Source organism: Sphingomonas phyllosphaerae FA2, from assembly GCF_000427645.1.
GTDB classification, from domain to species: Bacteria; Pseudomonadota; Alphaproteobacteria; order Sphingomonadales; family Sphingomonadaceae; genus Sphingomonas; species Sphingomonas phyllosphaerae.
In genome coordinates, this window is record NZ_KE386571.1 from 2064410 (window position 1) to 2116288 (window position 51879).

71 protein-coding genes, 1 tRNA gene and 1 pseudogene (2 of these 73 only partly in view) are annotated in these 51879 nt (G+C 67.4%); 16 read left to right on the forward strand and 57 right to left on the reverse strand.

The genetic code is table 11. From position 1 onward, the window contains the following. Positions 1 to 1026: the 5' portion of an exodeoxyribonuclease VII large subunit gene (gene xseA, locus SPHPH_RS0109925; protein WP_028966559.1), read on the reverse strand. The gene continues 378 nt to the left of window position 1, outside the view; only the first 1026 of its 1404 coding nucleotides appear in the window; it begins with the start codon at positions 1024 to 1026; its stop codon lies off the left edge, out of view. Here xseA and purD point away from each other — a divergent pair. From purD to SPHPH_RS0109940, 3 genes are read left to right on the forward strand one after another with little or no spacing between them, the layout of a single operon-like run. Next, complete coding sequence (gene purD / locus SPHPH_RS0109930) at positions 1025 to 2284, forward strand: phosphoribosylamine--glycine ligase (RefSeq protein ID WP_028966560.1); 1260 nt, start codon at positions 1025 to 1027, stop codon at positions 2282 to 2284. The two genes, xseA and purD, sit on opposite strands and share 2 nt — an antisense overlap. A gap of 31 nt (positions 2285 to 2315) precedes the next feature. Beyond that, on the forward strand, positions 2316 to 2987 hold the full coding sequence (locus SPHPH_RS0109935) for a hypothetical protein (RefSeq protein ID WP_051272951.1): 672 nt from the start codon (positions 2316 to 2318) through the stop codon (positions 2985 to 2987). Next, positions 2984 to 3448: a GreA/GreB family elongation factor gene (locus SPHPH_RS0109940; protein ID WP_028966562.1), complete on the forward strand. Its 465-nt coding sequence runs from the start codon at positions 2984 to 2986 to the stop codon at positions 3446 to 3448. Before SPHPH_RS0109935 ends, SPHPH_RS0109940 begins: the two co-directional genes overlap by 4 nt. A gap of 390 nt (positions 3449 to 3838) precedes the next feature. On the opposite strand, the gene SPHPH_RS0109945 is transcribed toward SPHPH_RS0109940, so the two are convergent. Then, positions 3839 to 5134: a hemolysin family protein gene (locus tag SPHPH_RS0109945; RefSeq protein WP_028966563.1), complete on the reverse strand. Its 1296-nt coding sequence runs from the start codon at positions 5132 to 5134 to the stop codon at positions 3839 to 3841. 144 nt (positions 5135 to 5278) lie between these two features. Between SPHPH_RS0109945 and SPHPH_RS0109950 the strand changes: the two genes are divergently transcribed. Beyond that, positions 5279 to 5962: a YiaD family glycine zipper/OmpA-like lipoprotein gene (locus tag SPHPH_RS0109950; protein ID WP_028966564.1), complete on the forward strand. Its 684-nt coding sequence runs from the start codon at positions 5279 to 5281 to the stop codon at positions 5960 to 5962. A 9-nt stretch (positions 5963 to 5971) separates the two neighbouring features. Here SPHPH_RS0109950 and SPHPH_RS0109955 read toward each other — a convergent pair whose 3' ends face one another. Beyond that, entirely contained in the window at positions 5972 to 6421 is a 450-nt protein-coding gene (locus tag SPHPH_RS0109955) for a nucleoside deaminase (RefSeq protein WP_037488403.1), read from the reverse strand. A 138-nt stretch (positions 6422 to 6559) separates the two neighbouring features. Beyond that, entirely contained in the window at positions 6560 to 6787 is a 228-nt protein-coding gene (locus tag SPHPH_RS0109960; RefSeq protein ID WP_028966566.1) for a hypothetical protein, read from the reverse strand. Positions 6788 to 6929: 142 nt separating this feature from the next. Here SPHPH_RS0109960 and rpmB point away from each other — a divergent pair, with 142 nt between their 5' ends. Next, the gene (gene rpmB / locus SPHPH_RS0109965; protein ID WP_028966567.1) at positions 6930 to 7226 is read left to right on the forward strand and encodes a 50S ribosomal protein L28; all 297 of its coding nucleotides are present in this window, start codon (positions 6930 to 6932) and stop codon (positions 7224 to 7226) included. Between the two features lie 72 nt (positions 7227 to 7298). On the opposite strand, the gene SPHPH_RS0109970 is transcribed toward rpmB, so the two are convergent. Then, on the reverse strand, positions 7299 to 8261 hold the full coding sequence (locus tag SPHPH_RS0109970; protein WP_051272952.1) for an esterase-like activity of phytase family protein: 963 nt from the start codon (positions 8259 to 8261) through the stop codon (positions 7299 to 7301). Positions 8262 to 8408: 147 nt separating this feature from the next. Here SPHPH_RS0109970 and SPHPH_RS0109975 point away from each other — a divergent pair, with 147 nt between their 5' ends. Then, positions 8409 to 8777, forward strand: coding sequence for a glycine zipper 2TM domain-containing protein (locus SPHPH_RS0109975; protein ID WP_028966569.1), 369 nt, complete (start codon positions 8409 to 8411; stop codon positions 8775 to 8777). Between the two features lie 338 nt (positions 8778 to 9115). Here SPHPH_RS0109975 and phbB read toward each other — a convergent pair whose 3' ends face one another. Genes phbB through SPHPH_RS0109990 form a run of 3 tightly spaced genes read right to left on the reverse strand, consistent with a single transcriptional unit; the run spans position 9116 to position 13112 of the window. Then, positions 9116 to 9838 carry an acetoacetyl-CoA reductase gene (phbB, locus tag SPHPH_RS0109980; protein WP_028966570.1) on the reverse strand — a complete coding sequence of 241 codons (723 nt, stop codon included), beginning with the start codon at positions 9836 to 9838 and terminating at the stop codon, positions 9116 to 9118. 56 nt (positions 9839 to 9894) lie between these two features. Then, entirely contained in the window at positions 9895 to 10899 is a 1005-nt protein-coding gene (gene hemH / locus SPHPH_RS0109985) for a ferrochelatase (RefSeq protein WP_037488406.1), read from the reverse strand. Then, positions 10899 to 13112, reverse strand: coding sequence for a xanthine dehydrogenase family protein molybdopterin-binding subunit (locus SPHPH_RS0109990; protein WP_028966572.1), 2214 nt, complete (start codon positions 13110 to 13112; stop codon positions 10899 to 10901). The genes hemH and SPHPH_RS0109990 overlap by 1 nt, the downstream gene beginning before the upstream one ends. A gap of 128 nt (positions 13113 to 13240) precedes the next feature. On the opposite strand from SPHPH_RS0109990, the gene SPHPH_RS19430 reads away from it, so the two are divergent. Beyond that, positions 13241 to 14455, forward strand: a complete 1215-nt coding sequence (locus SPHPH_RS19430) for a hypothetical protein (RefSeq protein ID WP_051272953.1) — start codon at positions 13241 to 13243, stop codon at positions 14453 to 14455. 358 nt (positions 14456 to 14813) lie between these two features. Here the strand turns inward: SPHPH_RS19430 and SPHPH_RS0110000 are convergent, their stop codons facing one another. After that, positions 14814 to 15185 carry a hypothetical protein gene (locus SPHPH_RS0110000; protein WP_156025957.1) on the reverse strand — a complete coding sequence of 124 codons (372 nt, stop codon included), beginning with the start codon at positions 15183 to 15185 and terminating at the stop codon, positions 14814 to 14816. A gap of 160 nt (positions 15186 to 15345) precedes the next feature. Continuing rightward, the gene (locus tag SPHPH_RS0110005) at positions 15346 to 17025 is read right to left on the reverse strand and encodes a class I adenylate-forming enzyme family protein (protein WP_028966574.1); all 1680 of its coding nucleotides are present in this window, start codon (positions 17023 to 17025) and stop codon (positions 15346 to 15348) included. Between the two features lie 65 nt (positions 17026 to 17090). On the opposite strand from SPHPH_RS0110005, the gene lgt reads away from it, so the two are divergent. From lgt to SPHPH_RS21140, 5 genes are all read left to right on the forward strand, one after another. Then, positions 17091 to 17978, forward strand: coding sequence for a prolipoprotein diacylglyceryl transferase (gene lgt, locus SPHPH_RS0110010; RefSeq protein WP_028966575.1), 888 nt, complete (start codon positions 17091 to 17093; stop codon positions 17976 to 17978). Between the two features lie 11 nt (positions 17979 to 17989). Then, entirely contained in the window at positions 17990 to 19012 is a 1023-nt protein-coding gene (locus SPHPH_RS0110015) for a class I SAM-dependent methyltransferase (protein WP_238303033.1), read from the forward strand. Next, positions 19009 to 19524 carry a GNAT family N-acetyltransferase gene (locus SPHPH_RS0110020; RefSeq protein WP_081668594.1) on the forward strand — a complete coding sequence of 172 codons (516 nt, stop codon included), beginning with the start codon at positions 19009 to 19011 and terminating at the stop codon, positions 19522 to 19524. The genes SPHPH_RS0110015 and SPHPH_RS0110020 overlap by 4 nt, the downstream gene beginning before the upstream one ends. Further along, positions 19521 to 20282, forward strand: coding sequence for a peptidoglycan editing factor PgeF (pgeF, locus tag SPHPH_RS0110025; RefSeq protein ID WP_028966578.1), 762 nt, complete (start codon positions 19521 to 19523; stop codon positions 20280 to 20282). Before SPHPH_RS0110020 ends, pgeF begins: the two co-directional genes overlap by 4 nt. 230 nt (positions 20283 to 20512) lie before the next feature. Beyond that, positions 20513 to 20662: a hypothetical protein gene (locus tag SPHPH_RS21140; RefSeq protein WP_156025959.1), complete on the forward strand. Its 150-nt coding sequence runs from the start codon at positions 20513 to 20515 to the stop codon at positions 20660 to 20662. Here the strand turns inward: SPHPH_RS21140 and SPHPH_RS21145 are convergent. The 5 genes and pseudogenes from SPHPH_RS21145 to hslV form a co-directional block, all read right to left on the reverse strand. Further along, positions 20641 to 20754: pseudogene (locus tag SPHPH_RS21145) on the reverse strand (PEPxxWA-CTERM sorting domain-containing protein); the annotation flags it as partial. The gene SPHPH_RS21140 and the pseudogene SPHPH_RS21145 overlap by 22 nt on opposite strands. Before the next feature lie 59 nt (positions 20755 to 20813). After that, on the reverse strand, positions 20814 to 21473 hold the full coding sequence (locus SPHPH_RS0110040; protein ID WP_028966580.1) for a hypothetical protein: 660 nt from the start codon (positions 21471 to 21473) through the stop codon (positions 20814 to 20816). A 116-nt stretch (positions 21474 to 21589) separates the two neighbouring features. Further along, the gene (locus tag SPHPH_RS0110045) at positions 21590 to 22699 is read right to left on the reverse strand and encodes a helix-turn-helix transcriptional regulator (RefSeq protein WP_028966581.1); all 1110 of its coding nucleotides are present in this window, start codon (positions 22697 to 22699) and stop codon (positions 21590 to 21592) included. Positions 22700 to 22735: 36 nt separating this feature from the next. After that, entirely contained in the window at positions 22736 to 24037 is a 1302-nt protein-coding gene (gene hslU, locus SPHPH_RS0110050) for an ATP-dependent protease ATPase subunit HslU (protein ID WP_028966582.1), read from the reverse strand. 199 nt (positions 24038 to 24236) lie between these two features. Continuing rightward, on the reverse strand, positions 24237 to 24779 hold the full coding sequence (hslV, locus tag SPHPH_RS0110055; RefSeq protein ID WP_081668595.1) for an ATP-dependent protease subunit HslV: 543 nt from the start codon (positions 24777 to 24779) through the stop codon (positions 24237 to 24239). A 140-nt stretch (positions 24780 to 24919) separates the two neighbouring features. On the opposite strand from hslV, the gene SPHPH_RS21150 reads away from it, so the two are divergent. Then, entirely contained in the window at positions 24920 to 25108 is a 189-nt protein-coding gene (locus SPHPH_RS21150) for a hypothetical protein (protein WP_156025961.1), read from the forward strand. Positions 25109 to 25193: 85 nt separating this feature from the next. On the opposite strand, the gene SPHPH_RS0110065 is transcribed toward SPHPH_RS21150, so the two are convergent. The 5 genes from SPHPH_RS0110065 to folE form a co-directional block, all read right to left on the reverse strand. After that, positions 25194 to 25601: a 3TM-type holin gene (locus SPHPH_RS0110065; protein WP_028966584.1), complete on the reverse strand. Its 408-nt coding sequence runs from the start codon at positions 25599 to 25601 to the stop codon at positions 25194 to 25196. A gap of 2 nt (positions 25602 to 25603) precedes the next feature. Continuing rightward, positions 25604 to 26155 carry a glycoside hydrolase family 108 protein gene (locus SPHPH_RS0110070; protein ID WP_028966585.1) on the reverse strand — a complete coding sequence of 184 codons (552 nt, stop codon included), beginning with the start codon at positions 26153 to 26155 and terminating at the stop codon, positions 25604 to 25606. Between the two features lie 165 nt (positions 26156 to 26320). Further along, positions 26321 to 26671 carry a dihydroneopterin aldolase gene (locus tag SPHPH_RS0110075; RefSeq protein ID WP_028966586.1) on the reverse strand — a complete coding sequence of 117 codons (351 nt, stop codon included), beginning with the start codon at positions 26669 to 26671 and terminating at the stop codon, positions 26321 to 26323. Then, the gene (locus SPHPH_RS0110080) at positions 26664 to 27392 is read right to left on the reverse strand and encodes an SDR family oxidoreductase (RefSeq protein ID WP_037488409.1); all 729 of its coding nucleotides are present in this window, start codon (positions 27390 to 27392) and stop codon (positions 26664 to 26666) included. The genes SPHPH_RS0110075 and SPHPH_RS0110080 overlap by 8 nt, the downstream gene beginning before the upstream one ends. 5 nt (positions 27393 to 27397) lie before the next feature. Beyond that, positions 27398 to 28024, reverse strand: a complete 627-nt coding sequence (folE, locus tag SPHPH_RS0110085) for a GTP cyclohydrolase I FolE (protein WP_028966588.1) — start codon at positions 28022 to 28024, stop codon at positions 27398 to 27400. 102 nt (positions 28025 to 28126) lie between these two features. On the opposite strand from folE, the gene SPHPH_RS0110090 reads away from it, so the two are divergent. Both SPHPH_RS0110090 and SPHPH_RS0110095 read left to right on the forward strand, forming a co-directional pair. After that, the gene (locus SPHPH_RS0110090; protein ID WP_028966589.1) at positions 28127 to 28333 is read left to right on the forward strand and encodes a hypervirulence associated TUDOR domain-containing protein; all 207 of its coding nucleotides are present in this window, start codon (positions 28127 to 28129) and stop codon (positions 28331 to 28333) included. Between the two features lie 45 nt (positions 28334 to 28378). After that, positions 28379 to 28639, forward strand: a complete 261-nt coding sequence (locus SPHPH_RS0110095) for an SWIB/MDM2 domain-containing protein (protein WP_028966590.1) — start codon at positions 28379 to 28381, stop codon at positions 28637 to 28639. 184 nt (positions 28640 to 28823) lie between these two features. On the opposite strand, the gene pncB is transcribed toward SPHPH_RS0110095, so the two are convergent. Both pncB and SPHPH_RS0110105 read right to left on the reverse strand, forming a co-directional pair. Then, entirely contained in the window at positions 28824 to 30128 is a 1305-nt protein-coding gene (pncB, locus tag SPHPH_RS0110100) for a nicotinate phosphoribosyltransferase (protein ID WP_028966591.1), read from the reverse strand. 16 nt (positions 30129 to 30144) lie between these two features. Further along, complete coding sequence (locus tag SPHPH_RS0110105) at positions 30145 to 30858, reverse strand: NUDIX hydrolase (RefSeq protein WP_156025965.1); 714 nt, start codon at positions 30856 to 30858, stop codon at positions 30145 to 30147. A 59-nt stretch (positions 30859 to 30917) separates the two neighbouring features. On the opposite strand from SPHPH_RS0110105, the gene SPHPH_RS0110110 reads away from it, so the two are divergent. Continuing rightward, positions 30918 to 31514, forward strand: a complete 597-nt coding sequence (locus SPHPH_RS0110110) for a cysteine hydrolase family protein (RefSeq protein ID WP_028966593.1) — start codon at positions 30918 to 30920, stop codon at positions 31512 to 31514. On the opposite strand, the gene SPHPH_RS0110115 is transcribed toward SPHPH_RS0110110, so the two are convergent. The 35 genes from SPHPH_RS0110115 to rplC form a co-directional block, all read right to left on the reverse strand. After that, positions 31495 to 32778, reverse strand: a complete 1284-nt coding sequence (locus tag SPHPH_RS0110115; protein ID WP_028966594.1) for an Hsp70 family protein — start codon at positions 32776 to 32778, stop codon at positions 31495 to 31497. The two genes, SPHPH_RS0110110 and SPHPH_RS0110115, sit on opposite strands and share 20 nt — an antisense overlap. 20 nt (positions 32779 to 32798) lie before the next feature. Continuing rightward, positions 32799 to 32875 (reverse strand) — tRNA-Arg (locus tag SPHPH_RS0110120). A 51-nt stretch (positions 32876 to 32926) separates the two neighbouring features. Next, positions 32927 to 33274, reverse strand: coding sequence for an ArsC family reductase (locus SPHPH_RS0110125; RefSeq protein WP_028966595.1), 348 nt, complete (start codon positions 33272 to 33274; stop codon positions 32927 to 32929). Between the two features lie 36 nt (positions 33275 to 33310). Then, on the reverse strand, positions 33311 to 33628 hold the full coding sequence (locus SPHPH_RS0110130; RefSeq protein WP_028966596.1) for an ExbD/TolR family protein: 318 nt from the start codon (positions 33626 to 33628) through the stop codon (positions 33311 to 33313). A gap of 72 nt (positions 33629 to 33700) precedes the next feature. Beyond that, a complete protein-coding gene (locus SPHPH_RS0110135; RefSeq protein ID WP_156025967.1) occupies positions 33701 to 34270 on the reverse strand; it encodes an NMCC_0638 family (lipo)protein in 570 nt (189 codons plus the stop codon). A gap of 197 nt (positions 34271 to 34467) precedes the next feature. Beyond that, positions 34468 to 36021: a glutamine-hydrolyzing GMP synthase gene (gene guaA, locus SPHPH_RS0110140; RefSeq protein WP_028966598.1), complete on the reverse strand. Its 1554-nt coding sequence runs from the start codon at positions 36019 to 36021 to the stop codon at positions 34468 to 34470. A 157-nt stretch (positions 36022 to 36178) separates the two neighbouring features. Beyond that, on the reverse strand, positions 36179 to 36958 hold the full coding sequence (gene map, locus SPHPH_RS0110145) for a type I methionyl aminopeptidase (RefSeq protein WP_028966599.1): 780 nt from the start codon (positions 36956 to 36958) through the stop codon (positions 36179 to 36181). Positions 36959 to 36963: 5 nt separating this feature from the next. Further along, positions 36964 to 37158, reverse strand: coding sequence for a ParD-like family protein (locus SPHPH_RS0110150; RefSeq protein WP_028966600.1), 195 nt, complete (start codon positions 37156 to 37158; stop codon positions 36964 to 36966). Between the two features lie 247 nt (positions 37159 to 37405). Continuing rightward, positions 37406 to 37831 (reverse strand): 50S ribosomal protein L17, encoded by a 426-nt coding sequence (gene rplQ, locus SPHPH_RS0110155; RefSeq protein WP_028966601.1) that lies wholly within the window; start codon positions 37829 to 37831, stop codon positions 37406 to 37408. A 251-nt stretch (positions 37832 to 38082) separates the two neighbouring features. Further along, complete coding sequence (locus tag SPHPH_RS0110160) at positions 38083 to 39147, reverse strand: DNA-directed RNA polymerase subunit alpha (protein WP_022687041.1); 1065 nt, start codon at positions 39145 to 39147, stop codon at positions 38083 to 38085. Positions 39148 to 39241: 94 nt separating this feature from the next. Next, complete coding sequence (gene rpsK, locus SPHPH_RS0110165) at positions 39242 to 39631, reverse strand: 30S ribosomal protein S11 (RefSeq protein ID WP_019516037.1); 390 nt, start codon at positions 39629 to 39631, stop codon at positions 39242 to 39244. A gap of 83 nt (positions 39632 to 39714) precedes the next feature. After that, entirely contained in the window at positions 39715 to 40083 is a 369-nt protein-coding gene (gene rpsM / locus SPHPH_RS0110170) for a 30S ribosomal protein S13 (RefSeq protein ID WP_022687043.1), read from the reverse strand. Positions 40084 to 40248: 165 nt separating this feature from the next. Continuing rightward, positions 40249 to 40506 (reverse strand): hypothetical protein, encoded by a 258-nt coding sequence (locus SPHPH_RS0110175; RefSeq protein ID WP_028966602.1) that lies wholly within the window; start codon positions 40504 to 40506, stop codon positions 40249 to 40251. A gap of 241 nt (positions 40507 to 40747) precedes the next feature. After that, on the reverse strand, positions 40748 to 41404 hold the full coding sequence (locus SPHPH_RS0110180) for an adenylate kinase (protein WP_028966603.1): 657 nt from the start codon (positions 41402 to 41404) through the stop codon (positions 40748 to 40750). Positions 41405 to 41447: 43 nt separating this feature from the next. Then, positions 41448 to 42794, reverse strand: a complete 1347-nt coding sequence (gene secY / locus SPHPH_RS0110185; RefSeq protein WP_028966604.1) for a preprotein translocase subunit SecY — start codon at positions 42792 to 42794, stop codon at positions 41448 to 41450. Positions 42795 to 43008: 214 nt separating this feature from the next. Then, positions 43009 to 43530, reverse strand: coding sequence for a 50S ribosomal protein L15 (rplO, locus tag SPHPH_RS0110190; RefSeq protein WP_028966605.1), 522 nt, complete (start codon positions 43528 to 43530; stop codon positions 43009 to 43011). Between the two features lie 97 nt (positions 43531 to 43627). Continuing rightward, the gene (gene rpmD / locus SPHPH_RS0110195) at positions 43628 to 43807 is read right to left on the reverse strand and encodes a 50S ribosomal protein L30 (RefSeq protein WP_028966606.1); all 180 of its coding nucleotides are present in this window, start codon (positions 43805 to 43807) and stop codon (positions 43628 to 43630) included. A gap of 6 nt (positions 43808 to 43813) precedes the next feature. Beyond that, a complete protein-coding gene (gene rpsE / locus SPHPH_RS0110200; protein WP_028966607.1) occupies positions 43814 to 44596 on the reverse strand; it encodes a 30S ribosomal protein S5 in 783 nt (260 codons plus the stop codon). Between the two features lie 3 nt (positions 44597 to 44599). After that, positions 44600 to 44950 carry a 50S ribosomal protein L18 gene (rplR, locus tag SPHPH_RS0110205; RefSeq protein ID WP_028966608.1) on the reverse strand — a complete coding sequence of 117 codons (351 nt, stop codon included), beginning with the start codon at positions 44948 to 44950 and terminating at the stop codon, positions 44600 to 44602. Continuing rightward, on the reverse strand, positions 44947 to 45480 hold the full coding sequence (gene rplF / locus SPHPH_RS0110210; RefSeq protein ID WP_028966609.1) for a 50S ribosomal protein L6: 534 nt from the start codon (positions 45478 to 45480) through the stop codon (positions 44947 to 44949). The genes rplR and rplF overlap by 4 nt, the downstream gene beginning before the upstream one ends. After that, positions 45480 to 45875, reverse strand: a complete 396-nt coding sequence (gene rpsH / locus SPHPH_RS0110215) for a 30S ribosomal protein S8 (RefSeq protein WP_028966610.1) — start codon at positions 45873 to 45875, stop codon at positions 45480 to 45482. Before rpsH ends, rplF begins: the two co-directional genes overlap by 1 nt. A 9-nt stretch (positions 45876 to 45884) precedes the next feature. Further along, positions 45885 to 46190, reverse strand: a complete 306-nt coding sequence (gene rpsN, locus SPHPH_RS0110220; RefSeq protein ID WP_028966611.1) for a 30S ribosomal protein S14 — start codon at positions 46188 to 46190, stop codon at positions 45885 to 45887. A 35-nt stretch (positions 46191 to 46225) separates the two neighbouring features. Beyond that, a complete protein-coding gene (rplE, locus tag SPHPH_RS0110225; protein ID WP_028966612.1) occupies positions 46226 to 46810 on the reverse strand; it encodes a 50S ribosomal protein L5 in 585 nt (194 codons plus the stop codon). After that, positions 46803 to 47120, reverse strand: a complete 318-nt coding sequence (gene rplX, locus SPHPH_RS0110230; RefSeq protein ID WP_028966613.1) for a 50S ribosomal protein L24 — start codon at positions 47118 to 47120, stop codon at positions 46803 to 46805. The genes rplE and rplX overlap by 8 nt, the downstream gene beginning before the upstream one ends. Further along, entirely contained in the window at positions 47120 to 47488 is a 369-nt protein-coding gene (gene rplN, locus SPHPH_RS0110235; RefSeq protein WP_007406105.1) for a 50S ribosomal protein L14, read from the reverse strand. The genes rplX and rplN overlap by 1 nt, the downstream gene beginning before the upstream one ends. A 223-nt stretch (positions 47489 to 47711) precedes the next feature. Next, positions 47712 to 47984 (reverse strand): 30S ribosomal protein S17, encoded by a 273-nt coding sequence (gene rpsQ / locus SPHPH_RS0110240; RefSeq protein ID WP_028966614.1) that lies wholly within the window; start codon positions 47982 to 47984, stop codon positions 47712 to 47714. 11 nt (positions 47985 to 47995) lie between these two features. After that, the gene (gene rpmC, locus SPHPH_RS0110245; RefSeq protein ID WP_028966615.1) at positions 47996 to 48202 is read right to left on the reverse strand and encodes a 50S ribosomal protein L29; all 207 of its coding nucleotides are present in this window, start codon (positions 48200 to 48202) and stop codon (positions 47996 to 47998) included. 1 nt (position 48203) lies between these two features. Next, positions 48204 to 48638 (reverse strand): 50S ribosomal protein L16, encoded by a 435-nt coding sequence (rplP, locus tag SPHPH_RS0110250; protein WP_022687059.1) that lies wholly within the window; start codon positions 48636 to 48638, stop codon positions 48204 to 48206. A gap of 12 nt (positions 48639 to 48650) precedes the next feature. After that, positions 48651 to 49358: a 30S ribosomal protein S3 gene (gene rpsC / locus SPHPH_RS0110255; protein WP_028966616.1), complete on the reverse strand. Its 708-nt coding sequence runs from the start codon at positions 49356 to 49358 to the stop codon at positions 48651 to 48653. Next, positions 49358 to 49735, reverse strand: coding sequence for a 50S ribosomal protein L22 (rplV, locus tag SPHPH_RS0110260; RefSeq protein ID WP_028966617.1), 378 nt, complete (start codon positions 49733 to 49735; stop codon positions 49358 to 49360). The genes rpsC and rplV overlap by 1 nt, the downstream gene beginning before the upstream one ends. Next, on the reverse strand, positions 49735 to 50010 hold the full coding sequence (gene rpsS, locus SPHPH_RS0110265; protein ID WP_028966618.1) for a 30S ribosomal protein S19: 276 nt from the start codon (positions 50008 to 50010) through the stop codon (positions 49735 to 49737). The genes rplV and rpsS overlap by 1 nt, the downstream gene beginning before the upstream one ends. After that, the gene (rplB, locus tag SPHPH_RS0110270; RefSeq protein ID WP_028966619.1) at positions 50010 to 50843 is read right to left on the reverse strand and encodes a 50S ribosomal protein L2; all 834 of its coding nucleotides are present in this window, start codon (positions 50841 to 50843) and stop codon (positions 50010 to 50012) included. The genes rpsS and rplB overlap by 1 nt, the downstream gene beginning before the upstream one ends. 1 nt (position 50844) lies before the next feature. Further along, positions 50845 to 51159, reverse strand: coding sequence for a 50S ribosomal protein L23 (locus tag SPHPH_RS0110275; protein WP_022687064.1), 315 nt, complete (start codon positions 51157 to 51159; stop codon positions 50845 to 50847). Next, positions 51152 to 51766 (reverse strand): 50S ribosomal protein L4, encoded by a 615-nt coding sequence (gene rplD, locus SPHPH_RS0110280; protein ID WP_028966620.1) that lies wholly within the window; start codon positions 51764 to 51766, stop codon positions 51152 to 51154. The genes SPHPH_RS0110275 and rplD overlap by 8 nt, the downstream gene beginning before the upstream one ends. A gap of 3 nt (positions 51767 to 51769) precedes the next feature. Further along, a protein-coding gene (gene rplC / locus SPHPH_RS0110285) for a 50S ribosomal protein L3 (protein WP_028966621.1) crosses the window boundary here: on the reverse strand, positions 51770 to 51879 show its end. Its footprint extends 622 nt past the window's final position; 110 of the gene's 732 nt are visible here — the last part of the coding sequence; the start codon falls outside the window, past its right edge — the gene reads right to left on this strand; it ends in the stop codon at positions 51770 to 51772.

Sequence of the window (51879 nt, forward strand, 5' to 3'; positions counted from 1 at the left end):
CCCAAGATCGTCGAGCCGCTGCCGCTGCGGCCCGAGCAGCCGGTCGCGGGTCGGCATCACCCGCACCAGCGCCGCCAGCTGCTCGCGCCCGCGCTCGACATAGCGGCGCGCGCAGCGCTGCGTGCGGTTCGCCATCGCGTCGAGCGACAGCCGCAATTCCGCGAGCACCGGCACCGCAATCTCTGCGGCGGCGGTGGGGGTCGGCGCGCGCAGGTCGGCGGCATGATCGCACAGCGTCGTGTCGGTCTCGTGCCCGACCGCGGAGATGATCGGGATCGAGCAGGCGGCGACCGCGCGCACCACCGCTTCCTCGTTGAAGGCCCACAGATCCTCGATCGAGCCGCCGCCGCGCGCGACGATCACCAGATCGGGGCGCGGGATCGGGCCACCTTCGGGCAGTGCGTCGAAGCCGCGCACCGCCGCCGCCACCTCCTCGGCCGCACCGGCGCCCTGCACCTTGACCGGCCAGACGATGACATGCGTCGGGCAGCGGTCCTCGAGCCGGTGGAGGATGTCGCGGATCACCGCGCCGGTCGGCGAGGTCACCACCCCGATCACGCGCGGCATGAACGGCAGCGGCTTCTTCCGATCGGCATCGAACAGCCCCTCGCCCGCCAGCTTGGCCTTGAGCTTTTCGAGCAACGCCATCAGCGCGCCCGCGCCGGCCAGCTCCATCCGCTCGATGATGATCTGATATTTGGAGCGGCCGGGATAGGTGGTCAGCCGCCCGGTCGCGATCACCTCGATGCCGTCCTCGGGGCGGAACGCCAGCCCGCCCGCGCTGCCCTTCCACATCACGCCGTCGATGACCGCACTCTCGTCCTTCAGGCAGAGGTACAGATGGCCGGACGTCGCGCGCTTGTAGCCCGAAATCTCTCCGCGCAGCCGGACATGGCCGAACTCGCCTTCGACCATCCGCTTCAATCGGCCCGACAGTTCGCCGACGCTCAACGCCATCGCATTGTCGCCGGGCGTCGGCTCGGCTACCAGCCGCCCCGCCTGAGTATCGTAAAGGGGGTCGGCCATGAACATCCTGCTGGTGGGTTCGGGGGGACGCGAACATGCGCTCGCCTGGAAACTGGCGCAGTCTCCGACGCTCGATACGCTCTTCGCCGCGCCGGGCAACCCTGGCATCGCCGAACATGCGACGATCGCCGAGCTGGACGTGACGGATCACCGCGCGGTGGTGGATTTCGTGCGCCGTCATCGGGTTGGGCTGGTCGTGATCGGCCCGGAGGCGCCGCTGGTCGACGGCCTCGCCGACAATGTCCGCTCGATCGGCGTGCCGGTGTTCGGCCCCGGGCGCGAGGCGGCGAAGCTGGAGGGGTCGAAGGGCTTCACCAAGGATCTGTGCGCGCGGATGGGCATCCCGACCGCACGCTATTTCCGCGTGACCTCGAAGGACGGCGCGCTCGCCTGTCTCGACGATTTCGGCGAGGCGTGCGTCATCAAGGCCGACGGACTGGCGGCGGGCAAGGGCGTGGTGGTCGCCACCTCGCGCGCCGAGGCCGAGGCGGCGATCGCCGACCTCTATGCGCATGGTCCGGTCGAGGCGGTGATTGAGGAGATGCTCGAAGGACCGGAGGCGAGCCTGTTCGTGCTATCGGACGGGACCACGACCGCCGCGTTCGGCTCGGCGCAGGATCACAAGCGCGTCGGCGATGGCGACACCGGCCCCAATACCGGCGGGATGGGGGCGTACAGCCCGGCGGCGGTGCTGACGCCGGAGCTGGAGGAACGTGCGCTGGGCGAGATCGTCCGGCCGACGATCGATTGTCTCGCGGCGTCGGGGACGCCCTATGTCGGGGTGCTCTATGCCGGGCTGATGCTGACCGCCGACGGTCCGAAGCTGATCGAATATAACGTCCGCTTCGGCGATCCCGAATGTCAGGTGCTGATGATGCGCTACACCGGCGATCTCGCCGCGCTGCTGCTCGCGGTCGCCGAGGGGCGGCTGGCTGACGTGCCCGCACCGGAATTTGGCGACGCTGTTGCGCTGACCGTGGTGATGGCGGCGGAGAATTATCCGGGCACACCGCGCACCGGCGGCACGATCGCCGGGATCGATGCCGCACAGGCGGATGGCGCGGTGGTCTTCCAGGCGGGGACGGCGTTGAAGGACGGGCAATTGGTGTCGGCGGGCGGCCGCGTGCTGGCGGTGACCGCCACCGGCGCCGACGTGCCCGCTGCGCAGCGTGCGGCCTATGCCGCGGTGGAGAAGGTCGACTTCCCGACCGGCTTCTTCCGTCGCGACATCGGAGCCAAGGCGGTGATCGACGGTTGAGCGCGCAGCACTTTCGGCGCAGGACCGGCTCATGAATTCAACCAGCTTCGATCTCGACCCTATTTCCCAGAACGGCGTGCTCGTCACGATCGCGCTCGCGCTGGTCGCGGTGCTTGCCGTGCTCACGATCATCGCGATGGTGTGGGGGGCGCGGCTGAAGCGCCAGCGCCGCGCCGCCGAAGCGGAAGAACAGCGCCGGATCGAGGAGCTGAAGGCGGACGGCGTCGAGGTGACGAACACCGCCGAGGGTGGCTCGCCGGTCGTCGCGGCGGCGGCTCCCGCGCCAACGGCACCGCCCCCTGCCCCTACTCCTGCACCCGTTGCGCCGGCTCCGAGCGACCGCGTTGCGGACGATCATCAGGCGGCGCTGCGCGACGAGCCGATCGCCGCGGCGGCACCGCTGGATGCGACGCCCGCCAGCGTCGCCGCCGACGCGCCGGTCGCGCCCGCCGAAGAAGGTGGCGCGCAGTCGATAACGATCCTCAAGGGGCTCGGCCCGAAGATCGCAACGCGGCTGTCCGAACTCGGGATCACGCGGCTCGACCAGCTGGCGTGGCTCGACGATGCCGAGGCCGAACAGCTCGATGCGCAGCTCGGGGTCTTTCAGGGGCGAATGGAGCGCGACCGCTGGCGTGAACAGGCGCGGCTGCTCGCGCACGGCGATCGTGCCGGTTACGAAGCGCAGTTCGGCAAGCTCGGATGAGCGTCGCCTTCCGTCGCGAGAGCGATGACGAACATCTCGAACCGAAGTTCGAACTGCCGATCCCGCCCGGCCCCAATCTGGTGACGCCGCGTGGGCGCGGGCTGATCGAGGCGCGCGTGGTCGAGCTGGAGGCGGCGTTGGCGGCGGCGTCTGACGCGGAGGCGGCAAAGCCGATCGCGCGCGATCTTCGATACTGGAAGACGCGGCGCGCGACCGCGATCGACACCGCGCCGCGGGAAGATGGCGTGGTCGGATTTGGCGGTCGGGTGCGGTTCGCTCTGGCGGGCAAGGAACGCGAAGTGACGCTGGTCGGGGACGACGAGGCCGATCCGCCGGCGGGGTTGCTGTCGTTCTCCGCACCACTGGCGCGCGCGCTGATGGGCGCGGAGGCTGGGGAGCTGGTCGCGTTCAACGGGCGCGAGGATGCGATCGAGGTGCTGGAGGTTGGGGCGGCGGGGTAGCGGCTGCTATTCCGCTGCTCGTCAATTCAACCTCGGTTGCCACCCCGGCGAAGGCCGGGGTCCAGCTACGCAACCTCCATGACTACGCGCATCGCTTCTTTACGACAGCCTTTCCAACTGGGCGCCGGCCTTCGCCGGGGTGACAGACAGAAATATTGTTATCTTCCGTCGCCCCGGACTTGATCCGGAGCCCCGCTTCTTCTGCGCACTCAAGGAAGAAGAAGAAGCGGGATCCCGGATCAAGTCCGGGATGACGGCGTGGGCTTGAACCCAGCGAGTCGTCATTGCGAGCGTAGCGACGCAATCCAGGGCGTCCTGGTCCGGCTCTGGATTGCTTCGCTACGCTCGCAATGACGGGTGAAATTCGTCGTCGGTCCGCTCACGCAGGCCTCAAGCCTCGCTGACGAGGAACTTGTCGATCCGGCGGCCGTCGAGATCGACGACCTCGAACCGCCAGCCCTGTTCCTCGAAGCTCTCGCCCTCTTCGGGCAGCTTGCGGAACGCCGCCAGCGCGAGGCCGGCGACGGTGGCATAGTCGCGGTCCTCGGGCAGATCGATGCCCAGCCGCTCGGCCAACGCATCCGCGGCCATCGTGCCGGCCACCAGCAGCGAGCCGTCGTCGCGAACCACGACGTTCGGGCTTTCCTCCGGGTCGATGTCCGACAGGAACTCGCCCGCGATCGCTGCGAGCAGATTGGCCGGGGTCACGATTCCCTCGAAATGCCCGTATTCGTCGTGGATCAGCGCCATCGGCACCTCGGCGCGGCGCAGCGCGTCGAGCGCATCCATCGCGTCGATCTGGTCGATCACCACCGGCGCCTTGCGGACCAGCTTTTCGAGGTCGAGCGTCTCGTCACGGAACAGCGCCGCGGCGACGTCGCGCGCCTGCACCACGCCCACTACGGAATCGATCGACCCGCGCGCCACCGGCAGACGGCTGTGCGGTGTCTCGCGCAGCTTGGCGCGGATCCCGGCGTCGTCGAGCGAAATGTCGAGCCAGTCGACCTCGGTACGTGGCGTCATCACCTCGCGCACCGGACGGTCCGCGAGCCGCACCACACCCGAGATGATCGAGCGTTCATGCTCCTCGATCACGCCGGACTTGCTCGCTTCGGCGACGATCAGGTGCAATTCCTCGGCGGTGACCTGCTCCTCATTCTCGCGGTTGAGCCCGAGAATGCGAAACAGCAGCGCGCTGCTCGCATCGAGCACCCAGACGATCGGCTTCGTCAGCCGCGCGAGCCACCACATCGGCAGCGCGACCAGTGACGCGACCGCCTCGGGCTTGCGCAGCGCGAATTGCTTGGGGACCAGTTCGCCGACGATCAGCGAGGCATAGGTGGTGAGCGCGATCACCAGCGCGAAACCGGAGGTGACCGCGGTCTCATGCGCCAGCCCCAGCGCCTCGAAGCGCGCCGCGACCGGCGTGCCGAGACTCGCGCCCGAATAGGCGCCGGTGCCGATGCCGATCAGCGTGATGCCGATCTGGACGGTCGACAGGAACTTGCCGGGGTCGGCGGCCAGCTCGATCGCGGTGGCGGCACCCTTGCGGCCGCTGCGGGCCATCGCCTCCAGCCGCGCCTTGCGCGCGGACACGATCGCCAGCTCGCTCATGGCGAACACGCCATTGAGCGCAACGAGCGCGAGGATGATGATGACGTCGACCCAGGGGAACGGCGGTAGCATGGTGTGCGCCCCTCTTGGCGGCAAAGCGCGCGCGCCACAATCGCCAAATTGTTGCTGGCCTGCTTCAGCCGTCATTCAGTGCGCAAGCGGAACATTGTGTCGGCAGGTCGGGTTGACCGACATTAGTTGTTGAAAGGGAAAAAGATGAAGCTGTCGTCGAAGCTGGCTGCCGCGCTGGCGTGCGTGTCGCTGGTGGCCGTATCGGCGTGTACGACGGACCCGGACACCGGCGAGCGCCGCATCTCCAAGACCGCGATCGGCGGGATCGGCGGCGCGCTGGGCGGCTATCTGCTCGGCGATCTGGTTGGCGGGCGGCGCGACCGGACCGAGAAGATCATCGGCGCGGGGCTGGGCGGCATCGCCGGTGCCGGAATCGGCGCCTATATGGACAAACAAGAGCGTGAATTACGCGAGCGCACGCGCGGTACGGACGTGGAAGTGACGCGTCAGGGCGACGATTTGCTGCTCAACATCCCGTCGGGGATCAATTTCGCGTACAATTCGGCAAACGTGCAGCCGCAGTTCCGCGCGACGCTCGACAAGGTCGCCAGTGTGCTGGCCGATTACAAAGAAACCTATGTCGATGTGTACGGCCACACCGATTCGACCGGCAGCGATTCGTACAATCAGGACCTGTCGGAGCGGCGCGCGCGGTCGGTGGCGGATTATCTGTCGAGCCACGGGGTGCAGGATGCGCGGATCGCGACGCGCGGGTTCGGCGAGACGCAGCCGATCGCTTCGAACGAAACCGAAGCCGGGCGCGCCGAGAACCGCCGGGTCGAGATCAAGATCGTCCCGATTTCGCAGAACGACTTGCCGCCGCGCTGATCCCCGAGGTCAGCGTCGCGCGGCGAAGAAGTCGCGCAGCAGCGCCGCCGCCTCCCCCGCCCCGATGCCGGCGAACAGCTCTGGGCGGTGGTGGCAGGTCGGCTGGGTGAAGAAGCGCGGGCCGTGTTCGATCGCGCCGCCCTTCGCATCGTCGGCGGCGTAATAGAGGCGGGCGATGCGGGCGTGCGCGATCGCGCCGGCGCACATCGCGCAGGGCTCCAGCGTCACCCACAGGTCGCAATCCTCAAGCCGGTCGCGGCCGAGCGCCTGCGCGGCTGCGCGGATCGCCAGCATCTCGGCATGGGCGGTCGGGTCGCATAACGCGCGCGGCGCGTTGGCGGCGACCGCGACGATCTCGCCGGCATGCACCACCACCGCGCCGACCGGCACCTCACCGGCCCTAGCCGCGTCGCGTGCGGCGTCCAGCGCGACGCGCATCGGGTGGGGCAGCGGGAACATCGTCGCTGCCTACGCCGGTGCGACGCGGTGGCAAAGCCCCACGCGCTTGTCACCCCGGACTTGATCCGGCGCCCGCTTCTTACGCCAGCGGTCAAGAAGAAGCGGGGCCCCGGCTCAAGGCCGGGGCGACGGTTAGTATCAGCGCTGTTCGCCGGGCTTCTGGACCTCGACCTTGGGGACCTCCACGGTCTTGTTCTCGGTGCCGACGCGTACCTTGGCGACATCAGCGTCGAACTTCGGCGCCTGCCCGCCCTCGAGTCGCGGCAGTTGCGCGGTCTGGGTCTGGTCGAACTTGACGAAGCCCAGCAGCAGCGCCGCCAAAAAGACGAGTGCGACGATTCCGATCAGCACCAGCAGCCCGCGCATCCTTATTCTCCCAATCCCTGTTGATTCGCTGCCGCAACAACGCCCTCGTACCCGGCTGGTTGCAGCACCGGCGACTTGACCGATCGTCGCCCACGGGTTACTGGCGCCCACTTTCCGGGCAACCGAATTCAGGATTATTCACATGTCGCGCATTTGCGAGCTGACCGGCAAGGGCCGGCAGGTGGGCAACAACGTTTCCCACGCCAATAACAAGACCAAGCGTACGTTCCTGCCGAACCTGCAGAACGTCACGCTGCTGTCCGATTCGCTGGAGCGGTCGATCCGCCTGCGCGTCTCCACCCACGGTCTGCGCTCGGTCGAGCACAACGGCGGGCTGGACAACTGGCTGGTGAAGACCTCGGACGACAAGCTGTCGCTGAAGGCGCGCCGCCTGAAGCGCGATGTCGTGAAGAAGCGTTCGGCCGCCGTCGCGGCCTGACGCTGACGGCTCTGCCCGCATCGCTGCGGCCCGCCCTCCATCCCGGAGCGCGGGCCGTAGTGCGTTGGGCCATCAGCCGCGCCAGCGGAACTTGGCGAGGATCGTGCGCCGCCAGAACGCGCCGTCATTGTCGGTGACGAGCCAGATCATCGTCTGACCCCGCTCCTGCGACACCGCCAGCCCCTCGGCATTCTCGCGCCCGAGCGTGTCGCCGAATCGCGCGACGACCTGACCGCGGAGCAGCGCCCCCGGCCGGATGCTGCGGATCGGGATGCGGACCAGCGTCATCTCGAAGCGCATCGGTAGATGGACGCGGCGGTTGAGCACCAGCACGTCGCCGTTCGGCAGCACCGCGGCGTCGCTGGGCGAATGATGCGGCGGCGGCAGGTAGCGGAGCGCGGCGTTGGGCGTGTCGTAGAGCGCCGGATCGCCGTAGAAGAGCAACGCGGCACGCGCGCCATTCTGCCACAGGCCACCCTCGCGAAGGGCGAGGAAGCGGCCATCGTTCAGCCGCACGAGCGATTCAATGCTGCTGTTGACGCCCCAGTCGCGCATCGCCAGCGGCGGACTGGCGGCATCGGCATGATTAAAGTCGCGGGGGTAGCGCCAGATCATGTTGATCCGTTCGTAGCCAATCCACGCCTGCCCGGTGAGTGGATCAATCGCGAGCGACTCGGTATCGCGCGATGCCTTCTGCCAGGCGGTTTCCGGCCCGTCCGCCAGCTCCGCAGTGCCGAGCGTCCATAATTTGTGGTCGGCGATCCGCAGCCTCACCACCAACCCGCCGTCGCTGAGCAGGATCGCCTGCCCGTCGTGCAGCGCCAGCGCCGACAGGCCGCCGAACGCGCGCTGATTCGCGGACAGCGACACCGCCGCGACCGGTTCGAGCGCGCCGATGCGCAGTGGCCAGCCGCCGCGCGGCACGAACGGCGTGGCGGTGACGCGCAGGCCGGGATCGAACAGCGGGCGGCGGCCGTCGCCGGTCCACGGCGGCACCAGCAGCAGCACCAGCGCAAGGGTGATCGGCCATCGCACGCGCCGCCGGTAAACCAGTGACGACCCGCGTGAAAGGATGAACGCCCGATAACGGACGCATTCAGCCTCGGCTCAAAGCGAATCGGGCAAAAGCTATTTTATCGACGGGAAAGCCCGCCGACCGGAACAGCAAACGGGAGACTGCTCATGTTCAAGAATCTCGCCCTTGCCGGTGCCGCGCTCGCGATGGGCGCCGCCGCCGTGGCCCCGACTGCCGCCGACGCCCAGCGTTACTACGGCGACCGTTACAGCCGCTACGATGACAATCGTGGCTATTACGACCGTCGCGACTACGGCCGGCGCGGCTATCGCGGCAACGATCGTCGCTACAATTACAACCGCCGCTGCTCGAACGGCACGACCGGCACCGTGGTCGGTGCGATCGCCGGTGGTCTGCTGGGTCGCGTGATCGACTCACGCGGCGACCGGACGCTCGGCACGGTGCTGGGCGGTGTCGGCGGCGCGGTCGCGGGGAACGCGGTCGAGAAGTCGAACAACCCGCGGTATTGCCGCTGACGGGCGAAGGTCGGGAGCGAAGCTCCCGGCCGGTGCGCACCGCGCATCGCCCGGCACGGCCGGCGGGTCGGCAGCGCCGATCCGGCCGACGGCGGCCTTGCCGTCGTCCTACCCCTTCCCTCGCGTAGCGTATGAGGGCGCGAGCCCGGTGCCGGATGGTGCCGGGCTCGTGTTATTTTCGCGGGGTTCGAGGTGTTTTCCAGCCCATCGACGTTTAAAGCCGTGGCACGCCGCGGGCGAAGCCCGCGTCGTCGGTCGGGTCGGCGCGGGGCCGACCCGCCGGCCGTGCCGGGCGCTGCGCGGGGCGCACCGGCCCGCGGCACGCGGGCCTGCGCCCGTCAGTACATATGCTGCCCGCCATTGATGCTCAGCGTCGACCCGGTGACGAACCCGGCCTCCTCCGAACACAGGAACGCCACGCCTCGCGCGATTTCCTGCGCCTGACCGAGCCGGCCGACCGGGATCTTGGCGACGATCTTCTCCAGCACGTCCGCAGGCACAGCCGCCACCATGTCGGTGTCGATATAACCCGGCGCGATCGCGTTGACGGTCACCCCGGCGCGCGCGCCTTCCTGTGACAGCGCCTTGGTGAAGCCGTGGATGCCGCTCTTCGCAGCGGCATAGTTCACCTGGCCATATTGCCCCGCCTGCCCGTTGATCGAACCGATATTGACGATCCGCCCCCATTTGCGGTCGCGCATGCCCGGGAACACCGCCTTGGCCATGTTGAAGCAACCGCCGAGGTTGGTGTCCATGACCTCCTTCCACATCTGGTAGGTCATCTTAAGGATCGTGCCGTCGCGGGTGATGCCGGCGTTGTTGACCAGCACGTCGACCGGGCCGAGATCGGCGGCGACCTTGGCACAACCTTCCTGACACGCTTCGTGATCGGCGACGTCCCACTTGTAGGCGGCGATGCCGGTCCGCTCGGTGAATTCACGCGCGCGCTCGTCGTTGCCGGCATAATTGGCCGCGACCGTCATCCCTGCATTATTCAGGGCAACGCTGATTGCCTCGCCGATGCCGCGCGTCCCCCCTGTGACGATCGCCACACGTGCCATAACATCCTCTCCCGTCACCCGCCCGGAATGAGGCGGTATCCTAAATCCACATCAGCCTAGGCGGGGGCAACCCACCCTTCAAGTTCACGCGCCAGTAACGTGCGCAGCATCGCAACGCCGGTGGCGCTGTCATTGAGGCATGGCAGGTAGGCAAAGTCGGTTCCCCCGGCCGCCACGAAGCTCTCGCGCCCGCGGATCGCCAGTTCCTCCAGCGTCTCGAGACAATCGGCGGAGAAACCCGGCGCAAGGATCGCGACCTTGCGGATGCCCTGCGCGGGCATCGCCTCCAGCGTGGTGTCGGTGGCGGGCTCCAGCCATTTGGCGCGGCCGAAGCGCGACTGGAAGGCGACCGTCAGCGGACGCCCGAGCGCCTCGCCCAGCAGCCGTGCGGTCTTGCGGCAATGGCAGTGATAGGGGTCGCCGCGCTCCAGCGTCCGCTGCGGCATGCCGTGGAAGCTGGCGACGATCGCATCGGGGGTGAAGTCGAGGGTCACCAGCTGTTCGGTGAGGTTGCGGGCGAGCGCGTCGATATAGGCGGGGTCGTCGTAATAGGGCGGCAGCGTGCGGATCGCGGGCTGCCAGCGCATGTCCGCCAGCGCGAGGAATGCCTTGTCGTTGGCGGTCGCGGTGGTGGCGGCGCAATATTGCGGATAGAGCGGCGCGAGCAGGATGCGCTCGCAGCCCGCCTCCTTCATCGCGCGCAGCCGGTCGCCGATCGCGGGATTGCCATAGCGCATCGCCCAGTCGACCAGCACGCCTTCGCCGAACGCATCCTTGAGCGCTGTTGCCTGTGCGCGCGTCACCGCCGCGAGGGGCGAGCCCTGGTCGGTCCATACCTGTTGATAAGCATGCGCCGACTTCTTGGGCCGGGTGGTGAGGATCGCGCCGCGCAGGATCGGTTGCCACAGCAATTGCGGTATTTCGACGACGCGGCGGTCCGACAGGAACTCCGCGAGGTAGCGGCGCACCGCGCGGGTATCCGCCGCATCGGGGGTGCCGAGGTTGACGAGCAGCACGCCGATGCGCGGCCGCGGAATGAAGGGGTGGTCGGGGGGAAGCATCACACGCTCCTGAACGGCAAGTGGCGCCACCGCGTTCCGCCGGCGGCGAACAGCGCATTGGCGATCGCGGGGGCGACGGCGGGGACGCCGAGATCGCTGATGCCGCCGGGGTCGGCGGTCGAGGTGATCAGCTCGACGGTGACCTCGGGCGCGTCGGCGAGCGTCGGGAGGTCGAGGTCGCCATAGCGGCGGATGCTCGCCAGCCCGTCGTGATAATGCGCCGCGGCTTCCTGCGTCGTCGCCGCGCCGAAGATCAGCGCGCCTTCGATCTGCTGGCGGACGATGTCGGGGTTGATCGCACGGCCGCAGTCGACCGCCGCCACCAGCCGGTCGACGCGAGGACGGCCGGCGGCGTCGAACCCGGCCTCGGCGAGCACCGCGATCATGCTGCCGGCCATGCGATGACAGGCGATCCCCTGCCCGCTGCCCGGCACGCCGCCGCTCCATCCGCCGAGCGCCGCCACCGTCGTCAGGCAGCGCGCCAGCCGCGGCTCGCCGCCGAGCAGCCCGACGCGGTACGACATCGGCTCGGTGCCAGCGACGCGCGCCAATTCGTCGAGGAAGCATTCGGTGAAGAAGGCAGTATAGCCGTCCGCGCCGCCGCGCAGGTGCCCGGTCGGCAGGTCGAGCGCGACGGGATGGTGCGAGACCTCGATTGCGCCGAGGCGATAGGGCGGCACCGCCCCGCTGGTCGCATAGCTGTCCGCGCCGGCCGGGAACGACGCGGCGAGGCGGCGCAGCCGATCGTCGAGCAGGAGCCGCGCCGCCAGCGCGCGTCCGGTCGCCGGCACCGCGATCCGTGCGCGCCAGCCGAGGATCGCGCCGTTGGGGGCGAGCCGCGCCGCCATCCGCGCCCGCGCGGGCGGGCGCACCCGGTCGTGGAGCAACGCCTCGCCGCGCGACCACGCCAGCTGCACTGGGCGGCGCAGCTCCTTCGCCAATATCGCGGCCTGTTCGACGACATCGACCTCCAGCGCCGCACCGAACGAGCCGCCGCTGAGCATCGGATGCAGGATCACCTGTTCCTCCGACACCCCGATCGCGCGCGCGGCCGCAGCGCGGGCCAGCGAGGGTGCCTGCGTCGCGGCCCATAGCTCCAGCCGCTCGTTCTGCCAGTGCGCGGTCGCGGCGGGCGGCTCGACCGCGGCATGGAGCGCGGGGGCGACGTAATATTCGGCCTCGATCAATCGCGCGCCGGTCAAGACGCTGTCGACGTCGCCGGTGTGGGCGATGCGGTGGCCATCGGCATCGAGCGCCGCGGCGAGCGCGCGGTCGATCGCGGCGTCGTCGGGCGGGATTGGCCCTTCGAAACGTGGCGCGAGCGCGTCCAGGGCGCGGTTGGCGGCCCACCAGTTACTGGCGACGGTGGCGATCCAGCGGTCGTTGCGGACGACGTGGAGCATCCCCGGCACGCGTTCCGCCGCGGCGACGTTGGCGGATCGTAATCGTGCGTCGCGGTGCGGGGCCTGCCGGATGCTCGCGAACACCATGTCGGGCAGGCGCACGTCGGCGACGAAATTGGCCGAGCCGTCAACCTTTGCGGGTACGTCGAGCCGCGGCAGCGACTCACCGGTAAGGCGGCCTTCGTCGCCGATCCGGTAGGGCAATTCGGCCGGCAATTTGCCTGACGCAGCGGTCTCCGCCAGCTCGCCGAAACGGAGCCGCCGGTTACCAAGGACGACGAAGCCGTCCGCGGTGGTGCAGTCGCGCCAGTCGGCGTCCCAACACTTCGCCGCCGCCTGACACAGCAGCACCCGCGCCGCCGCGCCCGCTTCGCGGAGTGGCGCCTCGAACCGGCGCACCGAGGTCGAGCCGGCGGTGAGCATCAGCGCGTCGCGGGTCCAGCGCTCCTCGCGCAGCCGCTCGGGCACGCCCGGTATGCCATCCCCGAACAGCCAGTCGGCGGCGAGCGGGTTGGCGTAAAGCGGCGACACCGGCGCGGCCTCGACCCCGACCGTCCGCCAGTCCGCGCCGAGTTCGTCGGCGACGATCTGCGGCAGCGTCGTGAACACGCCCTGCCCATGCTCGCACTGCGGAACCGCGACGATGATCTTGCCGTCGCGCGCGATTTTTAGGAAAGCATTGAAGACGCGCTCGTCGGGGGCGGCGGCGAGGTTGGGCAGATAGGTGCGCGGCCACGCCGCCCATGCCACGACCAGCCCCGCGCCGATGCCACCGGAAACGAGAAGCCTGCGCCGCGTGATCTCCGCCATGCCGGGCGGCGTAGCGGGCGCGGCGGCGCGGCGGAAGGGGTTTGTCGCGGCGAAAGATCGCCGATCCGGGCCACGGGTCGAACGCAAGAGTGTGTCGACGTATCGTCACGACGCGCTATGCGAGCGCCATGCGCTGCCTGTCGATCATGTCCGCCTTTACCCCTGCCCTGTTGCTCGCCACGCCGATGGCAGACGCCTCGCCACGCGCCGTGACGGCGCTGGATGCGTGGCGCGCGCAGTCCGACGCGCGCGCCGAGGACCCGCGGCTTGCCCGGCCGCTGACCCGCGCCGAGGCCGAACGCGCGCTGGCGCTGCTCGCCGCCGACCGGAGGCGCGCGCTCGCGACGCGATATGGAAGCGCGATGGCCGACCGGAAGCTGACGATCGGCGACAAGACATTACGCTGGGAGAGCAAGGTGTTCGGCGAGGCCGCGCCGGGGCATCGCAGCTTGTGGATCTCGATGCACGGCGGCGGCAATGCCGCGCCTGAGGTCAATGATCAGCAATGGCGCAACCAGTTGCGCCTCTACGAGCCCGCGGAGGGCATCTATCTCGCGCCGCGCGCGCCGACCGACACGTGGAACCTGTGGCACGAGCCGCATATCGATCCGCTGTTCCAGGAACTGATCGACGCGCAAGTGGCGATGAACGGCGTCGACCCGAACCGGGTCTATCTGATGGGCTATTCGGCGGGCGGCGACGGCGTGTGGCAGCTCGCACCGCGCATGGCGGATCGCTTCGCCGCGGCGGCGATGATGGCGGGGCATCCGGGCGACGCATCGCTGCTGCCGCTGCGCAACCTGCCGTTCGCGCTGTTCATGGGCGGCGCGGACGCGGCCTATGATCGCAACAAGCTGGCCGGCGAAAAGGCCGCCGAACTCGACCGGCTGGCCGCCGCCGATCCGGGCGGCTACGTCCATATGGCGCGCATCTACCCGGGGTTGCCGCACTGGATGGATCGCAAGGATGCGGAGGGCGTGCCGTGGATGGCGACCTTCACGCGCAATCCGTGGCCGACGCGCGTCGTCTGGGTGCAGGACGACGTGCCGAACGACCGCTTCTATTGGCTCCAGATCCGCGATGCCGCGGCGACGACGCGCGGCGACACGATCGTCGCGCGCGTCGACGGGCAGACGATCACGCTGACCGGCACGGTGCCGGCCGGCACCACGTTGCGGCTGTCGGATCGATTGCTGAACCTCGATCGCGCGGTGCGGGTGATCGTGAACGGGCGCACGATGCATGACGCGAAGGTGCCGCGCACCGCCGCGGCCATCGAACGCTCGCTGCGCGAGCGCTTCGACCCCGACTCGGCGGCGACGGCCACGCTGAGCCTGGGGTAGATCATGATGCCCTGAGCGATCATCGTTGCGGGGTCGGCGAAGCAACGACGGAGCGGGATGACCTCTTCCCGATCAACCGTCGACGTCGGCACGATGGCGTCAGAAGAATAGTGGGGTCACGCGGAGGCGCGGAGAACGCGGAGGTGGACCGTGGCGCGCGAGTGACCCTGTCATTCAGGATCGTGAGAGGATCGGCTGCCGATGCGACGAGCGCAACATCTCTGCGTGCTCCGCGCCTCCGGATGAAACGCCTCTTCCCTAAGCTTTCCCAAGAGCCTGACTGGTGATTGGGGCCCCGAGCACCACGTCGCTCCGGCCGCTTGGCCGCAAGAGGCGGTGGGCCGAAGCGAGTCGCGCGCTACTTGACCCGGCCGCCGCGTTCGCGGGCGCGCCCCAGCGGCAGGACGTTCTGCGCCCAGGGGCCATACGGCACGGCGTGCGGCACGGCGGGTTCGCGGCGGGCGTCGCGGATCGACACGACCTTGCCCGATGTGTCGCCGAACGGCGCGTCGGAAAGCGGCAGGACCGGCGGTTTCAGCATCCGCCGTCGCCGACGCACCGCCAGCGCGGTGAGCAGCGGGCCGAGCCGGCTGAGCAGAAAACCATAGCAAACCGCGATCAGCATCACGCGCCAGTCGGCAAGTGCGACGAGGCCGGCGGTATGCAACGACCAGAACGCGGCGACCGTCAGCGTACCAGCGATAACCGGATACATGAATGACGCGCGCATGGTGCCTCCTGTCATGACAAAGCTATGACAGGCAGTCACAGGCGACAAGCATTTTTGTGCGCCTGCAACATAAAATGTGGTTGCCGACCGGAAAAAGTGCGGAAACTTGCGCAGCTGGCGCTTTCGCGGTTGCAGCGAAGCTGCGGACAATCGGGCGAAATCAGGCTTCGATCAACGCGGCGTAATGCTGTCGCAGTGACACTTTGTCGATCTTCTCGGTGCCAAGCCGCGGCAAGGGACCGGGGCTGAGCCACAGCCGCTGCGGCACCTTGAAGGCGGCAAGATGCTCGCCGAGAAACGCGATCAGCTCCGCGCCGCTGGTGGCATTCGGGTCGGCGAGATGGACGACCGCGCACGGCACTTCGCCGAGTCGCTCGTCCGCCAGCCCGAACACCGCCGCCTCGGCGACCGCGCCATGCGTGTAGAGCGCGGCTTCGACCTCCTGACAACTAATGTTCTCGCCGCCGCGAATGATGATGTCCTTCTTGCGGTCGACGATGAACAGATAGCCGTCGGTGTCGAGATAGCCGAGGTCGCCGGTGCGGAAGAAGCCGTCGCTGGTGTAGCAGGCCGCAGTATCGGCGGGGCGTCCCCAATAGCCCTCAAAACACGCCGCGGAGCGGATGCCGATCTCGCCGACCCCGCCGAGCCGCACCTGCTGCCCGTTGTCGTCGAGGATCGCGAATTCGACGAGCGGCGCGGAGGCGCGTCCGGTTGAGGCGGGCTTGGCGAGATAGTTGCTGCGCCAGTTGCCCGCACCGACCGCGTTTGTCTCGGTCAGGCCATAGCCGATCAGCGGCGAGCCGGGCAGCTCGGCATCGAGCCGCCGGACGTGCTCGACCGGGCGCGGCGCGCCGCCGGCCGCGAAATCGGTGACGGTCGACAGGTCATAGGCGTCGCGGCGCGGATGATTGAGCATCTCGAGACTCATCAGCGGCACGCCGACGAAATAGGTGACCTTCTCGCGCTCGATCAGCCGCATCGCCTCCTCGGCGTCCCAACGCGACATCAGCACCAGCTTGCGCCCCATCGCGAAGCTCTGGAGGAAGGTCGGCACCATCGCGGTGACGTGGAACAGCGGCACGTTGAGCAATGTCGCGGGTTGCGCGGCCATCGGCTTGCCGTCCTGCGTCGAAATCGCCAGCATCATCATCGCCGAGGCGAGGAAGTTGAAGGTGCCCTGCACGACCTGGAAGTGCGTCGACAGCGCGCCGCGGGCGCGGCCGGTCGAGCCCGAGGTGAACAGGATCGTCGCGTGATCGTTCGCGCCGACCGCCGGCAGCGTCGCGCCCTTGGCGCGCGCCAGCAGCGGGTCGAGCGCCTGTTCGAGCGGGAGCGTGTCGTCGAAGCCCTCGACGGGCACCGCGCTGTCGCCGAGCCGCTTGACGCGTGGCGGGTCGGCGAGGATCAGCGACGGGGTCGATTCCGCCACCGCCGCCGCCAGTTCCTCGGCCTGCCACCAGCCGTTGAGCAGCGTCGCGACGCCGCCGGCCATGACGATCCCCATGTAGAGGACGATCCACGCCGCCGAGTTGCGCGCGGCGAGCGCGACGCGGTCACCGGGCGCGATGCCGTAGCCGTCGATCAGTGCCTGCGCGACGCGGGTCGCGGCGTCATGCGCCTGCCCGAAGGTCAGCCGTTCGTCGCCGCAGACCAGAAAGGTCTTGTCGCGATGCTCCGCACAGAAATGCGCGAAATAAGCCGGGAGCGTCGGCGGTGCGGCGGCGATGCACGGCAGCGTGCGGCCAAATCGCGCAATCGATCCCAATGCGAGCGGACCGCCCTCCCCCGTCAAGGCCGCCATCGTGGCATCCATGCGCGCGTCAAGCTCGGTCCGCATCACTCTCTCCGCTTGGGTTTGTCTTATTCGCCCCTTATGGAGGCGCGATTCACGAGGGGAAAGCCTTGATCCTGCCCGCGCTCACGGCTGCCGTAGCGGCAAGCCACATACATTTTTCCGATCTGGGGCTGCATCCCGACGTCTTCTCGATCGGGGTGTTCACGCTGCGCTGGTACAGCCTGGCGTATATCGCCGGAATCGTCATCGGTTGGTGGTATCTGCTCAAGCTGCTCGACCAGCCGGGCGCGCCAATGGCGCGGCGTCATGCCGACGATCTGGTCTTCTACGCGACGCTGGGCATCATCCTGGGCGGGCGGATCGGTTACGTGCTGTTCTACGCGCCCGAAATGCTGACGCGGCCCTTGTCGATCCTGCGATTGTGGGACGGCGGCATGTCGTTCCACGGCGGGGTGATCGGCACCTCGCTGGGACTGATCTGGTTCGCGCGCAAACATGGGCTCAACTGGCTGCGCGTGCATGATTATGTCGCGTGCTGCGTGCCCTTCGGGCTGTTCTTCGGGCGGCTCGCCAATTTCGTGAACGGCGAATTGTGGGGCAAGCCCGCCGACGTGCCGTGGGCGATCGTGTTCGAGCGGACGGTGCCGTTCGGCGTGCCCGAGCCGGCGCGTCACCCCAGCCAGCTCTACGAGGCGGGGCTGGAAGGCATTCTGCTGTTCGCGCTGCTGTGGTTCTTCTTCTGGCGCACCGATGCGCGGTATCAGCCGGGCAAGCTGGTCGGGCTGTTCCTTGCCGGCTATGGCCTCGCGCGGTTCACCGCAGAGTTCTTCCGCGAGCCCGATGCGCAGCTGCGCCAGTTCGCCGAGGCGACCGGGTTGCACATGGGGCAGTGGCTGTGCGTGCCGATGATCCTCGCCGGGCTGTTCCTGATCCTGACCGCGCCGGGCCGCCGCACGCGCGTCGAGCCGATCGCCGGGCCGGACGCAGTCGCCTGATGGATCAGCCGATGACCGGGCCGCTCCTCGCCGAACGACTGGCCCGCGCGATCGCGCTGGGTGGGCCGATCCCGGTCAGCCAGTTCATGGCCGCTGCCAACACGCATTATTATGCGACGCGCGATCCCTTGGGCGCGGGCGGCGACTTCACGACCGCGCCCGAGATCAGCCAGATGTTCGGCGAGCTGATCGGTGCATGGGCGGCGGACCTGTGGGACCGCGCCGGGCAGCCGGCGGTGGCGTGGGTCGAGCTGGGGCCGGGGCGCGGAACGCTGAGCGCCGATGCGTTGCGCGTGATGGCGCACGCCGGCTTCGCCCCGCCCGTCCATTTCGTCGAGACCAGCGCGACGATGCGCGCGGCGCAGGCCGAGCGTGTACCCGGCGCGACGTGGCACGATTCAATCACCACGCTGCCCGACGACGTGCCGCTGATCGTGATCGCCAACGAATTCTTCGACGCGCTGCCGATCCGGCAGCTCGTGAAGCGGGGCGAGACGTGGCACGAACGGCTGGTGGCGTGTCAGGACACGTTGTTCCTGCCGATCGCGGGGACCAGCGTGCCGGATACGATCATCCCGCCCGCGCTGGCGTCCGCTGCCTCGGGCGCGATCGTCGAGACCTCGCCCGCCAGCGTCGCGATCATGGCCGACCTGTCGGCGCGGATCGTCGCGCAGGGCGGCGCGGCGCTCGTCATCGATTACGGCTATGACGGGCCTGCGGTCGGCGACACATTGCAGGCGGTGCGCGGCCATGCCTATGCCAATCCGTTCGAGGCGCCGGGCGAGCAGGACCTGACCGCGCATGTCGATCTGGCGACGCTGCGGCTGGTGGCGAGCGCATCGGGCGCGACGACGTTCGGGACGACCGCGCAAGGCGCGTTCCTGCGCGCATTGGGAATCGACCAGCGCGCCGCGGCGCTGGGCGAGAGAGTGGCCGGCGACCGCCGCCGGCTGGTGGACGACATGGGGGAGTTGTTCAAGGTGATCGCACTAACACATCCAAACTGGCCGCAACCGGCGGGGTTCGGGGCATGACCCGCCGCGCCACCATGCGCCGCGCAACCGCGAAGGATGCCGCCGATCTGGCCGGCGTCGCGCGGGCGACCTTCACCGAGACGTTCGGGATGCTCTATTCCGCGGCCGACCTCGCCACCTTCCTCGAGCAGCACACGCCCGAGGACTGGGCGCGCGAGATCGCCGATCCGGCCTATTCGGTGGCGGTGGTCGAGGAAGGGCATATCGTTGTCGGCTATGTGAAGCTCGGCCCGCCGCGTCTGCCGTTCACGCCCAAGGAGGGCGCGATCGAGCTGCGGCAATTCTATCTGCTCCAGCCGTGGCAAGGCGCGGGCATGGGGCCGAAGATGATGGAATGGGCATTGGAGGACGCGCGCGCGCGCGGCATGCGCGAGATGTACCTTTCGGTGTTCGTCGACAATGAGCGCGCGCGGCGATTCTACGCCAAGTACGAGTTCAAGGATGTCGGCCGCTATGCCTTCATGGTCGGCGATCACGAGGATACCGATATCGTGATGCGACGCGCGCTGTGACATTACCGGTGCCGTTCCGCGCGGCGCTGCTCGACGGTGTGGCGCACGGCTTCTTCGGGCGGCAGGGCGGCGGATCAGGCGGCATCCACGCCGGGCTGAACGTCGGGCTCGGCTCGGCGGACGATGAGGCGGTGGTGCAGGCCAACCGCACCGCGGCGGTCACGGCAATCGCGCCGGGGGCCTGCCTGCTGACGCCCTACCAGATCCACTCGGCGACCTGCGTCACCATCGACGCGCCGTTCGTCGAGCGGCCACAGGCGGATGCGTTGGTCACCGACCGGCCCGGCCTGGCGATCGGGGTGGTGACGGCGGATTGTGCGCCGGTGCTGCTGGCCGATACCGCAGCCGGGGTGGTCGGGGCAGCCCATGCCGGATGGAAGGGCGCGCTGGCCGGCGTTACCGATGCGACGGTCGCGGCGATGGTCGCGCGCGGGGCGCGGGCGGAGCGGATCGTCGCTGCGGTCGGGCCGTGCATCGCGCGCGCCAGCTATGAGGTGGACGACGCGTTCCGCCAGCGGTTCGAGGCGGCGGATGCGGCCAACGAGCGGTTCTTCGTCGATGCTCGCGCGGCGCACCATCGCTTCGATCTGGAAGGGTATGTCGTGCACCGGCTGGCGGCGGCGGGCGTGACGCGCGTCGCGGCGCTCGGTCTGGATACCTACGTCGACGAAGCGCGGTTCTTTTCGTACCGGCGCGCCACGCATCGGGCCGAGCCGAGCTACGGCCGGCAGATCGCGATCATCGCGCCTGTATCGTAACCCGCCCGGCGCGATCGCGCGTCCGGACGCATGGAAAAGACGCGGGATGCGGAACATCTCGGGAGCGAAGGTGCTCGGCGAGGGGTCGATCCCGCGCATGACAGGCCGCATCTTCCCGGCACGTCGGCCGCGGGCAGACGGGCATTCGCGTAGGTATCACGTCGCCTTGTCCTGACACCGGGATCGTTCCGCCGTGCCGCCGGTTGGTGAAGCGACACGGGAGAACGATCATGGCCGACAATATCGTCCGAGACGAACTACGCGACGGCCCGACCTTCAATCGGAAGGCGAAGCGACCGATCAAAGGCGGGCTCTATTATCTCGCGTTCCTGTTGGTGGCCGCGATCCTGATCTTGTTTTACGCGGGCAACTTGATCTGAGCACTGCGGCGCTGACGCAGCGCCGCACCGACCAGACCGAAGCCCAGGATCATCATCGCCCAGGTCGCCGGCTCCGGCACCGCACCGGTGACACCGTTCAGCGAGAAGCTGATCGACCGGTCGTACTTGTAGGCCTGCGTGCCGGCGCCGATCACCTGCGCATCAGCCTGGCTGAAGCCGGCGCGCGGCAGCGTGTTGACCGACACCTGTAGCTCGTGTTCGCCGCGAACGTCTTCGTACCGATGGCGGCGGCGGTGTAATCCGCGAGCGTGCCGGTGAAGAGCAGCGCGTCGTTCGCACCCTGATAGATGTTGATGTAATCGAGCGCCTGCCCGGCGAGGTTGCCAGCGCGGGTGTCGATGTCGGTCGCCGCCGCGATATAGCCGATGTTGAGCAGGCCGGTCTGGTTCAGCAGGAACGTGGTCACCGCCGCGTGGCTGATCGACACCGATGCCGAGGCTGCCGCCGAGCTGGACGCCGCCGACAGATCGTCAGTGAAACGCGCAACCCAGCTATCGGCCGAGGTCGTGGTCACGATCGTCTGGCCGTTACCGGTCGCGGTCGCGACGTTGCCGCCCTTGACGGTGCCCGACACCGTGGTGCCCGACGAACCCTGACCGGTGAACGAGCCGCTCGCGCTCTTGGGCGTCGCATTCTGATCGCGGGTCGCGGCGTTGTCCACGGCCTGCGCACCGAGCAGCAGGTCAGCCGAATAGTCGACCGAGCTGGTCGACACGACCGTCGCGGCATAAGACGGGACGGCAGCGGTCACTGCCAGAGCCGCGAGCGCGACCCGGAAGCCAGTCTTCATAATGATATCCCCCAACGATGGTTCCGCAGCGGAACCGTTGCGAGAAGACTGCTATGACAAGTACCGGTAACACGCCTCATCTATTTGGATTAGACAGGACGGTGGCGCGCCCGAACTTACCCAAAACGGGACAGTAAGCGGAGCAACTCCGACTGCCGTGCGGTCTGCGTTTTGGCGAATATTTGCCGTAAATGCACACGGATAGTGTTGATCGTGATGCCGAGCAGCACCGCTGCTTCCTCAAGTGTGCGCCCCGAAAATAATGCCACCGCCAGATCGGCTTCGCGTGCGGTGAGCCCGAACGCGCCGCGCCACAGCGCCACCGGCGGAGTCGGCGCGGCCAGCGGGTCGACCAGCGTCACCAGAATTGCGGCGCGATCGGGAACGAGGGCGCGGCGCTCGCTCGCCAGCGGCCAGCCGCTGACCAGATAGCCGGGACCACCCTCCACCCGTTCGATCCGCACCGCATCCGCGCTGACGCCGTGCGGGGCGGTCGCCCGTTCGATCAGCGCGGCAAGGCGGCGCTGGCTCGCCGCGTCGGCCGCAGCGAGGCGGCCGTCGCGTATCCGCAGCCCGTCGCCCCGGCGCAGCGCCGCCTCGAAGTCGGGCGTGGCGCGCAACACGACGCCGCTTTCGTCGAGCAGCGCGGCCGGCTCGCCCGCCGCATCGAGCCGCGCGTTCCACCATTGCTCTCGCAGCTTCTCGGCATGAAGCACGCCGAAGGTCAGCGCCTGCTCCAGCGTGTTGGTCAGCGAGGCGAGCCGGCGCCATTGCTCGTCGTCGATCTCGCCGCGCGACAGCGCGTTGTGGACCGACAGGCCACCGACCCAGCGACCGTTGCCGATCACCGATGCCGAGGTGACGAAATGGCGCGTCCGGCTGTGCGTCTCCATCCAGCGCAGATAGGCGTCGACGCGGGGATCGTCGCGGTCGAGGACGTCGGTGTCGCGATAGAGGCGGCTCTGCTCCAGCCGCGCCACGACGGGCACCTGCGGGTCGAGCAGGTGCATCCGATCCGCCTCGTACCGTGCCGGTGCGGCGGGGTCGACGTGGTGGATCGTGTTCCACGTCAGCACGCCCTTCGCACGGTCGACCATCGCCAGATACCCCGCCGCGCCGCCAACCCAGTGCGACGCGCGGACCAGCCAGGGCGTCCAGCCTTCCGGTCCGTCGTCCATCGCCGCCAGATAGGCGCCGTGGATCAACGCATCGCGTTCGTCGTTCACACCGCCCCCCAGCGCTTGCAGGGGGGCGGGTGTAAGTTACAGCACGAAGCGACTCAAGTCGGAGTTGCGCGCGACGCTCGACAATTGCGCCTCGACATAAGCGGCGTCGACGGTCACCGCCGCGCCCTGTCGATCCTCGGCATCGAAGCTGACCTCTTCGAGCAGCTTTTCCATGACGGTCTGAAGCCGGCGCGCGCCGATATTCTCGATCTCACCGTTCACCTCCGCCGCAATCCTGGCGATCGCGCGGATGCCGTCGTCGGTGAAGCTGACGTCGACGCCCTCGGTGGCGATCAGTGCCTTGTATTGCGCAGGCAGCGACGCCTTGGTGTCCGACAGGATCGCGACGAAATCGTCCTCGGTCAGCCCCTTCAGCTCGACACGGATCGGCAGCCGGCCCTGAAGCTCGGGCAACAGGTCGCTCGGCTTGGCGACGTGGAACGCGCCGCTGGCGATGAAGAGGATATGGTCGGTCTTCATCGGGCCGTATTTGGTCGAGACGGTCGTGCCCTCGATCAGCGGCAACAGGTCGCGCTGGACGCCCTCGCGGCTGACCGAGCCGCCGCGCACGTCGCTGACCGCGATCTTGTCGATCTCGTCGAGGAAGACGATGCCATTCTCCTCGGCGTCCTGCAGCGCGATGCGGCTGACCTCGTCCTGGTCGAGCCGTTTGTCGGCCTCTTCCTCGACCAGCTTCTCCCATGCCGCGGGGACGAGCAGCTTGCGGCGCTGCTTGGGGCCGCCGCCGAACGCCTTGCCCATCATCTCCGACAGATTGATCATGCCCATCGAGCCCTGCCCGCCGGGCAGCTCGAACGGCATCTGCGGGGTCTGTTGCAGCTCCAGCTCGACTTCCTTGTCGGCGAGATGGCCCTCGGCGAAGCGCTGGCGGAAGCTGTCACGGGTCGCCTGGCTGGCGTCCTTACCGACCAGCGCGTCGAGCAGCCGGTCCATCGCCGCGGCCTCGGCCTTGTCCTTCACCGCGACGCGGCGGCGCTCCTTTTCCAGCCGCACCGCTTCCTCGACGAGATCGCGTGCGATCTGTTCGACGTCGCGACCGACATAGCCGACCTCGGTGAACTTGGTCGCCTCGACCTTCACGAACGGCGCATCGGCCAGCTTTGCCAGACGGCGGCTGATCTCGGTCTTGCCGCAGCCGGTCGGCCCGATCATCAGGATGTTCTTGGGCGTCACCTCGTCGCGCAGGTCGGGCGACAGCTGCTGGCGCCGCCAGCGGTTGCGCAGCGCGACGGCGACCGCGCGCTTGGCGTCCTGCTGCCCGATGATGTGCGCGTCGAGCGCGGCGACGATCGCCTTGGGGGTGAGATTATCGTTCATGGTTTTTCAAAGCCCTGATCGGCGAATGTTGTGAATGTTGAGACGCTGGCGGGGTCAACCGTCGCCCCTGCGGAGGCAGGGGCCTATGGCTGTGGCGTTCTTCGGGCGGGCTGACACAGGGGTGTCGCTTCTGTGTCAGGCCGCTTGCATGACGCTACAGACATGGGCCCCTGCCTGCGCAGGGGCGACGGCTGTCCGGTCACGTCGTGCTGTCCAGCGTTTCGATCGTGACGCGGTCGTTGGTGTAAACGCAGACCTCGGCGGCGATCTTCATCGCCTTGCGGCAGAGGACCTCGGCATCATTCTCGTACTCGACCAAGGCACGCGCCGCGGCGAGCGCGTAATTGCCGCCCGAACCGATCGCGGCGATCCCCGCCTCCGGCTCCAGCACGTCGCCGTTGCCCGTCAGGATCAGCGTCACTTCCTTGTCGGCGACGATCATCATCGCCTCCAGATTGCGCAGGAACTTGTCGGTGCGCCAATCCTTGGCCAGCTCGACCGCGGCGCGCATCAGGTGGTAGCCGTGGCGCTCCAGCTTGGCCTCCAGCCGCTCGAACAACGTGAAGGCGTCGGCGGTCGCGCCCGCGAAGCCGGCGATGACCTTGCCGTCACCCAGCGTGCGGACCTTGCGCGCATTGGGCTTCATCACGGTCTGCCCCATCGAGACCTGACCATCGCCAATGACGACGACCTTACCGCCGCGCCGGACCGAAAGAATGGTGGTGCCATGCCAGACCGGCATGGAATGTGGATCGTTTGCGCTCATAGGCCCGGGATTTGGGGCGCGGAGGTGTCCCAGGCAAGGGCAATGAAAGTTTGCACGCCGGCGATGGAATCGGCGCGCGGAAGCGACCATATGGCGCGCGGAGAGTGAGTGCGTCGATGATTACCGATAAAGATCGTTTGTATTTCCAGACGCGGGCGGAGGCCGAATTGCGGCTGGCGGCGGAGGCGGAAGACCCGGTGGTGTGCCAGGCGCATTATGCGATGGCGACCGAATATCTGGAGCAGGCACACGGCGCGAACATGCGGCTGCCGCCCGATCCGCAGCGGTTGGCGCGGTCGGGGTAATACCGTTATTGCGAGCGTAGCGAAGCAATCCAGGGCCGGACCAGGACGCCCTGGATTGCTTCGCTACGCTCGCAATGACGAAGCGCTATTTCGCCTTTGCCTTTCCCCATTCGCGCGCGACGGTGTAGCCGAGATAGCCGGTCGCAAAGAGCGTGTAGAGCGGCTCGGGCAGGCCCGACAGATAGGCGTTCATCGCCTGCGCGATTGCCGCCGCCGCCTGTGGGCGGACCGCGGCGATCAGCCCCATCGGGATGCTCCACAGCAGCAGCGCGTACATGACGTAGAGGAAGCCCGGCCGGGCGCGGCTGGTCCACGGGTCGGTCGCCTGCGCCTCGGCGAGGATCGCGGCCATCTGCGCCTTGACGCGCTCCAGCTCCTGCGTGCCTTCCATCCGCAACAGTTCGCGCTGCGCGGCCTCACGCGCGCGAGGGTCGGGAATGAGCTTGTCGAGCAGCCCGGCGACCGGCGCGATGATCGAGTCGAGCACCGGCATGGTCAGCGCTCCCCGCCGCCGACGCGGTTCGCGAGCCAGCCGTAGAGGAATGCCTCGTTGGCGGGGCGGTGCTCGGCGAGCGAGAGATAGCGCTCGCCCTGCAACGCCTCGACCGCGCGGATCAGCACCGTCTCGGCGGTTGGGCCGCGGGTGATCAGGAAGCGGGTGAGCACATCGAGTGTCTGGGCGCCGATCCGGCCGTCGCAGGCGAGGTCGGGATAGTCGCGCCCGCCGCGGTTGAGCGCGGTGAGCGCGCGTTGCAGGAAGGTGACGGCGACCGCCGGCCCCATGTTGACGCCGGTGTCGAACAATTCGGCGGCAAGCCGCGGGGCGTGCGCGGCGACGCGGTCGAGGCCGGGCGCGGTCCAGTAGAGGCGGCGGTAGATCGCGACGGCGGCGGGGCGCGCGAAATGCCGCATGTCGCCGGTGTAGCCGTCGGCGCGCGCGACCGCCTCGGTGATGCCGAAGCGGGTCGCGCCGCCGCGATCGGCGGGGTTGTTCACGAACCCGCCCTCGCGGTCGATCACCGCGTCGATGAGGTCGTCGATCATGATGGACGTTCTCCTTGGTTGACGGGAGAACGTATCAGGAACGAAGCGGTGTAGGACAGAGCGCCACCCCGTCATTCCCGCGCAGGCGGGAATCCAGACGCGCAGGCCCATCGAAAGAGTCGAGACGTCAGAGGTTCTGGATTCCCGCCTTCGCGGGAATGACGATAATTACCGCCCGCGCACGATCTCGCAGCCGACGCGGGCATCGGGGAAGACATCCGGCTTCATCGAGCGGACGCGAACCTTACGGACGCGCGGGTCGGCGAGGCAGAAGGCGGCAATGCGCTCGACCAGCGTCTCCTGCAACGCAAAGCCATCGCCCGCCGCCAGCACGTGGATGCCGTCGCGGATCGTGTCGTAATCGAGCACCTCCGCGATCGTGTCGGCATCCGGTGTCCGCGGGTAATCGACCGTCAGCCGCACCGACACCAGCACGCGCTGCGGCGCGGCTTCGTGCGGGTGGATGCCGAGCCGCATCTGCACCGCAAGATCGTCGAGGATGATCGCATAATCAGCCATGATCGGTCCCGAACATCACGTCGCGCGCGCTCTTCACGAAGCGCTGGCCGCAGTCGACGAAAACGTTCTGTCCGGTGACGCTGCGCGCCTCCAGCAGCCACACCACCGCCTCCCCGACTGCCTCTGCGCCGACCGGGTGCTGCAACAGATTGGCGCGCGCGACCGCGTCGAAATCGGCATCGGTCTGGTCGCCGCTCGGCAGCGTCAGTCCGGGTGACACGGCGTTGACGCGGACGCGCGGCGCATAGGCTTGTGCCATCAGCACGGTCGACTGCGCCAGCGCGGCCTTGGTCAGCGTGTAGCTGTAGAAATCGGGATTGGGGTTGGCGAGCTTCTGGTCGAGCAGGTTGACGACCGCGCCCTCCCGCCCCTGCCCCGCCAGCGCGGCGGCGAGCAGCGACGGCGCGACGACGTTGACCGCGTGGAGCCGCGCGGCAAGCGCCGCGTCGGGCGCGGCGGGGGCGTCGAACTCGAACAGCGAGGCGCTGTTGACGAGCCCGTCGACCGGACCGCCCTCACATGCGCGGGCGAAGAGCGTGGGAATGTCGGCGAGATCCGCCAGATCGCCCTGCACCGCCGCTCCGCCCAGCTCGGTCGCGAGCGCCTCGGCTTCCGCCTGCGAGGTGCCGTAGTGGATCACCGGCTCATGCCCGGCTGCCGCCACCGCGCGCGCGATCGCCGCGCCGAGCCGCTTCGCGCCGCCGGTCACCAGCACCCGCATCGCGGTCAGGCCAGCCCCATCAGCGACAGCACTTCCTTGCGGCTGCGGTCGTCGTCGCGGAACACGCCCATCATCCGGCTGGTCACCATATTGACGCCGGAGGTGCGGACGCCGCGCGCGGTCATGCACGCGTGGCTCGCCTCGATCACCACCGCGACACCCAGCGGCTTGAGCCCGTTCCAGATGCAATCGGCGACCTCGGCGGTCAGCCGCTCCTGCACCTGCAACCGCCGCGCATAACCGTGCAGCACGCGCGCCAGCTTCGAGATGCCGACGACATGGTTGCGCGGCAGGTACGCGATATGCGCCTTGCCGATGATCGGCGCCATGTGATGTTCGCAATGCGACTGGAACGGAATGTCCTTTAGAAGCACAATCTCGTCATAGCCGCCGACCTCCTCGAACACGCGCGACAGATGCACGCCCGGATCCTCGCCATAGCCGGCGCAATATTCCTTCCACGCCCGCGCCACGCGCTTCGGCGTGTCGACCAGCCCCTCGCGGGTGGGATCGTCGCCGGCCCAGCGCAGCAACGTCCGCACCGCCTCGGCGACGTGATCGGGCACCGCGATCTTGCCGTCTTCCGCCACCAGATCGCCGTCGTCGGGCGTCGCCTGACCCTTGTCGTTCATCATGTCCTCGTTCGTATCGACGCCGGCTGTAGCACGAATTGATCCAGCGCAACCTGTCATGTCCTCCGTGGGTTGCATCCTCCGCAACGAAGGAGACGGACGATGGCGGACAATCTGAAGAAGGGCGACGAGGTGACCTGGAAGTCGCACGGCGGCACCGCGCATGGCACGGTCGAGAAGAAGCTGACGTCCGAAACCTCGATCAAGGGCCACAAGGTCAAGGCGTCGAAGGACGACCCGCAGTATCTGGTGGAGAGTGACAACGGCGGAAAGGCAGCGCACAAGCCCGCTGCGCTGAAAAAGGCGTGATTCTGTGCGCGGCCCGGGCGGGCCGGCGCAAAGGGAAGGATTACAATGACTACCACCCCCAAGACCGGCGGCATTCACGCTCCCGTTCAGCCCTCGGCTGAGCTGGGCGCGGTCGTCGGCAACGAGAAGCTGCCGCGCAGCCAGGTCATCAGCAAGGTGTGGGACTATATCAAGTCGAACAACCTGCAGAACCCGGAGAACAAGCGCGAGATCCTGGCCGACGACAAGCTGAAGAAGGTATTCGGCAAGGACAAGTGCACGATGTTCGAGATGAACAAGTATATCTCGCAGCACGTCAAGGCTTGAAGCTTTTCGACTGACCCGGCGCGCCGCCGCCCAGACCCGGCGGCGCGTTTTTTTCTTTGGCTCGCCAGCAATCGACCGTTCGCGGGTCGTCCAGCCATCATTGCGAGCGTAGCGAAGCAATCCAGGGCCGGATCAGGACGCCCTGGATTGCTTCGCTACGCTCGCAATGACGGTGTGGACGCCTTTACACCGCTACCGGCACTGCCGCGCGCGCCTCGTCACCGAACACACGGAGATAGCGGGCGATTTCCTCCGGTGCGCCCGTCGCCTTGGCGGGATTGTCGGACAGTTTGACCGCCGGGCGCCCATCGGCGCTCACCACCTTGCACACCAGCGAGATCGGCTCCAGCCCGGTCGCGCCATCGGGATCGCAGCCGCGGAAATCGTTGGTGAGGTTGGTGCCCCAGCCGAAGCTCATCCGCACCCGGCCGTGGAAATGGCAATAGGTACGCTCGATCGAGTCGGTGTCCATTCCGTCGGAGAAGATCAGCAATTTCTCGCGCGGGTCGCGGCCATGCGCCTGCCACCAGGCGATGATCCGCTCGCCGGCCTCGATCGGCGGAGCGCTGTCGGGGCGGAAGCCGGTCCAGTCCGCCACCCAGTCGGGCGCGTCGCGCAGGAAGGCGGCGGTGCCGAACGCATCGGGCAGCGCGATCAGGAGGTTGCCGCCATAGGCCTGCCGCCATTCGTCGAGCACCTGATACGGCGCCTGCGCGAGCGCGGCATCGTCGGGCGCGAGCGCGGCGGCGACCATCGGCAGTTCGTGCGCATTGGTCCCGATCGCCTCCAGATCGTGGTCCATCGCGAGCAGCACGTTCGACGTGCCGATGAAGCGCTTCCCCAACCCTTCCTTGAGCGCCTCGACGCACCAGCGCTGCCACAGGAAGCCATGCCGGCGGCGCGTGCCGAAGTCCGACAGCGCGAGGTCGGGCAGTTCCTGCAACCGCTCGACCTTCCCCCACAATTTGGCCTTGGCGCGCGCATAAAGGACGTCGAGCGTGAAACGCCCCTTGCCGCGCAGCGCCGCCCGCGCGCGCAGTTCATTGACGATCGCGAGCGCAGGGATTTCCCACATCGTCGTGCACATCCACGGGCCGTCGAAGTGCAGCTCGAACTGGCCGTCGACGGTGCGCAACTCGTAGTCGGGCAGGCGGAAGTCGGCCAGCCACGCGAGGAAATCGGGCGCGAACATCCGCGCCTCGCCATAGAAGCTGTTGCCGGCCAGCCAGATCAGCTCCTTCTTGGTAAAGCGCAGCCCCCGCGCGTGATCGAGCTGCGCGCGCAACTCGCCCGCGTCGATCACCTCGGCGAGCCGGACGCTGTGCGTGCGATTAATGAGTGCGAAGGTGGCATGGGTGTCGCGATGCCGCCGCCAGATCAGCTGGAGCATCAACAGCTTGTAGAAGTCGGTATCGAGCAGGCTGCGCACGATCGGATCGAGCCGCCAGTTATGATCCCAGGTACGCGTCGCGATATCGGTATAGACCATTGCCATTCTCCGGGATTCAGACGGCTGCGTCGCGGACGCGGAACAGTTCGGCGGGGCGATGCGAGGCATCGGCCTCGCGATCGCCGGTGGCGACCAATTGGCCGCGATCGAGCATCTTGCGGCGGAAGGCGGGCTTGTTGAGCGTCGTGCCCAGCACCGCCTCGTGCACGTCCTGCAACGCGCGCAGCGTGAAGCGCTCGGGCAGGAAGGCGAAGGCGAGATCGGAATAGTCGATCTTGCCGCGCAGTCGCTCACGCGCGACGCTCAGGATCGCGCGGTGATCGAAGGCGAGCGACAGGTCCGTGCCTTCCCCGTTACACGCGCGGAGCGGATCGCCGACCAGCGTTGCCGCGGTGACGCGCCCGGCACGCTCGGCCCGCGCCATTTGCTCCGGACGAAGCAGCGCGAGATAGGCGACGGTGACGATCCGCATCCGCGGATCGCGATCGATTGCGCCGAACGTGTAGAGCTGTTCGAGATGCGCGCGCTCCATCCCTACCTTGTCGCGCAGCACGCGCGCGGCGGCGGCGTCGAGGCTTTCGTCGATCGCGACGAAGCCGCCGGGCAGCGCCCAGCATCCGGCCTGTGGCGACTGGTCACGTCGCAGGAGCAGCGCATGTAATTGTCGCTCGATCGACGCAAGCAGCACCAGGTCGACCGTCACCGACGGACGATCGTACGCCGCGGGGTCGTAGCCATCAATGTCGTCACCGATGCTTATATGCTCCATGCACTTTACTTATGCGCGCGTCGCATCTATGTCAATCATTGCAGGTCTGAGGAAGAATGATGAAGCGGCTGGTGCTGGTGATCGATACGCAGGCGGACTTCATGAACGCCGATGGCGCCTTGGCGGTGAACGAAGCGGAGACGCTGATCGCTCCGCTGACCGACTATCTGCGCGGGTTGCGGGCGGAGGATGTGGCGGGCGTGTTGTTTACGTTCGATACGCACGATGCCGCGCTCTACCCGCTGTCGCCGGAAGCGGCGCTGTTCCCGCCGCACTGCCTGCGCGACACGGGCGGGTGGGCGAACGTGCTCGATCCTGTGGTGGTCGACGCGGCGATTCCGACATGGCGGCTGGAGAAGGGCGTGTTCGACATGTGGAGCGAACCCGGCCTGTTGGTGGAGCGCATCGCGGACGGGACAACGATCGACCGCGAGGCCTTCTTCGCACAGCAACGCGCCGCGGGCGTCGAGACGGTGACGGTGGTCGGCGTGGCGGCGGATTATTGCGTGCGCTGGGCGATTGCCGGGCTGGTCGCGCGCGGCTTCGCGGTCGAGGTGCCGGCGGCGCTGACGCGCGGCATCGAGCGACCGATCGCGCAGGTACTCGACGACGACTTCGCCGACGCGTCGGTGCGGCTTACGCTTCCCACGGCGTGATGTCGGGCTCCGCACCGATCAGCGCGAGGCCGTGCGCGATCGAAGTCAGCTCGCCGCCGGTCGCGATCCGCTCCGCGCCGAAACGGCGGTCGAAGATCGCGCGGATCGCGGGGATCAGCGACGAGCCACCGGTCAGGAACACGCGGTCGATCGCGCCCGCCTCCACCCCGCCGCGCGTCAAGGCGGCGTCGAGCGCCGCCTCGATCCGCACGAGATCGTCGGCGATCCAGCGCTCGAAATCGGCGCGCGTCACGTCGGCGGCGATGCGGATGCCTCCGCCCTCGAACGCGAATTCGGCATGGTCGGCGCTCGACAACGCGCGCTTGAGCCGGCCGACCGCGTCGTAGAGCGGAAAGCCCTGCTCCTCCTCGACCAAGGCGATCATCCGCCCGATCGCCTCGGGATCGAGCGCGTCGCGTTGCAGCTTTCGCAATTCCTCGAGCGTGCGGCGGTTGCGCATCATCGCCAGCCGGGACCAGTCCGCCACGTCGTTGAAGAAGCCGCCGGGGATGTCGAGCACCTTGCCGAACGAGCGATATTGCCCGCCCTTCCCAAGCAGCGGCAGCACCAGTTGCGACACGATCCGTTGGTCGAAGCGGTCGCCGGCGATCCCGACGCCGGTCGAGGCGAGCGGAACGCAGCGACGCTCGGCCCCCGGCGCAGCGACGCGCACCAGCGAGAAGTCGGTCGTCCCGCCGCCGAAATCGGCGACGAGGATCGTCGCGGGCTCGGTCAGCCGCGCCGCGAAACTGTGCGCCGCGCCGAGCGGTTCGTAGACATAATGGACCTCGGCACCGAACTCGCGCAGCATCAGGTCGTAGCGGGTCCTCGCCAGCGCCTCGTCGGGGCGCGCGCCGGCATATTCGACCGGCCGCCCGACGATCACGCGCGCGGGGCGATCGTCGAGCTGTCCGCCGGCATGGCGCACCAGCTTCTGGAGCAGGAGCCGCCCGAGATCCTCGAAACGCATCTGGCGGTTGAAGATCGTCGTCCGCTCGAACAACGGGCTGGCCGCGACGGTCTTGAACGACTGGACGAAACGGCTGTCGAGCGGCGCCTCGAGATATTCGGCGATCGCCCACGGCCCTGCCTCGCTGGCGACGCCATTCCAGCCCTGCTCGTCTTCCCAGAAGCACAGCGCCGAGCGGAACACCGCGCCGGTCGCTTCCTTGCCGGTGAACTCGACGAGCCGCGCGTCATTTTCGTCCGCGAGCGCGACGACGGTGTTGGTGGTGCCGAAATCGAGGCCGAGCGCACGCGCCACGTCTTGCTCCGTCGCAGGTGTGGTGCCCCCGGCGAGATTCGAACTCACGGCCTGCGGTTTAGGAAACCGTCGCTCTATCCTGCTGAGCTACGGGGGCACGGGCGGATTTCCTAGGTTTCCGCGCGCGCCCGGTCAACGGCGAAGCGGGTCAGGCGAACAGCGCGGCGTAGCGTTCCGGCTTGAACCCCACCTCGATACGGTCGCCGTCGACCAGCACCGGGCGCTTGATCGTGGACGGGTGCGCGATCATCAGCGCGCGCGCCTTCGCGGCGTCGATGTCGGCCTTGTCGGTGTCGGGCAGCTTGCGGAAAGTGGTGCCGGCGCGGTTGAGCAGCGGCTCCCAGCCGACCTGCGCGATCCATGCGTCGAGCGCCTGCGCGTCAACGCCGACTTTCTTATAGTCGTGAAACGTATGCGCGACGTCGTGGTCGGTCAGCCACGTCCGCGCCTTCTTGACGGTGTCGCAATTGGGGATCCCGTAGAGGGTGGCAGTCATTCGAAATCCGCTTGGTTGGTTGAGGGGGATAGCCGGTCAGCGACGCGATGACGAGAGCGCGGCGAAGTTGACCTTGCCGAACCCGGCCATCTGCAACGTATAGATCAGGCCGGCGACGCACCGCCACGGCGCGTCGGCCGCCTTCGTGGCAACCTGCGCCTCACGCGTTTTCTGGGCCTTCGCGCGGGCAATCTCCAGCAGTTCGGCGTTGGTGAGGTCACGCCCCTCGAACGTGGTGATGCACGTTCCGTCCGTCTCGCGCAGCGCGACATCGAACCGGGTGCTGGCTGCCGGAGTCGCACAACCGAGGGTCAGGCTGCACAATGACGCGAGCGGGAGCCAAGACGGTGCCATCCTGATGCCTTGATGATAGCGCGATGGCCTGCCACGATAAGCCGTGAAGCGGGAAGCGCGCGTGACGGGCATCTATCGCCGTTGCGGCGTCACGAGCTGACGCACCATGCGAATCTCGGTCGCGAAGCCGGGTTGCTTCGGCGTGCTGCGGATCAGGTAGATCGCTTCGGCCGCGCCGCCTGCGCCCTGCTTCTGGACGCCGCCGACCTGCGAGCGGACGCCGCCGGTTTCGAACGTTTGCGGCGGCAGCGTGACGAAGCCTCCGCCGCTGCGCGCCTGCGCCGCGGTCAGCATTTGCTGCCACTTGCCCTCGTCGATCGCGCCGTCGGTGTTGTTGATGCGGACCGTGCAGGAATGGATCGGCGGCGCCTCGATCGTCACGACGATCTGACTAGCGCCCGCCGGCATGATCCAGCCGCGGCCGGGATCGTCCTTGAGATAGGTGCGGAGCTGCTCGGGCGTCAGCGGCCGCGCGCCGGGGATCCTGGCCATGCCTGCGGCAACCCGTGCATCATCGGGGAAGATGCGGCCGCAGATCATGTCGAACATGCGCATCTGCCCCTCCCCGCGGAATGGTGGCTTGCCGGGGAGCTGTTGCGGCGGCGCGGCCTGTAGTGCGAAGAGCAGCATTGCAGCAATCATCGGTCAGTCTTTCGTGGTCGCGGCGACTTTGGCACGATCGCAAGGCGGCGACCACCATGACGTCATTGCGAGCGGAGCGAAGCAATCCAGAGCCGGATCAAGACGCCCTGGATTGCTTCGCTACGCTCGCAATGACGAACCGGCTCGTCGCCGAATGATGACGCCACGACCATGCCCCGCATGGTCATGAGTCGTCATCATTCCCACTCGATCGTGCCGGGCGGCTTGGAGGTGTAATCGTAGGTGACGCGGTTGACGCCCTTCACCTCGTTGATGATCCGCGTCGCCACGCGCGGCAGGAAGCTGCCCGGGAACTCGAAGGCCTCGGCGGTCATGCCGTCGACCGACGTCACCGCGCGCAGCGCCAGCACGCTGTCATAGGTCCGCCCGTCGCCCATCACTCCGACCGAGCGAACCGGCAGCAGCACCGCGAAAGCCTGCCAGATCGTGTCGTACAGCCCGGCGTTGCGGATTTCCTCGAGATAGATCGCATCGGCCTTGCGCAGGATGTCGCAGCGCTCGCGCGTCACCTCGCCGGGAATGCGGATCGCGAGCCCCGGGCCCGGGAACGGATGCCGGCTGACGAACACCTCGGGCAGCCCCAGCTCACGGCCGAGCGCGCGAACCTCGTCCTTGAACAATTCGCGCAGCGGCTCGACGAGCTTCATGTTCATCCGCTCGGGCAGCCCGCCGACATTGTGGTGGCTCTTGATCGTCACCGACGGACCGCCGGTGAAGCTGACGCTCTCGATCACGTCCGGGTAGAGCGTGCCCTGCGCGAGAAAGTCCGCGCCGCCGATCTTCTTCGCCTCGGTCTCGAAGACGTCGATGAAGGTCTTGCCGATGAACTTGCGCTTCGCCTCCGGGTCGGTGACGCCGGCCAGCCCATCCATGAACAGGTCCTGCGCCTGCACGTGCACCAGCGGGATGTTGTAGGCACCGCGGAACAGCCCGACGACCTGCTCGGCCTCGCCCTCGCGCAGGATGCCGCCGTCGACGAACACGCAGGTCAGCTGCTCGCCAATCGCCTCGTGGATCAGCACTGCGGCGACCGCCGAGTCGACCCCGCCCGACAGGCCGCAGATCACGCGTCTGTCGCCGACCTGTGCGCGGATTTCGGCGATCTTGACGCTGCGGAACTCGGCCATCGTCCAGTCGCCCGCCAGTCCGCAGACGTGTCGCGCGAAATTGGCGATCAGCTTCGCGCCGTCGGGCGTGTGGACGACCTCGGGGTGGAACTGCATGCCGTAATAGTGCCGCGCCTCGTCGGCGGTGATCGCGAACGGCGCGCCCGGCGAGGAGGCGACGGGGGCGAAGCCGGGGGCGAGCGCCGCGACATGGTCGCCGTGGCTCATCCACACCTGATGCTTCTCGCCCGCCTGCCACAGCCCGTCGAACAAGGCGCAGGTCTGGTCGACCTGCACGAACGCCAGCCCGAATTCGCCCGACATGCCCTTCTCGACGCGCCCGCCGAGCTGGGTGTTCATCACCTGCTGGCCGTAGCAGATACCGAGCACGGGAACGCCGGCGTCGAAGATTTCCTGCGGCGCGCGCGGGCTGTTGTCGTCGACCACCGAGGCGGGGCCGCCCGACAGGATCACGCCCTTCGGCTTCAGCCGCGCGAACGCCTCGGCGGCGGACTGGAAGGGCGCGACCTCGCTATAGACCCCCGCCTCGCGCACGCGACGCGCGATCAGCTGGGTCACCTGGCTGCCGAAATCGACGATGAGGATGTTGTCGGGATGCTCCATGGCGGGCCTGTAGCGGGATGGCGCGCGGGGGGAAAGAGGGGGTGACCTAGCGTTAGCCGCTCACCCGTCATCCCGGACTTGATCCGGGATCTCGCTTCTTTCTTCGGTGGCACGGAAGAAGCGCGGCCCCGGATCGAAGTCCGGGCGACGACAACGGTCAGCCGCGAACGCCTTTGGGCACCACCTCCCCTTCGCGCAGCGTCAGAACCTCGACACCGGTCGCGGTCACCGCCACCGTATGCTCGAATTGCGCGGAAAGCTTGCCGTCGCCGGTGACGACCGTCCAGCCATCGTCGCGGGTGGCGACCTTGCGCGTGCCCTGATTGACCATCGGTTCGACCGTGAAGGTCATTCCCTCGCGCAATACCGGGCCGGCGCCGGGGCGGCCGTAATTGAGCACCTCGGGCGCCTCGTGCATCTCGCGCCCGATGCCGTGGCCGCAGAAGTCGCGAACCACCGCATAGCCGTGCTGCTTGGCATGGCGGTCGATCGCCGCGCCGACATCGCCGAGCCGCGCGCCGTCGCGGACCTGCGCGATCCCCTTCCACATCGCCTCCTGCGCGACGCGCACCAGCCGGCGCGCGGCGGGGGCGACTTCGCCGACCAGATAGGTCTTGCTGGAGTCGGCGATGAAGCCGTTCTTTTCCAGCGTGATGTCGAGATTGACAATATCGCCGTCGCGGATCACGTCGTCCTCGTTAGGCACGCCATGACAGACGACCTGATTGATCGAGCTGTTGAGGACGAATGCGAAATCATATTGCCCCTTGCTCGCGGGGCGGGCGTGTAGTTCGTCGACGATGTAGCGCTCGACGCGGTCGTTGATCGCGAGCGTCGACTGGCCGGCAAGCGTCTCGCGATCGAGCATCGCGAACACTTGCGCGAGCAGCCGGCCGGACTCGCGCATCAGCGCCAGCTCGTCCGGAGTCTTGAGGATCGCGGTCATGCGGCAGTCGCGATCGGCACGGCCGCGCGCTCGCGGGCGACGATCTCGTTGAAGGACAGGGTTGGGTTCGCCTCGGCGAGCATCCCGATCTTAATCCAGAATTGCGCCTGCGCATTGATCGAGCGGCACATTACCGTGCTGGCGCGGCGCGCCTCCTCGTGGAGCTGGTCGTCGATTTTCACAATGCCCACACATGTTCTCCACAACGTTACCAACATACGAACCGTTTATGATGTGGATGGCGGATTGTCACTTCATCCGTCATTCCCGCGTAGGCGGGAATGCAGACACGCGGATCTCTCGCTCCTATTGAGACAACATGGGTTCTGGATTCCGCCTTCGCGGGAATGACGGCGAAGGCGGGCCGGCAAACTCGCACCAAACGAAGAGGCCGCCCCGTTGCCGGAGCGGCCTCTTCGTTTCAGCGCGGTCGCCCAATCAGGCGGCGGCGTCGAGATCCTCGTCGTCGTTCATGACCGGACCCGAGTCCTGGCCCTTGGCCGAGACGTCGCGGTCGACGAACTCGATGATCGCCATCGGCGAGGCGTCCGACGCGCGGATGCCGGCCTTGATGATGCGGGTATAGCCGCCGTTGCGATCGGCGTAGCGCTTGGCGAGCACGTCGAACAGCTTGACCAGCTGCGCGTCGTCCAGCAGCCGGGCGTGCGCCAGACGGCGGTTCGACAGGCCACCCTTCTTGCCGAGCGTCACCAGCTTCTCGATGTACGGACGCAATTCCTTCGCCTTGGCGACGGTGGTGGTGATCTGCTCATGCTTGATGAGCGCGGCCGACATGTTGCGGAACAGCGCAATGCGATGTGCCGAGGTACGCTGCAGCTTACGACCGCCTACACGATGGCGCATGATAGTCTTCCTTCTCGTTCGTCAGAGGGCCGTTCGACGGAACCCCGGGACAGGTGAGGACGGTGGCCCACCGGAAAGAACCGTCGCCCCTGCGGAGACAGGGGCCCATATCTCGATCGATCAAAACCGCCCCGCGGCAAAGCCGCGTCGTGACGTCGGACAGACGGCGCTGCGGCATTGCCGCTGGCCGTCCGCCGGCCGGGCCTGCGCCGCCTCGCAGATAGCTCGCGCTATCCGCGTGCGGCTTCGGCTCAGCCCATTATTTCCTGCTCGAGCTTCTTGGCGACTTCCTCGATGTTCTCGGGCGGCCAGCCGGGGATTTCCATGCCCAGCCGCAGCCCCATCGACGACAGCACTTCCTTGATCTCGTTGAGCGACTTGCGGCCGAAGTTCGGCGTGCGCAGCATCTCGGCCTCGGTCTTGCCGACCAGATCGCCGATATAGATGATGTTGTCGTTCTTGAGGCAGTTCGCCGAACGGACCGACAGTTCCAGCTCGTCAACCTTCTTGAGCAGGTAACGGTTGATCTGCGCGGTGTCGCTCGGTGCTTCGCCACCCGTCGCCGCGGGGGCGGCAACGCCGATCGGCGCCGACCGCGTGACCGACGAATCGTCGAAGTGGACGAACAGCGCGAGCTGGTCCTGGAGGATCCGACCGGCATAGCCGACCGCGTCTTCCGGGGTGACCGTGCCGTCGGTCTCGATCGTCAGCGTCAGCTTGTCGTAATCCAGGTCCTGCCCGACGCGGGTCGGGTCGACCTTGTACGACACCTGACGTACCGGCGAATAGAGCGCATCGACGGGGATCAGCCCGATCGGCGCATCCGCCGGACGGTTGTTCACCGCCGCGACATAGCCCTTACCGACGTCGGCGGTCAGTTCCATGTTGAACGTCGCACCCTCGTCGAGATGGCAGATGACCAGCTCGGGGTTCATCACCTCGATGTCGCCCGACACCGCGATGTCGCCCGCCTTCACCTCGGCCGGGCCGGTGGCGGAAAGCTGGAGCCGCTTCGGGCCTTCGCCCTGCATGCGGATCGCGATCTGCTTCACGTTCAGCACGATGTCGGTCACGTCCTCGCGGACGCCCGCCAGCGAGCTGAATTCGTGCAGCACGTTCTCGATCTTGATCGAGGTCACCGCCGCGCCCTGCAGCGACGACAGCAACACGCGACGCAGCGCGTTGCCGAGCGTCAGGCCGAAGCCGCGCTCCAGCGGTTCGGCGATGAAGGTCGCCTTGCGCTTGCCGTCACCGCTCTTCTTTTCGAGCTGGTTGGGCTTCTTCAGTTCTTGCCAGTTCTTTGCGTTGACAGACAAGCTCTCGTCCCCTGGGGTTGGGCCGGACGCGGGGGACGCGTACGGCCGGGTAATAAACGTGGCCACTCGTCAGCGGCCACGCGAAGCGTGATCGTCAGACGCGACGGCGCTTGGACGGCCGAACGCCGTTGTGCGGGATCGAGGTCACGTCGCGGATCGACGTGATCTGGAAACCGACCGCCTGCAGCGCGCGCAGGGCCGACTCACGGCCCGAACCCGGACCCTTGACCTCGACCTCGAGCGTGCGGACGCCGTGCTCGGCGGCCTTCTTGCCCGCGTCCTCGGCAGCGACCTGCGCGGCGTACGGGGTCGACTTGCGGCTGCCCTTGAACCCCATCATGCCGGCCGACGACCAGCTGATCGCATTGCCCTGCGCATCGGTGATGGTGATCATGGTGTTGTTGAAGCTGGCGTTCACGTGCGCGACGCCTGCGGTGATGTTCTTGCGCTCGCGCCGACGAATGCGCTGCGGTGCCTGTGCCATATGGTATTCCTGACCTTATCTTACAACGCGGCCGGGAGGCGTGAACCTGCAACCGGCCAACGGAGAGGAAGAAGCGCTGACGCTTACTTCTTCTTGCCGGCGATCGGCTTCGCCTTGCCCTTGCGGGTACGCGCGTTGGTGTGCGTGCGCTGACCGCGGACCGGCAGGCCCTTACGGTGACGCAGGCCGCGATAGCAGGCCAGGTCCATCAGACGCTTGATGTTCATCGCGGTCTCGCGACGCAGATCACCCTCGACCGTGTGGTCGGCGTCGATCGCCTCGCGGATCTGCAGCACTTCCTGATCGCTCAGGTCCTGCACGCGACGATCGGCGGCGATGTTCAGCTTCGTGGTGATTTCCAGCGCCTTGGCCGGACCGATGCCGTGAATGTAAGTCAGCGCGATCAGAACGCGCTTGTTGGTCGGGATATTGACACCCGCGATACGTGCCATGAAACTTTTCTCCTGTGCTCCACGGGGTGCGGCATGGCTGCCACGCATCCCATCTCGTCGCATTGCAACTCCGCCCCGCCGGTTCCCGATGCCTTGCCCGCGAACGCGGGAAAACGGCAGGCACGAACGTACCGCCGGGAATCGGTGGATTGGAAGGGAGAGCGGTTAGGCGGGCGGTAACGTCGTGTCAAGCGATGGGTTCCGCTCGATCCGCCGCAGCTGGCCCCAGCGCCGCAACGCGACGACGAACCAGGCCAGCTCGACCAGCCCGAACGGCCATGCGCCTTGCAGAAAGCCATAGGCCGAGCCCATCAGGCACCCGATCGCGAACAGCAGCGTCCAATACGCCGCCCGCGCCTCCAGCGCATAGCAGACCAGGATGAAGCTGACCGCGAACAGGCCGAAGGCGGAGAGCGCATCCATGCGCGGCCTTGTGTCGCAGATGCCGCGCGAGGACCACCCCACATCGCCGAAAAAGAAAGGGCCGGCGGAGGACAGGGAACCTCCGCCGGCCATCGCCGCCCTTCGGGAGTTCAGGCGACGATCAGTACCGTCGCCTCGGGGAGAGGTGCGACGGGGCAGCGTGTTTCCGCGCTGCCGACCCGATCGTCTCTACATCCCCTCACCCCACGATCGCCTTACACGACCATGAATTTTCCGTCACTTATTGCGCGGGTGCCACCTTCAGGATCGACTCGATCTCCGCGGCGACCGCGTCCATCGCGCCCATGCCGTCGACACGCGAGACCAGCCCGCGCGCTTCGTAGATCGGGATAATCGGGGCGGTCTTGGCGCGATATTCGGCCATCCGCGTCCGCACCGTCTCTTCATTGTCGTCCGGGCGACGCTTGAACTCGTGCGCGCCGCACACGTCGCAGGTGCCCTCGACCTTCGGCTGCTTGAACCGGTCGTGATAGCCGGTGCCGCAGTTGCCGCAGGTGAAGCGCCCGACGATCCGCTCGACCAGCGCATCCTCGTTGACCTCAAGCTCGATCACCGCGTCCAGCTTCTGCCCGCGCTCATCGAGCAGCAGGTCGAGCGCATCGGCCTGCGCCGCCGTCCGCGGGTAACCGTCGAAGATCGCCCCATTGGCGGTGCCGGCGTCGAGCCGCTCGCCGATCAGCGCGGAGACGATCGCGTCGCTGACCAGCTCGCCCGCCTCCATCACCGCCTTGGCCTGCAACCCGACCGGCGTGCCCGCCTTGACCGCGGCGCGCAGCATGTCGCCGGTCGACAGCTGCACCATCCCATGATGCTCGACCAGCCGCTGCGCCTGGGTTCCCTTGCCCGCCCCCGGCGGCCCCAGCAGAATGATGTTCACCGAACTCTCCCCTTTGCGCCCGTCCCTGCCGGGCGTCCTTGCCTCAGCGGCGGCGCGCGCCCTTCAGCTTCGCCTTCTTGATGAGATCGCCATACTGGTGCGCCAGCAGGTGCGACTGGATCTGCGTTACCGTATCCATCGTCACGTTGACGACGATCAACAGGCTGGTCCCGCCCAGATAGAAGGGGATCGACAGCGCCGACACCAGATATTCCGGCACCACGCAGATGAAGGTCAGGTACGCCGCGCCGATCACGGTGATGCGGGTCAGCACGTAATCGAAATAGCTCTCGGTGTTCTTGCCGGGGCGGATGCCCGGGATGAACCCGCCGTAGCGCTTCAGATTCTCGGCCGTCTCCTCGGGGTTGAAGACCACCGCGGTGTAGAAGAACGAGAAGAAGATGATGCCGGCCGAATACAGCAGCATGTAGATCGGCGAGCCGTGCTGGAGATACTGGTTCAGCCCGATCAGGATGTCGCCGAAGCGGCTTTCGCCCGCGACGCGATTGCCCGCGAACTGCGTAATCGTCAGCGGCAGCAGCAGCAACGACGAAGCGAAGATTGGAGGGATCACGCCTGCGGTGTTGATCTTGAGCGGCAAGTGGCTGCGGTCGGCCTGCATCCCGCGCTGCGTCTGGCGCTTGGGATATTGGATCAGGATGCGGCGCTGCGCGCGCTCCATGAAGCAGATCAACAGGATCAGCCCGATCACGACGACGATGATCGCAATGATCGACACCGCGCTGGTCGACCCCGAGCGGCCACCTTCGAGCAGGTTGAGCAACGTCGTCGGCAGATGCGCGACGATGCCGGCCATGATGATCAGCGAGACGCCGTTGCCGATGCCGCGGCTCGTGATCTGCTCACCCAGCCACATCAGGAACATCGTGCCGCCGATCAGCGAGATCACCGCCCCGACGCGGAACAGCATCCCCGGCTCGATCACCGCACCGCCGGCTTCCAGCCCGCGCGCGATGAAATAGCCCTGCACCGCGGTCAGCCCGACGGTGCCGTAGCGGGTGTACTGGTTGAGCTTTTTGCGGCCCGATTCGCCTTCCTTCTTGATCGCGGCGAGCTGCGGACTCAGCGAGGTCGCGAGCTGCACGACGATCGACGCCGTGATGTACGGCATCACGCCCAGCGCGATCAGCGACGCGCGCGACAGCGAGCCGCCCGAGAAGGTGTTGAAGAAGTCGAGCACGCCGCCCTTCATCCGCTCGGCCAGCACGCCGAGCTGCGTCGGGTCGATCCCCGGCAGCGGGACATAGCTGAGCAGACGGAAAACGATCAGCGCACCGATCGTAAACCACAGTCGCTTCTTGAGGTCGGTAGCCTGCGAAAACTTCGCGAGGCTGATGCTCTGCGCCATCTGGTCGGCTGCGGATGCCATCGTGTCGGTGTATCCTGGAAACGAAGAACGGCGGGATGCGTTTATACCGCCCCGCCGCTCATATAGGCGCTTGGCGCGCCTTGTCTAACCCGGTGAGGCGCGAACGGCGGGAAAGCCGGTAGGTCGGGCCGTCCCGCGCGCGATTGCCGCGCGCCATCGGCCCGGAAACGAAGAAGGGGCGCGGACCCAGCCCGCGCCCCTTTCCGAGTCGGCGTTACGCCTGCTTGCGCGCCGCCTGCGCGGTGCGGTGCTTGGCCTTCGCCTTGTCCGCGGCCGGCACGATCTCCGGCACGGTGACCGAGCCGCCGGCCTTCTCGACCGCTTCACGCGCCGACGACGACACGCCCGCGACGGTGAAGTTCAGCTTCGCCGAATACTCGCCCTTGGCGAGCAGACGGACGCCGTCCTTGCCTCCACGCGCGAGGCCCGCGGCCTTCAGCGCGGCGTGGTCGATGTCGGTGCCGGTCAGCTTGCCCGCATCGATCGCCTTCTGGATCGCGCCCAAGTTCACCTCGGCATAGTCCTTGGCGAAGATGTTGTTGAAGCCACGCTTCGGCAGACGCATGTGGAGCGGCATCTGGCCGCCCTCGAAGCCCGCGATCGACACACCTTCGCGGCTCTTCTGACCCTTGACGCCGCGGCCGCCGGTCTTGCCCTTGCCCGAGCCGATACCGCGACCGACGCGGATCTTGCGGTGACGGGCGCCCTGGTTGTCGCTGAGTTCGTTGAGCTTCATGTTATGCACTCGCTTTCGCTTTTTTCGCGCTGAAATAAGGAAGGGGGCCGGCTAGCCCCCTTCGCTCGTTTTGTCATCACCGAAGTGACGAAAGGGCTCAGCCCTCCACCACCTCGACCATGTGCTGCACCTTGCGGATCATGCCGCGGACCGACTCGGTATCCTCGAGTTCGGACACCTTGTGCATCTTGTTGAGGCCCAACCCGACGAGGGTCGCGCGCTGGTCCTTGGTGCGCCGGATCGGCGATCCGGTCTGCTTCACCTTGATGGTCGCCATGTCGCCTTACTCCACCACGGCCGCGGCATCCGCCTCGGCGGTCTGCGCATCGGCACCGTGACCGCGGCCCAGCAAGTCGGCAATCTTCTTGCCGCGACGCTGTGCCACCGACTTCGGCGAGGTCTGGTTGCCCAGCGCCTCGAACGTCGCACGGATCATGTTGTACGGGTTCGACGTACCGACCGACTTGGTCACGACGTCGTGCACGCCCAGGCTCTCGAAGACGGCGCGCATCGGGCCACCCGCGATGATCCCGGTGCCCTGCGGCGCCGAGCGGACCGTGACGCGGCCGGCACCGAAGTGGCCGTTGCCGTCATGGTGCAGCGTGCGGCCTTCCTTCAGCGGAACGCGCAGCATCTTCTTCTTGGCAGCGGCGGTCGCCTTCGAGATCGCCTCCGGCACTTCGCGTGCCTTGCCATGACCGAAGCCAACGCGGCCCTTGCCATCGCCCACGACGACCAGCGCCGCGAAACCGAAGCGCTTGCCGCCCTTCACCGTCTTCGAGACGCGGTTGATGTGGACCAGCTTCTCGATCAGCTCTTCGCCGCCGTCGTCCTGCCCACCACGGCGATCGTCGCGACGACCACCACGGCCGTCACGGCCACCGCCACGATTGCCGCCGGGGCCACCGCGACCACCGCCGCCACCCGGGCCGCCGCGACCGCGGCCGCCGCGCGCACCGCGCTCGCCACCGCCCTGGTAGCCACCGCCGGCGTTGCCGTCCTGCGGCGCCGCGGCGGGGGCTTCGTTCTCCGCAGCCTGCGGCTGCTGGTTGTTCTCGTCAGCCATGTCTTAGAACTCCAGTCCGGCTTCGCGCGCTGCCTCGGCCAGCGCCTTCACGCGGCCGTGAAACAGGAAGCCGCCACGATCGAAGACGACCTGCGTGACGCCGGCGGCCTTGGCCGCCTCGGCGACGCGCTTGCCGACGGCGGATGCCGCCTCGGCAGTGGCGGTCTTGCCATCGTGGTTGGACAAGGTCGACGCCGAGGCCACGGTGCGGCCCTGCGCGTCGTCGATGACCTGCGCATAGATGTGCTTGCCCGAACGATGCACCGACAGGCGCGGACGGGTGCCCGCACGCGCACGCAGCGCGGTACGGTTGCGGCGACGCCGCTTCTCGAAAAGCGAAAGACCCTTGGTCACTTCTTCTTCCCTTCCTTACGGAAGATATACTCGCCGTCGTACTTGATGCCCTTGCCCTTGTACGGCTCCGGCTTGCGCCAGCGACGGACTTCGGCGGCGAGCTGACCCACGCGCTGCTTGTCGGCACCGCTGATCTCGACGGTGGTGGCGTCCGGCGTCTTCACCTCGATGCCTTCCGGCACGTCGATGTTGACGTCGTGGCTGTAGCCGAGCTGCAGCTTCAGGGTCTTGCCCTGCGCCGCGGCGCGATAACCGACGCCGGTGATGAGCAGCTTCTTGGTGAAGCCCTCGGTCACGCCGGTGACCAGGTTCTGCACCATCGTGCGCTGCATGCCCCAGAAGGCACGGGCGCGCTTGGTGTCGTTGGCCGGCTGCACACCGATCGCGTCCGACTGGACGTCATAGGTGATCAGGTCCGACAGCGGCATCGACAGGGTGCCCTTGGGGCCCTTGACCGACAGCTCGTTGCCGTTGCGGGTTGCGGTGACGCCCGAAGGAATCGGAACCGCCTTCTTGCCGATGCGGCTCATCAGAACACCTCCGCCAGCACTTCGCCACCGACGTTCTGCTCGCGCGCTTCCGCATCGGAAAGCACGCCGCGCGGCGTCGAGACGATGGTGATGCCCAGGCCGTTCATCACACGCGGCAGGTCCTGCGACCCGCTGTAGATGCGGCGGCCGGGCTTGGAGACGCGCGCGACATGCTTGATCGCGGGCTGGCCCTCGAAATACTTCAGCTCGATGCGCACGCCGGCGGCGGGGCCCATCTGCTCTTCGGAATAGCCACGGATGTAGCCTTCGCGCTGGAGCACGTCGAGCACGCGGACGCGCAGCTTCGACGACGGCGAAAGGACGCTGTCCTTGCGCGCGCGCTGGCCGTTGCGGATACGGGTGAGCAGGTCACCCAGGGGATCGGTCACTGCCATCTTACGTCCTTACCAGCTCGACTTGGTGAGACCCGGGATCAGGCCCTTGTTGGCCAGATCGCGCAGCATCACACGGGCAAGCCCGAACTTGCGGTAGTACGCACGCGGACGACCGGTCAGCGCGCAGCGGTTGCGGATACGCGTGGGGTTCGCGTTGCGCGGCAGCTCGGCCATCTTCAGCCGCGCGATGAGACGCTCGGTCTCATCCAGCGACTGGTCGTTGGCCTGCGCCTTCAGCTTCGCCAGCTTGGGCGCGTACTGCGCCACCAGCTTCTTGCGACGCTCGTTCTTGTTCACGGAACTCAGTTTCGCCATGGACTTAAGCTCTCTCTATCAGACCAGAAGCGCGGTCATGCCGCCTTCTTTTCGGTCGTTTCTTCCTCGATCGGGAACGGGAAGCCGAACAGACGCAGCAGCTCGCGCGCCTCGTCGTCGGTCTTCGCGCTCGTCGTCACGATCACGTCCATGCCGCGCACCTTGTCGACGCGGTCATAGCTGATCTCCGGGAACACGATCTGCTCCTTGATGCCGCAGGCGTAGTTGCCGCGACCGTCGAAGCTCTTCGGGTTCAGCCCGCGGAAGTCGCGGACGCGCGGGAGCGCGATGGTGATGAAGCGGTCGAGGAACTCGTACATGCGCTCACGACGAAGGGTGACCTTCACGCCGATCGGCATGCCTTCACGCAGCTTGAACTGCGCGATCGACTTCTTCGCCTTGGTGATCACCGGCTTCTGGCCCGCGATCAGCTCCATTTCCGACGCGGCCTGGTCGACGCGCTTCTTGTCCTGCGTCGCTTCGCCCACGCCCATGTTGAGCACGATCTTCTCGATGCGCGGGATTTCCATCGCATTCTTGTAACCGAACTTCTCGGTCATCGCCGCGACGATGCGATCGTCATAGATCGCCTTCATGCGGGGCTTGTAGGCATCAGCCATCGATCTTCTCCCCGGTCTTGACGGCGACGCGGACCTTCTTGCCGTCCTGCGTCTCGAAACGGACGCGGGTCGGCTTGCCGTCGGCGGTGACGTGAGCCACCTTCGAGATGTGCAGCGGTGCCTCGATCTTCTCGAGACCGCCCTGCGGGTTCGCCTGGCTCGGCTTGCGGTGACGGGTCGCGACGTTGACGCCGCCCACGATCACCTTGCCATCGCGCGGCATCGCCGCGGTCACGGTGCCGGTCTTGCCCTTGTCCTTGCCGGACAGGACGATGACCTGGTCGCCCTTCTTGATCTTCGCGGCGGCCATTACAGCACCTCCGGCGCGAGCGAGATGATCTTCATGTGCTTCTTGCCACGCAGTTCGCGAACCACCGGGCCGAAGATACGGGTGCCGATCGGCTCCTCGTTCTTGTTGACCAGCACCGCGGCGTTGCCGTCGAAACGGATCACCGAACCGTCGGCGCGACGGATGTCCTTGGCGGTACGCACGATCACCGCACGGTGAACGTCGCCCTTCTTCACGCGGCCACGCGGCTGCGCTTCCTTCACGCTGACGACGATGATGTCGCCGACGCTGGCCGTGCGGCGCTTGGACCCGCCAAGCACCTTGATGCACTGCACCCGCTTCGCGCCGCTGTTGTCAGCGACGTCGAGATTGGACTGCATCTGGATCATCGATCCGCTTCCTTCTCGCTCATGGGGTGGATACCGACCCAACCCCGCCTAAAAAAACGACCCCCGGCGGCGGGCATGGCCCGCGCCAGGGGGAGCAGCCCGGTAGCCGCTCCGTCGATGGAAGGCAAGCCCCCATCCCACGTCGCCCCTCGCCCGCTCATGTGGTCTCCGGCGTGCTGCCGGACCCTGCACGAAACGGTGCGAGGCACTCGGTCATCGACGCTTACGCGTCGACGTCGACCCGTTCCGGTGCCACGTGCGTGTTCACACGATCCAGCACCTTCCAGTTCTTCAGCTTCGACATCGGCGCGATCTCTTCGATGCGCACCGTTTCGCCAGCCTTGTACTCGTTCGCCTCGTCATGGGCGTGGTACTTCTTCGAACGGCGGATGATCTTGCCGTAGAGCGGGTGCTTGACCTTGCGCTCCACGTTCACGACCACCGTCTTCTCGCCCTTGTCGGAGACGATCACTCCGGTCAGCACGCGCTTCGGCATGTGTCGTCCTCTTACTTGGCGTCAGCCGCAGCGTTGCGCTGCGTCTGCAGGGTCTTGATGCGGGCGATGTCCTTGCGGACCTCACGCACGCGGCTCGGCTTCTCGAGCTGGCTGGTCGCCGCCTGGAAGCGCAGGTTGAACTGCTCGCGCTTCAGGTTGCCCAGGCTCTCGGAGAGCTGGTCATCGCTCTGGCCGTTATAGTCGGTCTTGTTCGCCATCTTACTCGCCTCCCAGGTGCGAGGTGTCGCCGAGGCGCGCCACGACCTTGGTCTTGATCGGCAGCTTCATCGCGGCGCGCTCAAACGCCTCCGCGGCCAGCGGCCCTTCGACACCGTCGAGCTCGAACAGGATCCGGCCCGGCTTGACGCGCGCGGCCCAGAATTCCGGCGAACCCTTGCCCGAGCCCATGCGGACTTCGGCGGGCTTGCTCGACACCGGCACGTCCGGGAACACGCGGATCCACAGACGCCCCTGGCGCTTGATGTGACGCGTGATCGCGCGGCGAGCCGCCTCGATCTGACGCGCGGTGATACGGTCCGGCTCCATCGCCTTGAGGCCATAGGAGCCGAAGTTCAGCGACGTACCGCCCTTGGCGTCGCCGTGGATACGGCCCTTGAACGCCTTGCGGAACTTGGTGCGCTTCGGTTGCAGCATGTCCGTTAATCCTTAGCGGCGGTCGTCGCGCGCCGGGCGCACGCCGGAGGTCTGAGCCTCCATCATGAGACGATCGGTGGCGAACGGGTCGTGACCGAGGATCTCACCCTTGAACACCCACACCTTCACGCCGCAGACGCCGTACGCGGTGTGCGCTTCGGCATGGGCGTAATCGATGTTGGCGCGCAGCGTGTGCAGCGGCACGCGGCCCTCGCGATAGCTCTCCGAACGCGCGATTTCCGCGCCGCCCAGACGGCCACCACAATAGACCTTGATGCCGTCGGCACCCAGGCGCATCGCGGACTGCACCGCGCGCTTCATGGCGCGACGGAACGCGATACGACGCTCCAGCTGGTCGGCGATGCCCTGTGCGATCAGCTTGGCATCGACTTCCGGCTTGCGGATCTCGACGATGTTCAGCGACACGTCCGAGCTGGTCATCGCGCCGAGCGTCTTGCGCAGCTTCTCGATGTCCGAGCCCTTCTTGCCGATGATGACACCGGGGCGGGCCGCGAAGATCGAGATCCGGCACAGCTTGGCCGGACGGTCGATCACCACCTTGGAAATCGCGGCCTGCGGCAGCGTCTTCAGGATGTACTGGCGGATCTTCAGATCCTCCAGCAGCAGCTTCTTGTAATCCGCGCCCTCGGCGAACCAGCGGCTGTCCCAGGTGCGGTTGATCTGCAGGCGCAGACCGATCGGGTTGCTCTTGTGACCCATTAGGCTTCTTCCTGCTCGCGCACGACGATCCGCAGCCGCGAGAACGGCTTCAGGATGCGGGTGGACTTGCCGCGGCCGCGCGTGGCGAACCGCTTCATGGTGATCGACTTGCCGACCGACGCCTCGGCGACGACGAGTGCGTCGACGTCGAGGTTGTGGTTGTTCTCGGCGTTGGCGATGGCCGAGGCCAGCACCTTGCGCGCATCAACCGCCATCGACTTCTTCGAGAAGGCAAGGATGTTCATCGCGTCAGCGGCCGAGCGGCCACGGATCAGCGCGGCGACCAGGCCCAGCTTCTGCGCCGAACCGCGGATCTGCGTGCCGACCGAGAGGGCTTCCTTCTCGCCGACCTTGCGGGGGGACTGAGGCTTGCTCATCAGCGCTTGCCCTTCTTGTCAGCCGCGTGACCCGGGAAATAGCGGGTCGGCGCGAATTCACCGAGCTTCATGCCGACCATGTCCTCGTTCACCGTCACCGGCACGAACTTGCGGCCGTTATAGACAGTGAAGGTCAGGCCGATGAACTGCGGCAGGATGGTGGAGCGACGCGACCAGGTCTTGATCGGCGCGCGGCCGCCCGAATCCTGTGCGACTTCGGCCTTCTTGAGCAGGCTCAGTTCGACGAACGGGCCCTTCCAGACGGAGCGCGCCATTACTTCTTCCTCGCGTGACGGCTACGGATGATCATCTTGTCCGTAGACTTGTTGTGGCGCGTGCGCGCACCCTTGGTCGGCTTGCCCCACGGCGTCACCGGATGGCGACCGCCCGAGGTCCGGCCTTCACCACCGCCGTGCGGGTGGTCGACCGGGTTCTTCGCCACGCCGCGCGTCAGCGGGCGCGAGCCCAGCCAGCGCGAACGACCGGCCTTGCCGAGGTTCTGGTTCTGGTTGTCCGGGTTCGACACCGCACCGACCGTCGCCATGCAATCGCCATGGATGTAGCGCTGCTCGCCCGAGTTCAGGCGGACGATGACCATGCCGCGATCACGACCGACGACCTGCACGTAGGTGCCGGCCGAACGTGCGATCTGACCGCCCTTGCCGGGCTTCATCTCGACGTTGTGGACGATCGTGCCGACCGGCATCTGGCCCAGCTCCATCGCGTTGCCCGGCTTCACGTCGGTCTTCTTGCCCGCGACGACCTTGTCGCCGACGGCCAGACGCTGCGGCGCGATGATGTACGCCTGCTCGCCGTCCGGGTAGGAGATCAGCGCGATGAACGCGGTGCGGTTGGGATCATATTCCAGCCGCTCGACGGTGCCGTCGACGTCCCACTTCCGACGCTTGAAGTCGATGAAGCGGTAACGCTGCTTGTGGCCGCCCGCGATGCCGCGCGAGGTCACGTGGCCCTTGTTGTTGCGGCCGCCGGTCTTGCGCTTGCCCTCAGTCAGCGCCTTAACGGGCTTGCCCTTCCACAGCGACGACTTGTCGACGAGGATCAGGCCGCGCTGCGCCGGCGAGGTCGGGTTATAATGCTTGAGTGCCATCTTACTTGGCCCCCTCGGTGACGTCGATCGACTGCCCCTCGCGGAGCGTGACGATCGCCTTCTTCATGTCGGACCGCTGGTAGGGCGCACCCTTCCAACGCTTGGTCTTGCCCTTCTGGACGATCGTGTTGACGCTGACGACGCTGACGTCGAACAGCGCTTCCACGGCCGCCTTGATCTCGGGCTTGGTCGCCTTGTTGGCGACCTTGAAGACCACCGCGTTCTGCTCGGAGAGCAGGGTCGCCTTCTCGGTGATGTGCGGCGCGACAATCACGTCATAATGACGGTTGTCGATCGCCTTTGCCGGCTTAGCCATTGAAGCGCGCCTCCAGCTTCTCGACCGCCGCGCGCGTCAGCACCAGCGTGTCAGCCTTGATGATGTCGTAGACGTTGGCGCCCACGGCGGGGAGCATGTTCACGCCCGGAAGGTTGCGGCCGGCGCGGAAGCCCTCGGCTGCCTCGCCGTCGATCACCAGCGTGCGCTTGCCCGTGTTGAGCCCGGCGAAATGCCCCTTCAGCTCCTTGGTCTTGGCGACCTCGAAGCCTTCCAGGACGATCAGCGAACCCGCCTTGGCATGGCTGCTGAGCGCCATCTTCAGACCCAGCGCGCGGATCTTCTTGTTCAGGCCCGGATTGAAATCGCGGACGCGGGCGCCGTGCGCCTTACCACCGCCGATGAACACCGGAGCGCGACGATCGCCGTGACGGGCGACGCCGCCGCCCTTCTGGCGACCGAGCTTCTTGCCCGACCGCGCGACATCCGAACGCTCGCGGGTGCCGCGCGCGGTGGCGCGACGCTTCTCGAGCTGCCAGGTCACGACGCGGTGCAGGATGTCGGCGCGCGGATCGAGGCCGAAGACCTCGTCGTTGAGCTCGACTTCGCCCGTATCGGTGCCGGCGAAGGAAGAAATCTTGACCTTCACTTCTTAGCCCTCCTGGCTCTCGGCAGCTGCCGGAGCAGGGTCTGCGGAAACATTGTTGTTGGCCGCCTTGATCGACGCCGGGAACGGCGCGCTCTCATGACGATCCTGCTTGA

What these genes read in the sequence shown, in the direction of transcription:
- rplN (WP_007406105.1), bottom strand. Translation starts at nt 47,488, where the DNA reads ATGATCCAGATGCAGTCCAATCTCGACGTCGCTGACAACAGCGGCGCG.
- SPHPH_RS21150 (WP_156025961.1), top strand. Translation starts at nt 24,920, where the DNA reads ATGATTACCGATAAAGATCGTTTGTATTTCCAGACGCGGGCGGAGGCC.
- rpsM (WP_022687043.1), bottom strand. Translation starts at nt 40,083, where the DNA reads ATGGCACGTATCGCGGGTGTCAATATCCCGACCAACAAGCGCGTTCTG.
- rplO (WP_028966605.1), bottom strand. Translation starts at nt 43,530, where the DNA reads ATGAAGCTCAACGAACTCAGCGACAACCAGGGCGCCCGTCACCGCAAG.
- rplQ (WP_028966601.1), bottom strand. Translation starts at nt 37,831, where the DNA reads ATGCGCCATCGTGTAGGCGGTCGTAAGCTGCAGCGTACCTCGGCACAT.
- SPHPH_RS0110000 (WP_156025957.1), bottom strand. Translation starts at nt 15,185, where the DNA reads ATGCGCGCGTCATTCATGTATCCGGTTATCGCTGGTACGCTGACGGTC.
- SPHPH_RS0109975 (WP_028966569.1), top strand. Translation starts at nt 8,409, where the DNA reads ATGTTCAAGAATCTCGCCCTTGCCGGTGCCGCGCTCGCGATGGGCGCC.
- rpsE (WP_028966607.1), bottom strand. Translation starts at nt 44,596, where the DNA reads ATGGCTGACGAGAACAACCAGCAGCCGCAGGCTGCGGAGAACGAAGCC.
- rplB (WP_028966619.1), bottom strand. Translation starts at nt 50,843, where the DNA reads ATGGCACTCAAGCATTATAACCCGACCTCGCCGGCGCAGCGCGGCCTG.
- rplP (WP_022687059.1), bottom strand. Translation starts at nt 48,638, where the DNA reads ATGCTGCAACCGAAGCGCACCAAGTTCCGCAAGGCGTTCAAGGGCCGT.
- guaA (WP_028966598.1), bottom strand. Translation starts at nt 36,021, where the DNA reads ATGGAGCATCCCGACAACATCCTCATCGTCGATTTCGGCAGCCAGGTG.
- rpmC (WP_028966615.1), bottom strand. Translation starts at nt 48,202, where the DNA reads ATGGCGAACAAGACCGACTATAACGGCCAGAGCGATGACCAGCTCTCC.
- secY (WP_028966604.1), bottom strand. Translation starts at nt 42,794, where the DNA reads ATGGCATCCGCAGCCGACCAGATGGCGCAGAGCATCAGCCTCGCGAAG.
- rpsS (WP_028966618.1), bottom strand. Translation starts at nt 50,010, where the DNA reads ATGGCGCGCTCCGTCTGGAAGGGCCCGTTCGTCGAACTGAGCCTGCTC.
- SPHPH_RS0109960 (WP_028966566.1), bottom strand. Translation starts at nt 6,787, where the DNA reads ATGCGCGGGCTGCTGGTGCTGATCGGAATCGTCGCACTCGTCTTTTTG.
- SPHPH_RS0110095 (WP_028966590.1), top strand. Translation starts at nt 28,379, where the DNA reads ATGACTACCACCCCCAAGACCGGCGGCATTCACGCTCCCGTTCAGCCC.
- SPHPH_RS0109935 (WP_051272951.1), top strand. Translation starts at nt 2,316, where the DNA reads ATGAATTCAACCAGCTTCGATCTCGACCCTATTTCCCAGAACGGCGTG.
- SPHPH_RS0109990 (WP_028966572.1), bottom strand. Translation starts at nt 13,112, where the DNA reads ATGGCGGAGATCACGCGGCGCAGGCTTCTCGTTTCCGGTGGCATCGGC.
- rpsK (WP_019516037.1), bottom strand. Translation starts at nt 39,631, where the DNA reads ATGGCACAGGCACCGCAGCGCATTCGTCGGCGCGAGCGCAAGAACATC.
- SPHPH_RS0110090 (WP_028966589.1), top strand. Translation starts at nt 28,127, where the DNA reads ATGGCGGACAATCTGAAGAAGGGCGACGAGGTGACCTGGAAGTCGCAC.
- SPHPH_RS0110130 (WP_028966596.1), bottom strand. Translation starts at nt 33,628, where the DNA reads ATGGCACCGTCTTGGCTCCCGCTCGCGTCATTGTGCAGCCTGACCCTC.
- hemH (WP_037488406.1), bottom strand. Translation starts at nt 10,899, where the DNA reads ATGCTTCCCCCCGACCACCCCTTCATTCCGCGGCCGCGCATCGGCGTG.
- rplV (WP_028966617.1), bottom strand. Translation starts at nt 49,735, where the DNA reads ATGAGCAAGCCTCAGTCCCCCCGCAAGGTCGGCGAGAAGGAAGCCCTC.
- SPHPH_RS0109955 (WP_037488403.1), bottom strand. Translation starts at nt 6,421, where the DNA reads ATGTTCCCGCTGCCCCACCCGATGCGCGTCGCGCTGGACGCCGCACGC.
- pncB (WP_028966591.1), bottom strand. Translation starts at nt 30,128, where the DNA reads ATGGTCTATACCGATATCGCGACGCGTACCTGGGATCATAACTGGCGG.
- SPHPH_RS19430 (WP_051272953.1), top strand. Translation starts at nt 13,241, where the DNA reads ATGCGCTGCCTGTCGATCATGTCCGCCTTTACCCCTGCCCTGTTGCTC.
- rpsN (WP_028966611.1), bottom strand. Translation starts at nt 46,190, where the DNA reads ATGGCGAAACTGAGTTCCGTGAACAAGAACGAGCGTCGCAAGAAGCTG.
- rplE (WP_028966612.1), bottom strand. Translation starts at nt 46,810, where the DNA reads ATGGCTGATGCCTACAAGCCCCGCATGAAGGCGATCTATGACGATCGC.
- SPHPH_RS0110175 (WP_028966602.1), bottom strand. Translation starts at nt 40,506, where the DNA reads ATGGATGCGCTCTCCGCCTTCGGCCTGTTCGCGGTCAGCTTCATCCTG.
- rpmD (WP_028966606.1), bottom strand. Translation starts at nt 43,807, where the DNA reads ATGGCGACCATCAAGGTGAAGCAGACCGGATCGCCGATCCGGCGCACC.
- SPHPH_RS0109940 (WP_028966562.1), top strand. Translation starts at nt 2,984, where the DNA reads ATGAGCGTCGCCTTCCGTCGCGAGAGCGATGACGAACATCTCGAACCG.
- SPHPH_RS0109950 (WP_028966564.1), top strand. Translation starts at nt 5,279, where the DNA reads ATGAAGCTGTCGTCGAAGCTGGCTGCCGCGCTGGCGTGCGTGTCGCTG.
- SPHPH_RS0110125 (WP_028966595.1), bottom strand. Translation starts at nt 33,274, where the DNA reads ATGACTGCCACCCTCTACGGGATCCCCAATTGCGACACCGTCAAGAAG.
- hslU (WP_028966582.1), bottom strand. Translation starts at nt 24,037, where the DNA reads ATGAACGATAATCTCACCCCCAAGGCGATCGTCGCCGCGCTCGACGCG.
- rpsH (WP_028966610.1), bottom strand. Translation starts at nt 45,875, where the DNA reads ATGGCAGTGACCGATCCCCTGGGTGACCTGCTCACCCGTATCCGCAAC.
- phbB (WP_028966570.1), bottom strand. Translation starts at nt 9,838, where the DNA reads ATGGCACGTGTGGCGATCGTCACAGGGGGGACGCGCGGCATCGGCGAG.
- SPHPH_RS0109945 (WP_028966563.1), bottom strand. Translation starts at nt 5,134, where the DNA reads ATGCTACCGCCGTTCCCCTGGGTCGACGTCATCATCATCCTCGCGCTC.
- SPHPH_RS0110110 (WP_028966593.1), top strand. Translation starts at nt 30,918, where the DNA reads ATGAAGCGGCTGGTGCTGGTGATCGATACGCAGGCGGACTTCATGAAC.
- SPHPH_RS0110020 (WP_081668594.1), top strand. Translation starts at nt 19,009, where the DNA reads ATGACCCGCCGCGCCACCATGCGCCGCGCAACCGCGAAGGATGCCGCC.
- SPHPH_RS0110075 (WP_028966586.1), bottom strand. Translation starts at nt 26,671, where the DNA reads ATGGCTGATTATGCGATCATCCTCGACGATCTTGCGGTGCAGATGCGG.
- SPHPH_RS0110275 (WP_022687064.1), bottom strand. Translation starts at nt 51,159, where the DNA reads ATGGCTAAGCCGGCAAAGGCGATCGACAACCGTCATTATGACGTGATT.
- SPHPH_RS21140 (WP_156025959.1), top strand. Translation starts at nt 20,513, where the DNA reads ATGGCCGACAATATCGTCCGAGACGAACTACGCGACGGCCCGACCTTC.
- SPHPH_RS0110040 (WP_028966580.1), bottom strand. Translation starts at nt 21,473, where the DNA reads ATGAAGACTGGCTTCCGGGTCGCGCTCGCGGCTCTGGCAGTGACCGCT.
- SPHPH_RS0110015 (WP_238303033.1), top strand. Translation starts at nt 17,990, where the DNA reads ATGACCGGGCCGCTCCTCGCCGAACGACTGGCCCGCGCGATCGCGCTG.
- folE (WP_028966588.1), bottom strand. Translation starts at nt 28,024, where the DNA reads ATGAACGACAAGGGTCAGGCGACGCCCGACGACGGCGATCTGGTGGCG.
- rplX (WP_028966613.1), bottom strand. Translation starts at nt 47,120, where the DNA reads ATGGCCGCCGCGAAGATCAAGAAGGGCGACCAGGTCATCGTCCTGTCC.
- SPHPH_RS0110135 (WP_156025967.1), bottom strand. Translation starts at nt 34,270, where the DNA reads ATGATTGCTGCAATGCTGCTCTTCGCACTACAGGCCGCGCCGCCGCAA.
- SPHPH_RS0110065 (WP_028966584.1), bottom strand. Translation starts at nt 25,601, where the DNA reads ATGCCGGTGCTCGACTCGATCATCGCGCCGGTCGCCGGGCTGCTCGAC.
- SPHPH_RS0110080 (WP_037488409.1), bottom strand. Translation starts at nt 27,392, where the DNA reads ATGCGGGTGCTGGTGACCGGCGGCGCGAAGCGGCTCGGCGCGGCGATC.
- rpsQ (WP_028966614.1), bottom strand. Translation starts at nt 47,984, where the DNA reads ATGCCGAAGCGCGTGCTGACCGGAGTGATCGTCTCCGACAAGGGCGAG.
- SPHPH_RS0110105 (WP_156025965.1), bottom strand. Translation starts at nt 30,858, where the DNA reads ATGGAGCATATAAGCATCGGTGACGACATTGATGGCTACGACCCCGCG.
- rpmB (WP_028966567.1), top strand. Translation starts at nt 6,930, where the DNA reads ATGTCGCGCATTTGCGAGCTGACCGGCAAGGGCCGGCAGGTGGGCAAC.
- hslV (WP_081668595.1), bottom strand. Translation starts at nt 24,779, where the DNA reads ATGCCGGTCTGGCATGGCACCACCATTCTTTCGGTCCGGCGCGGCGGT.
- purD (WP_028966560.1), top strand. Translation starts at nt 1,025, where the DNA reads ATGAACATCCTGCTGGTGGGTTCGGGGGGACGCGAACATGCGCTCGCC.
- SPHPH_RS0110005 (WP_028966574.1), bottom strand. Translation starts at nt 17,025, where the DNA reads ATGCGGACCGAGCTTGACGCGCGCATGGATGCCACGATGGCGGCCTTG.
- rpsC (WP_028966616.1), bottom strand. Translation starts at nt 49,358, where the DNA reads ATGGGTCACAAGAGCAACCCGATCGGTCTGCGCCTGCAGATCAACCGC.
- rplF (WP_028966609.1), bottom strand. Translation starts at nt 45,480, where the DNA reads ATGAGCCGCATCGGCAAGAAGGCGGTTCCGATTCCTTCGGGCGTCACC.